Annotated in this window: 44 protein-coding genes and 1 pseudogene (1 of these 45 cut by a window edge); 12 read left to right on the plus strand and 33 right to left on the minus strand. The window is 72.4% G+C overall.

Translation table 11 applies throughout. The features are described 5' to 3' along the window. Window positions 1–183: the beginning of a glycoside hydrolase family 2 TIM barrel-domain containing protein gene (locus tag NI25_RS06155; RefSeq protein WP_061441481.1), read on the minus strand. It extends 3,723 nt beyond the left edge of the window; 183 of the gene's 3,906 nt are visible here — the first part of the coding sequence; the start codon lies at window positions 181–183; its stop codon lies beyond the left edge, outside the window. A gap of 281 nt (window positions 184–464) precedes the next feature. Here NI25_RS06155 and NI25_RS06160 point away from each other — a divergent pair, with 281 nt between their 5' ends. Continuing rightward, on the plus strand, window positions 465–1,856 hold the full coding sequence (locus NI25_RS06160; RefSeq protein WP_061441482.1) for an RICIN domain-containing protein: 1,392 nt from the start codon (window positions 465–467) through the stop codon (window positions 1,854–1,856). Between the two features lie 22 nt (window positions 1,857–1,878). On the opposite strand, the gene NI25_RS06165 is transcribed toward NI25_RS06160, so the two are convergent. From NI25_RS06165 to NI25_RS06185, 5 genes are all read right to left on the minus strand, one after another. Beyond that, window positions 1,879–2,547, minus strand: a complete 669-nt coding sequence (locus NI25_RS06165) for an ABC transporter ATP-binding protein (protein ID WP_061441483.1) — start codon at window positions 2,545–2,547, stop codon at window positions 1,879–1,881. Next, the gene (locus tag NI25_RS06170; RefSeq protein WP_061446774.1) at window positions 2,540–3,463 is read right to left on the minus strand and encodes an ABC transporter ATP-binding protein; all 924 of its coding nucleotides are present in this window, start codon (window positions 3,461–3,463) and stop codon (window positions 2,540–2,542) included. The genes NI25_RS06165 and NI25_RS06170 overlap by 8 nt, the downstream gene beginning before the upstream one ends. A 68-nt stretch (window positions 3,464–3,531) precedes the next feature. Next, window positions 3,532–4,422: an ABC transporter permease gene (locus tag NI25_RS06175; RefSeq protein WP_061446775.1), complete on the minus strand. Its 891-nt coding sequence runs from the start codon at window positions 4,420–4,422 to the stop codon at window positions 3,532–3,534. A 5-nt stretch (window positions 4,423–4,427) separates the two neighbouring features. Continuing rightward, window positions 4,428–5,396, minus strand: coding sequence for an ABC transporter permease (locus NI25_RS06180; RefSeq protein WP_061446773.1), 969 nt, complete (start codon window positions 5,394–5,396; stop codon window positions 4,428–4,430). A gap of 32 nt (window positions 5,397–5,428) precedes the next feature. Beyond that, window positions 5,429–7,057: an ABC transporter substrate-binding protein gene (locus tag NI25_RS06185; RefSeq protein ID WP_061441484.1), complete on the minus strand. Its 1,629-nt coding sequence runs from the start codon at window positions 7,055–7,057 to the stop codon at window positions 5,429–5,431. A gap of 216 nt (window positions 7,058–7,273) precedes the next feature. Here NI25_RS06185 and NI25_RS06190 point away from each other — a divergent pair, with 216 nt between their 5' ends. After that, the gene (locus NI25_RS06190; RefSeq protein ID WP_061441485.1) at window positions 7,274–7,762 is read left to right on the plus strand and encodes a hypothetical protein; all 489 of its coding nucleotides are present in this window, start codon (window positions 7,274–7,276) and stop codon (window positions 7,760–7,762) included. Window positions 7,763–7,801: 39 nt separating this feature from the next. Here the strand turns inward: NI25_RS06190 and NI25_RS06195 are convergent, their stop codons facing one another. From NI25_RS06195 to NI25_RS06235, 9 genes are all read right to left on the minus strand, one after another. Then, entirely contained in the window at window positions 7,802–8,311 is a 510-nt protein-coding gene (locus tag NI25_RS06195; protein WP_061441486.1) for an O-acetyl-ADP-ribose deacetylase, read from the minus strand. Beyond that, window positions 8,308–9,717 (minus strand): phytoene desaturase family protein, encoded by a 1,410-nt coding sequence (locus NI25_RS06200; protein ID WP_061441487.1) that lies wholly within the window; start codon window positions 9,715–9,717, stop codon window positions 8,308–8,310. Before NI25_RS06200 ends, NI25_RS06195 begins: the two co-directional genes overlap by 4 nt. Window positions 9,718–9,827: 110 nt before the next feature. After that, window positions 9,828–10,673 carry an inositol monophosphatase family protein gene (locus tag NI25_RS06205; protein ID WP_061441488.1) on the minus strand — a complete coding sequence of 282 codons (846 nt, stop codon included), beginning with the start codon at window positions 10,671–10,673 and terminating at the stop codon, window positions 9,828–9,830. A 130-nt stretch (window positions 10,674–10,803) separates the two neighbouring features. Further along, on the minus strand, window positions 10,804–12,642 hold the full coding sequence (locus NI25_RS06210) for a gamma-glutamyltransferase family protein (protein WP_061441489.1): 1,839 nt from the start codon (window positions 12,640–12,642) through the stop codon (window positions 10,804–10,806). 254 nt (window positions 12,643–12,896) lie between these two features. Further along, entirely contained in the window at window positions 12,897–13,430 is a 534-nt protein-coding gene (locus NI25_RS06215) for an EF-hand domain-containing protein (protein ID WP_061441490.1), read from the minus strand. 170 nt (window positions 13,431–13,600) lie between these two features. Next, window positions 13,601–14,512: a class I SAM-dependent methyltransferase gene (locus NI25_RS06220; protein ID WP_061441491.1), complete on the minus strand. Its 912-nt coding sequence runs from the start codon at window positions 14,510–14,512 to the stop codon at window positions 13,601–13,603. 80 nt (window positions 14,513–14,592) lie between these two features. Continuing rightward, on the minus strand, window positions 14,593–15,696 hold the full coding sequence (locus NI25_RS06225; protein WP_061441492.1) for an NAD(P)-dependent alcohol dehydrogenase: 1,104 nt from the start codon (window positions 15,694–15,696) through the stop codon (window positions 14,593–14,595). Between the two features lies 1 nt (window position 15,697). Further along, window positions 15,698–17,101, minus strand: a complete 1,404-nt coding sequence (locus NI25_RS06230; protein ID WP_061441493.1) for an aldehyde dehydrogenase family protein — start codon at window positions 17,099–17,101, stop codon at window positions 15,698–15,700. A gap of 8 nt (window positions 17,102–17,109) precedes the next feature. Next, complete coding sequence (locus tag NI25_RS06235; protein WP_061441494.1) at window positions 17,110–17,865, minus strand: (5-formylfuran-3-yl)methyl phosphate synthase; 756 nt, start codon at window positions 17,863–17,865, stop codon at window positions 17,110–17,112. 418 nt (window positions 17,866–18,283) lie between these two features. Here NI25_RS06235 and NI25_RS06240 point away from each other — a divergent pair, with 418 nt between their 5' ends. From NI25_RS06240 to NI25_RS06250, 3 genes are all read left to right on the plus strand, one after another. Then, window positions 18,284–25,204, plus strand: coding sequence for a GH92 family glycosyl hydrolase (locus tag NI25_RS06240; protein WP_061446776.1), 6,921 nt, complete (start codon window positions 18,284–18,286; stop codon window positions 25,202–25,204). Between the two features lie 160 nt (window positions 25,205–25,364). Further along, window positions 25,365–26,333, plus strand: a complete 969-nt coding sequence (locus tag NI25_RS06245; protein ID WP_061446777.1) for a HAMP domain-containing sensor histidine kinase — start codon at window positions 25,365–25,367, stop codon at window positions 26,331–26,333. A gap of 75 nt (window positions 26,334–26,408) precedes the next feature. After that, on the plus strand, window positions 26,409–27,473 hold the full coding sequence (locus NI25_RS06250) for a lipoate--protein ligase family protein (protein ID WP_061441495.1): 1,065 nt from the start codon (window positions 26,409–26,411) through the stop codon (window positions 27,471–27,473). Window positions 27,474–27,494: 21 nt separating this feature from the next. On the opposite strand, the gene NI25_RS06255 is transcribed toward NI25_RS06250, so the two are convergent. Further along, window positions 27,495–28,175: a response regulator gene (locus NI25_RS06255; protein ID WP_061441496.1), complete on the minus strand. Its 681-nt coding sequence runs from the start codon at window positions 28,173–28,175 to the stop codon at window positions 27,495–27,497. Next, on the minus strand, window positions 28,172–29,296 hold the full coding sequence (locus NI25_RS06260) for a sensor histidine kinase (RefSeq protein WP_061441497.1): 1,125 nt from the start codon (window positions 29,294–29,296) through the stop codon (window positions 28,172–28,174). Before NI25_RS06260 ends, NI25_RS06255 begins: the two co-directional genes overlap by 4 nt. Before the next feature lie 167 nt (window positions 29,297–29,463). On the opposite strand from NI25_RS06260, the gene NI25_RS06265 reads away from it, so the two are divergent. Beyond that, a complete protein-coding gene (locus NI25_RS06265; protein ID WP_061441498.1) occupies window positions 29,464–30,477 on the plus strand; it encodes a carboxymuconolactone decarboxylase family protein in 1,014 nt (337 codons plus the stop codon). A 152-nt stretch (window positions 30,478–30,629) separates the two neighbouring features. Continuing rightward, the gene (locus tag NI25_RS06270) at window positions 30,630–31,289 is read left to right on the plus strand and encodes a hypothetical protein (protein WP_061441499.1); all 660 of its coding nucleotides are present in this window, start codon (window positions 30,630–30,632) and stop codon (window positions 31,287–31,289) included. Here the strand turns inward: NI25_RS06270 and NI25_RS06275 are convergent. From NI25_RS06275 to NI25_RS06310, 8 genes are all read right to left on the minus strand, one after another. Then, on the minus strand, window positions 31,286–32,848 hold the full coding sequence (locus NI25_RS06275) for an NCS1 family nucleobase:cation symporter-1 (RefSeq protein ID WP_061441500.1): 1,563 nt from the start codon (window positions 32,846–32,848) through the stop codon (window positions 31,286–31,288). The two genes, NI25_RS06270 and NI25_RS06275, sit on opposite strands and share 4 nt — an antisense overlap. 111 nt (window positions 32,849–32,959) lie before the next feature. After that, window positions 32,960–33,982: a TIGR03842 family LLM class F420-dependent oxidoreductase gene (locus tag NI25_RS06280; protein WP_061441501.1), complete on the minus strand. Its 1,023-nt coding sequence runs from the start codon at window positions 33,980–33,982 to the stop codon at window positions 32,960–32,962. Between the two features lie 11 nt (window positions 33,983–33,993). After that, the gene (gene hydA / locus NI25_RS06285; protein WP_061441502.1) at window positions 33,994–35,397 is read right to left on the minus strand and encodes a dihydropyrimidinase; all 1,404 of its coding nucleotides are present in this window, start codon (window positions 35,395–35,397) and stop codon (window positions 33,994–33,996) included. 34 nt (window positions 35,398–35,431) lie between these two features. Beyond that, complete coding sequence (locus tag NI25_RS06290; RefSeq protein ID WP_061441503.1) at window positions 35,432–36,274, minus strand: nitrilase-related carbon-nitrogen hydrolase; 843 nt, start codon at window positions 36,272–36,274, stop codon at window positions 35,432–35,434. Window positions 36,275–36,376: 102 nt separating this feature from the next. Further along, window positions 36,377–38,002 (minus strand): PucR family transcriptional regulator, encoded by a 1,626-nt coding sequence (locus NI25_RS06295; RefSeq protein WP_061441504.1) that lies wholly within the window; start codon window positions 38,000–38,002, stop codon window positions 36,377–36,379. A gap of 33 nt (window positions 38,003–38,035) precedes the next feature. Continuing rightward, entirely contained in the window at window positions 38,036–39,319 is a 1,284-nt protein-coding gene (locus NI25_RS06300; RefSeq protein ID WP_061441505.1) for an aspartate aminotransferase family protein, read from the minus strand. Then, window positions 39,316–40,158: a nitrilase-related carbon-nitrogen hydrolase gene (locus NI25_RS06305; RefSeq protein ID WP_061441506.1), complete on the minus strand. Its 843-nt coding sequence runs from the start codon at window positions 40,156–40,158 to the stop codon at window positions 39,316–39,318. Before NI25_RS06305 ends, NI25_RS06300 begins: the two co-directional genes overlap by 4 nt. A gap of 156 nt (window positions 40,159–40,314) precedes the next feature. Further along, on the minus strand, window positions 40,315–40,566 hold the full coding sequence (locus NI25_RS06310; RefSeq protein ID WP_061441507.1) for a helix-turn-helix domain-containing protein: 252 nt from the start codon (window positions 40,564–40,566) through the stop codon (window positions 40,315–40,317). Window positions 40,567–40,629: 63 nt separating this feature from the next. Here NI25_RS06310 and map point away from each other — a divergent pair, with 63 nt between their 5' ends. After that, the gene (map, locus tag NI25_RS06315; protein ID WP_061441508.1) at window positions 40,630–41,406 is read left to right on the plus strand and encodes a type I methionyl aminopeptidase; all 777 of its coding nucleotides are present in this window, start codon (window positions 40,630–40,632) and stop codon (window positions 41,404–41,406) included. A 195-nt stretch (window positions 41,407–41,601) separates the two neighbouring features. Continuing rightward, window positions 41,602–44,130: an ATP-dependent Clp protease ATP-binding subunit gene (locus NI25_RS06320; RefSeq protein ID WP_061441509.1), complete on the plus strand. Its 2,529-nt coding sequence runs from the start codon at window positions 41,602–41,604 to the stop codon at window positions 44,128–44,130. On the opposite strand, the gene ggt is transcribed toward NI25_RS06320, so the two are convergent. Then, entirely contained in the window at window positions 44,131–45,939 is a 1,809-nt protein-coding gene (gene ggt, locus NI25_RS06325; RefSeq protein WP_061441510.1) for a gamma-glutamyltransferase, read from the minus strand. A gap of 142 nt (window positions 45,940–46,081) precedes the next feature. Between ggt and NI25_RS06330 the strand changes: the two genes are divergently transcribed. After that, window positions 46,082–46,840 carry a hypothetical protein gene (locus NI25_RS06330; RefSeq protein WP_061441511.1) on the plus strand — a complete coding sequence of 253 codons (759 nt, stop codon included), beginning with the start codon at window positions 46,082–46,084 and terminating at the stop codon, window positions 46,838–46,840. A gap of 589 nt (window positions 46,841–47,429) precedes the next feature. Here the strand turns inward: NI25_RS06330 and NI25_RS06335 are convergent. Beyond that, window positions 47,430–48,185, minus strand: coding sequence for an SDR family NAD(P)-dependent oxidoreductase (locus NI25_RS06335; protein ID WP_061441512.1), 756 nt, complete (start codon window positions 48,183–48,185; stop codon window positions 47,430–47,432). Between the two features lie 136 nt (window positions 48,186–48,321). Here NI25_RS06335 and NI25_RS06340 point away from each other — a divergent pair, with 136 nt between their 5' ends. Continuing rightward, window positions 48,322–48,795: a MarR family winged helix-turn-helix transcriptional regulator gene (locus NI25_RS06340; protein ID WP_061441513.1), complete on the plus strand. Its 474-nt coding sequence runs from the start codon at window positions 48,322–48,324 to the stop codon at window positions 48,793–48,795. A gap of 70 nt (window positions 48,796–48,865) precedes the next feature. On the opposite strand, the gene NI25_RS06345 is transcribed toward NI25_RS06340, so the two are convergent. After that, entirely contained in the window at window positions 48,866–49,618 is a 753-nt protein-coding gene (locus tag NI25_RS06345) for a lytic polysaccharide monooxygenase (protein WP_107071637.1), read from the minus strand. Window positions 49,619–49,834: 216 nt separating this feature from the next. Here NI25_RS06345 and NI25_RS06350 point away from each other — a divergent pair, with 216 nt between their 5' ends. Further along, the gene (locus tag NI25_RS06350) at window positions 49,835–51,442 is read left to right on the plus strand and encodes an amidase family protein (protein WP_061441515.1); all 1,608 of its coding nucleotides are present in this window, start codon (window positions 49,835–49,837) and stop codon (window positions 51,440–51,442) included. Window positions 51,443–51,737: 295 nt separating this feature from the next. On the opposite strand, the pseudogene NI25_RS06355 reads toward NI25_RS06350, so the two are convergent. The 5 genes and pseudogenes from NI25_RS06355 to NI25_RS06375 all read right to left on the minus strand — a co-directional run bounded on the left by NI25_RS06355 (window position 51,738) and on the right by NI25_RS06375 (window position 56,568). Next, a pseudogene (locus NI25_RS06355) lies at window positions 51,738–52,144 on the minus strand (DUF6278 family protein). A gap of 81 nt (window positions 52,145–52,225) precedes the next feature. Then, on the minus strand, window positions 52,226–53,005 hold the full coding sequence (locus NI25_RS06360; RefSeq protein WP_061441516.1) for an exodeoxyribonuclease III: 780 nt from the start codon (window positions 53,003–53,005) through the stop codon (window positions 52,226–52,228). A 53-nt stretch (window positions 53,006–53,058) separates the two neighbouring features. After that, on the minus strand, window positions 53,059–53,694 hold the full coding sequence (locus NI25_RS06365; protein ID WP_061441517.1) for an MBL fold metallo-hydrolase: 636 nt from the start codon (window positions 53,692–53,694) through the stop codon (window positions 53,059–53,061). Between the two features lie 43 nt (window positions 53,695–53,737). Beyond that, complete coding sequence (locus NI25_RS06370) at window positions 53,738–55,093, minus strand: alpha/beta fold hydrolase (protein ID WP_061441518.1); 1,356 nt, start codon at window positions 55,091–55,093, stop codon at window positions 53,738–53,740. 341 nt (window positions 55,094–55,434) lie between these two features. Then, complete coding sequence (locus NI25_RS06375; RefSeq protein WP_233520683.1) at window positions 55,435–56,568, minus strand: tyrosine-type recombinase/integrase; 1,134 nt, start codon at window positions 56,566–56,568, stop codon at window positions 55,435–55,437. Window positions 56,569–57,671: the final 1,103 nt, after the last annotated feature.

Here is a 57,671-nt window from a genome sequence, read left to right on the forward strand (position 1 = left end):
ACCGAAGTCGTTCCACTCCGGGGTCTCGTCGGCCGCCGCCCTCCGTCCGGCGGCGTGCGCGGCGACGGGCGACGCGGAGAGGGCGAGCGCGCCGAGGACGGCGGCCCCGCCCTCCAGGAGACGGCGGCGGCTGACGACCGGGCGGGCCGGGAACGGGGCGGGTGACGCGGGAGAGTGCGGCATGACCGTGGCCTTCCGTGGGCTTCGGGGGCGGCTCAACACACGGTGCTTCGAATGCAGTTGAGGGTGGGGCGGTGCTCAACTGCCGGTGACGCGGTGACTACCGGATCAGACTCACCCTAGAACTCGAACAGAACCGAATCAATTATCCCGTCGGAGTTTGTTTGTTCCTGATGGGCGGCGGTGCCTCCAGCCCGACCGGGCACGGGACGCGGACCCTCGGGGCACCCGGGTCTGCCCCCAGGGCTCCTGACCTGGAGACGATCACCACGTAACGTCCTTGCGTGAACTTGTGGACTTCCCTGGAGCCCGCGTCCGCCACCGTCGATCCCGGCAGCAGTACGCGCGTACGGCTGCGGGTGCGCAACACCGGTGACGTGGTGGACGAGTACCGGTTCGAACCCGTCGGGGACGTGGCCCCCTGGACGACGGTCGAGCCGCCGACCCTGCGCCTGTACCCGGGCACGACCGGCACCGTGGAGCTGACGTTCGCTCCGCCGCGTACGCCGGACGCGGCGGCGGGGCCGAACCCGTACGCGGTGCGCATCACGCCGACCGAGCACCCCGACGCGGTGACGGTACCGGAGGGAAACCTCACGATCACGGCGTTCACCGAGGTGCGGGCCGAACTGGTACCGCCGACGGTGAAGGGGCGGTTCCGGGGGCGGCCGCGGCTGGCGGTGGACAACCTCGGCAACACGAAGGTGACCGCCTCGGTCGCGGGCAGCGACACCGGCGACCACCTCTCGTACGAGATCCGGCCGTCGAACGTGCAGATCGAGCCGGGCCGTGCGGCGTTCGTGGAGACGACGCTGAAGCCGAAGCAGATCATCTGGTTCGGGGCCAAGGAGGAACGGCCGTACAAGCTGGCGGTACGCCGCTCCGGCGTCGATCCCACCGACGTCGAGGGCACCTACGTCCAGCGCGGCTTCCTGCCCCGCTGGCTGGCCACCTTCCTCGGCATCTTCACGGCCCTCGCGCTGGCGTTCGTGATGATCTGGATCGCGTACAAGCCACAGGTCCGCACCAGCGCCACCGAGCAGACCCAGCAGGCGGGCGCCGCACTGGCCCCCAGTCCCAGTGCCAGCCCCCAGACCCTGCCCAGCACCGCCGAGTCCGCGCCCGCCGAGCAGCCGAAGGTGCAGGAACCGGCCGCGGAGCAGCCGAAGGGCGACGGCGGCGGGGGCGGGGGCGCAGAAGAAGAGGCGCCGGCTCCCAAGAAGCCCGAGAAGGAGACCTCCGGCGGGGGCGGCGAGGAGAAGCCGGACACCGAGGCCCCGGAGCCCGTCGCCCCCGGCACGACCATCTACGGTCACGCCTCGAACCGCTGCATCGAGGTGGCGGGGCACAAGTGGCGGGACGGTGCGCCGCTGCAGATCGCGGACTGCACCGGCAAGGCCTGGCAGAAGTGGGACTTCCGGCCCGACGGCACGATCCGCTCGCTCGGCCTGTGCATGGACGCGACCTGGGGCGGTACGGCCAACGGCACGGTGGTCCAGGTGGCGGTGTGCAGCGGCAACCCGGCCCAGCAGTTCATCCTGGCCGGGCCCAAGGACCTGGTCAACGTGCAGGCCAACAAGTGCGTGGACGTGGTCGACGAGAAGACCGGCAACGGCGCCAGGCTCCAGCTGTGGGAGTGCAACGGTCAGGACAACCAGAAGTGGAGCACCCGCTGACCCCGGCCGGGGCAGCAGGGGGTCAGTTCCGGGTCGTGGGGACCACGGAGGCCCACTCGACGGTGCGGTCGCACCAGCGGTCCAGCAGGACACGGTCGTGGCCGACGGCCAGCAGTCCCGCTCCGGTGCCGGCCCGGTAGTCCTCCACCACCCGGACCAGGGCGGCCGTGGTCGAGGCGTCCAGCATGGCGGTCATCTCGTCGCACACCAGCCAGCGCGGGCGCAGCACCAGCGCCCGGGCCAGGCACGCGCGCTGCAGCTGGCCGTCGCTGACCTCGTGCGGGCGCCTGCTCAGCAGGTCGGTGGTCAGTCCCACGGTGGCGGCCAGTTCGGCGACCCGGTCGGCGGCCTGAGCCCGTCGGCCGGTGGCGCGCAACGGCTCGGCCACCAGGTCGGCGAGTGTCAGCCGGGGGTCCGCGGAGAGGCGGGCCTGCTGGAAGACGACGCCGAAGGCGGTGCGCAGGGCACGCGGGGCGCCGTGCCGCCAGCGCCGGACGGGGGTGCCGTCGAGGACCAGCGCGCCGGCGTCGGGGCGGTGCAGCAGGGCGGCGACGCGGGCGAGGGTGGACTTGCCGCAGCCGCTGGGGCCGAGCAGTCCGACGGCCTCCCCGGGCGCCACGGACAGCGAGACGTCCCGGAACACGGGCGCCCTCCGGTCGTATCCGGCGGTGACGGTGCGCAGTTCAAGCACGGTCGACGGCCTCCGTGAGTGCGGCGTGCGGGTGGTGGCAGGCGACCTCGCCGCGCAGTGGGGGCAGGGTGGCGCAGGCGTCGCTCGCACGGTCGCAGCGCGCGGCGAAGGCGCAGCCGTCGGGGAGGGCGCCGAGTTCGGGCGGCAGGCCGGGGATGGGGACGAAGGCGCGGTCGGGCAGCGCGTCGAGCAGGCCGCGGCTGTAGGGGTGGCGTGGGCCGGGGGGGCCGAAGAAGGCGGTGGCGTCGGCGAGTTCGACGACGCGTCCGGCGTACATGACGGCGACGCGGTCGGCGATGCGCTCGGCGGCGGCCAGGTCGTGGGTGATCATCAGCAGGGCGCGGCTGCCGCCCTTGTCGACATGTCGTCTCAGCTCGTCGACCGTGTGGTCCACCAGGTCCCGGTCGAGCCCGGTGGTCGGCTCGTCGGCGAGCAGCAGCGGGGCGTCGCCGACGAGGGCGAGGGCGGTGGCGGCGCGCTGGGCGAGACCGCCGGAGAGTTCGTGCGGATGGCGGTCGAGGTGGTCCACCGGGAACGCGGCGCGTTCGGCGGCGGCCTCGGCGGCCTCGCGCAGGGCCGTGCGGCCGCGAACCCCGGTGAGTTCCGCGACCGTCTCCTCCACCTGTGAGCGGATGGTGCGGACCGGGGTGAGGTGGGCCGCCGGGCTCTGCGGGACGAGGCCGATCAGCCGGCCCCGTACGGTGCGGGCGAAGGTCCGTTCGTCGGCGGCGAGCAGGTCGAGGTCGCCGAGGAGCGCGCGGCCCGCGGTCTGCGCGTTGCCGGGCAGCAGCCCGAGCAGGGCGGAGGCGAGGACGGACTTGCCGCAGCCGCTCTCGCCGATCAGGGCCAGGCACTCGCCGGCCGCCACGTCGAAGCGGGCGTCGGTGACGGCGGCGACGCGGCGCCCGCCCGGCATGCGGAAGCGCACCGACAGACCGTGCACCGACAGCACGGGCGGCACCGACGGCACGGGGGTTGGCCCGGTCACAGCATCAGCTCCGATCGGCTGCGGGGGTTGATCCGCTCCCGCCAGGCGCCCGCGAGTCCGGCGACGGCGAGGGTCGGCACGATGATGAACAGGCCGGGGAAGAGGGTGGGCCACCACTGCCCGGCCAGCAGCGAACCCCGCGCCTCCTGGATGAGGTTGCCGAGGCTCGCGGTGTGGGTGGGCAGGCCGAGGCCGAGGAAGGAGAGCGCCGACTCGTGCCACATGGCGTGCGGCACCATCAGCACGGCGGCGAGCGCGGCCTGTGGCAGTACGCCCGGCAGCAGGTGCCGTACCGTCACCCGCCACCGGGAGGCGCCGCCGGACACGGCCGCGTCGATGTGGGGACGGGCGCGCAGGGACAGCACCTCGGCGCGGACGATGCGCGCGGTGGACAGCCAGTGGGTGAGCGCGACGGAGGCCACGACGGGCCAGACGCCCGGCCGGAACATGGCGACGATGAAGATGCCCATCAGCAGGTGCGGCACGGAGGACAGGGCGTCGACGACGCGCATGACGCCCCGGTCGACCCAGCCGCCCAGCGCACCGGCGGTGGCGCCCACGGCGGTGCCGACGACCGTCGCGGTCAGCGCGGCCGCCACGCCGACGAGCAGGGAGACGCGCAGGCCGTAGACGCAGCGCAGCAGCAGGTCGCGGCCGACGTCGTCGGTGCCGAAGGGGTGCGCCCAGCCGGGTGCCCGGAGCTTGGCGGCCAGGTCGACGGCCTGCTGGTCGAGCTGCACCAGCGGCGGCACGAGCAGCACGGAGAGCACGGTGACGGTCAGCAGCGCGGCGCAGACGCGCAGGCGCAGGGTGCGGGTGGAGCGGCGGTCGCCGCTCCGGGAGCGCCACACGGTGCCGGTCTTCCCGGCGGCGGCGACGTCAGCCATGGACATCACATCTCACTGAGTTTCACCCTCGGGTCGAAGAGTCCGTAGAGCAGGTCGGCCAGCAGGTTGCCGACGAGGACGGCGGCGGTGGCGAGCGTGGTCAGGGCGGCCAGCAGCGGGAAGTCGACGGCGGTGGCCGCCTCGACGGTGGCGGCGGCGATGCCCGGCCAGCTGAAGACGCTCTCCACCAGCAGGGCGCCGGTGATGAGTTCGGGCACGCGGGAGCCGATCAGGGTGAGCACGGGCAGCAGTCCGGAGCGCAGGGCGTGCCCGAGGAGTACCGTGCTCTCCCGCAGACCGCGGGCCCGTGCGCCGCGCACCGGGTCCTCGGCGAGGGCGTCGGCGACACCCTGGCGCACGTAGAGGGTGAACCAGGGCAGTTGGGAGACGGCGAGGACGCCGGCGGGCAGCACGATGTGTCCCGCGACCTGCCCGGCGGTGACCTGTTCGCTGGCGGTGTCGGTGAGGCCGCCGGCGGGCAGCACGTCCCACTGGAGGGCGAACAGCCACACGGCGAGCAGCGCGATCCAGAAGACCGGCGCCGCCTCCAGGACGTACGCGAGGGAGGTGACCGCCCGGTCGAGCGTCGAGCCGGGCCGCCGGGCCGCCAGCACGCCGAGGAGCGTGCCGAGGGTGACGGCCACGGCGAAGGCGACGGCGCACAACAGGGCGGACCAGACGAGGCGTTCGCCGATGACCTGGGCAACGGGCTGTCGCAGCACGCTGGAGTGGCCGAGGTCGCCGGTGAGGGCGTCGGTCAGCCAGTGCCACCAGCGGGCGACGAAGGACTGGTCCACGCCGAGGTTCTCGCGCAGCCGGTCCAGGGTCTCCTGGTCGGCGCCGAGCGCGGCGGTGCCGGCGTACGCCTTGACGGGGTCGAAGGGTGAGGCGGCGGCGATCGCGAACACGCCGAAGGTGACGACGAGGACGACGGGCACGGCGAACAGCGCCCGCCGCCCCGCGAGGCGTGCCATCGCGCTCCAGGGCAGCCGCCGGGCGGTTCCGGTCACTTCTCGGGCTGCCAGTCCTCGATGTTCCACCAGGGTCCGCTGGCGAAGCCGTGCTCGTGCGGCTCCAGTTGGGTGGTCAGCCCGTCCCAGCGGTCGGCGAGGACGTAGAGGTGGTCGATGTGGGTGAGGAAGGTGTAGCCGGGGTCGTCGACGAGGGCCTGCTGGATCCTGTCGTAGGCGGCCGCGCGCTTCTCCGGGTCCTGGCTGCGGCGCCCGGTGTCGAGCGCCTCGTCGACGGCCGGATTGTCGTAGTGGGCCATGTTGTTGAAGCCGTCGCCGGCCAGGGAGGAGTGCAGCAGGGTGTAGAGGCCGAAGTCGGGGTCGCCGACGCTGCCGAGGCCCGCGAGGACCGCGTCGGTCTTCATCCGCGGTTCGATGACCTCCCAGGTGGCGCCCTCGACCTTCACCTCGATGCCGGCCTTCTTGGCGTCGGAGGCGTAGGCGAGCGCGTGGTCCTGGCGGACCTTGTCGCCGGAGGGGTAGTACAGGGTGAACGAGGCGCGCTGCCCGTCCTTGGCGCGGACGCCGCCGGAGCCGGGCTTCCAGCCCGCCTCGTCCAGGATGCGCTTCGCCTTCGCCGGGTCGTGCGGGCGCTCGATGCCGCGCTCGTACCAGGGGTCGTCGACGGGCAGCGGCCCGTACGCCGGCCGGCCCGCGCCGCTGAGGATCGTGTCGACCATGGCCTGCCGGTCCACGGCGGCGTCCAGGGCCCTGCGGATCGCGCGGTCGCCGGTGACCTTGCCCGAGGTGGGCAGGGTGACGGCACGGAAGTCGTAGGAGCTGGCCCGGTAGGTGCGCCGGCCGTCGTCCTTGTCGAAGGTGGCGGCGAGGTTGGGCGGCAGGACGGCGCCGTCGAGGTCGCCGGAGCGCAGCCGGGTGGCGCGCACGTTGTCGTCGGGGACGACGGCCATGGTGAACGACTTCACCGCGGGCTCGGCACCCCAGTAGTGCGGGTTGGCCTTGAAGGTGAGCTTCTCGCCCTTGCTCCAGCCGGTGAGCACGTACGGGCCGGTGCCGACCGGCTCGGTGTTGAAGTCGCCGGTGTTGGGGTCCTGTTCGCCCGCGATGTGCTCGGGGACTATGGGCAGGACGGTGCGGGCCGCGAAGGGCGCGTACGGGTACTTGAGCGTGAAGACGACGGTGTCGTCCCCGCTCGCGCGGACGGCCTTCACGGCGTCGAGTTCACTGCGGGCGGTGTTGTTGGTCTTCTGGTCGAGGACGGTGCGGTACGTGTACACCACGTCCTCGGCGGTCAGCGGTTCGCCGTCGCTGAACTTCACGCCGTCGCGCAGTGTGTACGTGTACGTCCGGCCGCCGTCGGTGATCTTGGGCAGCGCGGTGGCGAGCGCGGGCTTCAGTTCCAGGTCGGTGTCGCGGGCGAGCAGCCCGTCGAAGATCTTGGAGTTGCCGTCCTTGCCGTAGCCCAGCAGCGGGCTGAGGGTGTCCGGTTCCGAGGCCACTCCGATCACGACGGACTCGGCGGCCCCGGCGTCGTCGTCCTTCCCCCCGTCCGAGGGTGCGGAGCAGGCCGCCGCGCCGGCGGCGAACACCACCGCGGCGGCGGTGCTTCGTATCGGAAGGCTCCGATCGGTCCGACGGGTCCAACGGGTCCGACGGGCTGTCATGTCTCCCCCACGCTTGTTGTCGTTGCGTGGCTATTGCACATCAGTCGCAATAAAGCGTCAAGCCAGGTGGCGAGGGTGCCCGGCGGGGAGCGGCGAATGTTCAGCACGGCACAACGGCTCGCTGAACAACTCGGCAGCCGCTGGACTCGGCACGGGACGGCCGGCCGGGACGGCGCGACCGCGCCCGGCACCGCCTCGCGACGACGGGAAGGGACGATGGAAGAGGTACGGAACAGCCTCCGCAACGGGGTGTACTGGTGCGTGGTGTTCTCGGTCATCCTGCTGCCGGTGGGGTTCGCGACCGGGTGGTGGGGGTGGGTCGTCCTGGGGTACGCGGCGATCATCTGCGTGAGCGGGATCGTGGGCGTGGTACTGGCCGTCGACGGCCCGGTCCTGACGGTGGCGGCCTTCCTCCTGTGGCTGCTCGCCCTCTCGGCCGGCGTCGGGCTGATCGCCTTCGGCGTGCACGCCGTCGTGACGTTCGAGCCCTACTGCGTCCCGTCCGAGACGGTCGACTGCCGGTTGCTGCTCAACGGGCAGGACGTGGGCGGGGCGACCGTGGCCGATCAGCGCAGAAGCATGGTCGTCGACTCCCTGTACCCCGTCGGCGGCGGTGCCGCGATCACCGTGACCGCCCTGGTCGTCGGGGCCGTACGAGTGCGTGCCCGCTTCCCGCACGGCGGACTCCGCCTCCGCCGCCGGTAGGTCGCCGGGACCCGGGACCGGCCGGGACGCCTACGGTGCTCAGCCCGCCCACGCCGCGAACGCCTCGTACGCCCGGGCGTCGAAGAGGACGAAGCGGACCTCGGTGACCGAGGTCCGCGTGGCCCGTACCGTCTCCACGGCGATGCGGGCGGCGTCGTCCAGCGGCCAGCGGTAGACGCCGGTGGAGATGGCGGGAAAGGCGACCGTGCGGGCCCTCAGCTCGTCGGCGGTGCGCAGGGATGCGCGGTAGCAGGAGGCGAGGAGGTCGGAGCGGTCCTCGGTGGCCGACCAGACCGGGCCGACCGTGTGGATCACCCAGCGCGCGTCCAGGTCGCCCGCGGTGGTGGCGACGGCACGGCCCGTGGGCAGGCCCTTGCCCAGGCGGCCCGCGCGCAGCCTGCGGCACTCCGCCAGGATCGCCGGGCCGCCGCGCCGGTGGATGGCGCCGTCGACGCCTCCGCCGCCGAGAAGGGAGGAGTTGGCGGCGTTCACGATCGCGTCGGCGCTCTCGCGGGTGATGTCGCCCTGGACCAGGGTGATGTCGGTCATGTCTGCCTCAGCCTCCGCCAGACGGCCTTCGCCGCGTTGTGGCCCGACATGCCGTGGACGCCGGGGCCGGGCGGGGTGGCCGACGAGCAGATGAAAACGGCCGGGTGCGGGGTGGAGTACGGGAACAGGGACAGCTTGGGGCGCAGGAGCAGTTGCAGTCCGGAGACGGCGCCGGAGGCGATGTCACCGCCGACGTAGTTGGCGTTGCGGGCGGCGATTTCGGGCGGGCCGGCCGCGGCGCGGGCGAGGACCCGGTCGCGGAACCCCGGCGCGAAGCGCTCCAGTTGGCGTTCGATCGCGTCGGTGAGGTCGCCGGTCCAGCCGTTGGGGACGTGGCCGTACGCCCAGAAGACATGCCGGCCGGCCGGGGCCCGGGTGGGGTCGACGACGCTGGGCTGCACGGTGATGAGGAACGGCCGCTCGGGCGCGCGGTCGGTGCCGGAGGCCGCGTCCAGTGCGGCGCCGATCTCCGCGCTGTCGGCGCCGATCTGGACGGTGCCCGCGCCGCGGGGCTCCTCGGCCGTCCACGGGACGGGGCCGTCCAGCGCGTAGTCGATCTTGAACACGCCGGGCCCGTACCGGTAGTTCGCGTAGTGGTGGCCGAGACCCGCGATGCGGGCCAGGGCCGTGGGCGAGGTGTCGAAGACGTACGCCCGCGCGGGCGGCAGGTCGTCGAGGCGCTTGACCTCGTAGTCGGTGTGGACGGTGCCGCCGAGGTCGCGCAGGTACGCGGCGAGGGCGTCGGAGATCGACTGGGAGCCGCCACGGGCCACCGGCCAGCCGCGGGCGTGCGCGGCGAGCGCGAAGACCAGGCCTATGGCGCCGGTGGCGAGGCCGCCGAGCGGGGCCATGACGTGCGCGACGAGCCCGGCGAACAGGGTCTTGGCCTTCTCGTCGCGGAAGCGGCGCATCAGCCAGGTGGACGGGGGCAGGCCGGCCAGTCCGAACCGGGCGAGGGTGACCGGATCGCGGGGCAGCGCGGTCAGCGGCAGGGACATGAAGTCCCGGGCGAGCGTGTCCCACCTGGGCAGGAAGCGCTCGACCAGCCTGCGGTAGGTGCCCGCGTCGCGCGCTCCGAAGGAGGCGGCGGTCTCGCCGACCGACCGGGACAGGACGGCGGCCGAGCCGTCGGGGAAGGGGTGCGCCATGGGCAGCGCGGGGTGCAGCCACTCGAGGCCGTACCGCTCCAGGGGGAGGCCGCGGAAGGCCGGGGAATTGATGCCGAGCGGGTGCGCGGCCGAGCACGGGTCGTGCCGGAAGCCCGGCAGGGTCAGCTCCTCGGTGCGCGCTCCGCCGCCGACGGTGCCCCGGGCCTCGAAGACGGCGACCGAGAAGCCGCGCCGGGCCAGCTCCACGGCAGCCGTCAGTCCGTTCGGCCCCGCACCCACTACGACCGCATCGAGCATCGACGGCACCTTCGGACCCCTTCGTCAGCCGATGGCCACTGGCGATCAGGATATGCCCGGGGCCGGACGGCGCGCGGTCGCGGTGCCCCGCCCGCGGCGGCCGTCGGGCCTCACGCCTCCCCCGACAGCAGTGCCGCCACCCGGCGTGCCGTGGCCGCGTCCCGGGCGGCCGTGAACGGCAGGTCGTTGCCCCCGGTGATGCGGAAGGGCTCGCCCGTGCGGGTCAGGTGGGCGCCGCCCGCCTCCTCGACCAGGAGGAGACCGGCCGCGTGGTCCCACGCCGCCTCCCAGGAGAAGGCGGTGGCGTCGGCTTCGCCCCGGGCGACCGCCAGGTACTCCAGGCCGGCCGAACCGCAGGGGCGGGGGGCCACGCCCGGGGTGCGCAGGGCGAGCAGGGCGCGCTTCTGCTCGTCCGTCGTGTAGTCCGGGTGGGAGGTGGCGACCCGCAGCTCGCGGCCGGGCTCGGGCGGTCCCGCGTACAGCCGCTCACCGTCCAGGAAGGCGCCCCTGCCGCGTACGGCCGTCGCGAGCCGGTCGTCGACGGGGGCGTAGGTCCAGGAGGCGTGCACGACGCCGTGGTGGGCGAGCGCCACCAGCGTGCAAAAGCCTTCCTCGCCGCGCACGAACTGCCGGGTCCCGTCGACCGGGTCGATGATCCACACCGGTGCTTCGCCGCGTATCGCCTCGTAGGACGCGGGGTTGGCGTGCACGGCCTCCTCGCCGACCACCACCGAGCCCGGCAGCAGGCCGGCCAGGACCTCCGTCAGGCAGACCTCTGCCAGACGGTCGGCGTCCGTGACCAGGTCGTGCGGGCCGGTCTTCTGGTCGACCTCGTCTGCCGCGAGCCGGCGCCAGCGCGGCATGATCTCCTGGGCGGCCGCCTTGCGCACGGCCGCCTCGACCTCGTCGGTGTGCCGGGAGAGAAACTCGTCGATGGTTTCGTTCTTCTCGATCATGACTCCATGAGAGCACGCGCCACTGACAATCCCCACCCGGACGGTGTACTCCGGGTGGAATCGGCACGAACATCGGGTGCACGGGCGCGTGTGCCGGTGCGGGCGCCGGGGGGCCGGGGCGGCGTGCCGGTCAGCGGCCCACCGCGTAGCCCTGCATGCCGCGCGGGTTCGCCGCCGCCGACAGCACTCCCGTCTCCGGGTCCCGCGCGACGGCGCACAGCCGGCCCTCCGACCACGCCTCCCCCACCGTCACGTCGTGCCCGCGCCGCCGCAGCTCCTCGACGACCTCCGCCGGCATCCGGGACTCCACCGTGACGGAACCCGCCCGCATGCCGCGCGGGAAGAAGGAGCCGGGGAAGCCGTCGTTGTGCCAGTTCGGGGCGTCGATCGCACCCTGGAGGTCGAGTCCGCCGCGCACCCGCGCGCGCAGCGCGACGGCGAGGAAGAAGTGCGTCTGCCACTGGTCCTGCTGGTCACCGCCGGGGGTGCCGAAGGCCATGACCGGCACCCCGTCGCGCAGGGCGACGGACGGCGTGAGCGTGGTACGGGGGCGGCGGCCCGGCGTGAGCGAGTTGGGCAGGCCCTCCTCCAGCCAGGCCATCTGGAGCCGGGTGCCGAGCGGGAATCCCAGCTCGGGCACGACGGGGTTGGACTGCAGCCAGCCGCCGCTGGGCGTGGCCGAGACCATGTTGCCCCAGCGGTCCACGATGTCGAGGTGGCAGGTGTCGCCGCGGGTGCCCCCGTCGGCCGCCACGTCCGGCTCACCCGGCACCGGGGACGTCGGGCTCTTGGCGACCGTCGGTTCGCCCACCCCCAGGGCGTCGAGGCCCTCCCCCTCCACGGCCGCGACGAGGGCGTGCGCGCTGAGCCGCGGGGTGCGTCCGCCGGGTGCGCCGGGCCGCAGTTCGAAGGATGCCTTGTCGCCCACGAGTCGGCGCCGCTCCGCGTTGTACTCCGGCGACAGCAGCTCGTCCAGCGGCACCCGGTCCGCGCCGTCCGCGTCGCCGTACCAGGCCTCGCGGTCGGCCATGGCGAGCTTGCAGCCCTCGACCAGCAGGTGGACGTAGTCGGCGGAGCCGTGGGCGGGGAGTTCGGGCGGGAGCAGCGCCAACTGCTGGAGCAGGACGGGTCCCTGGCTCCACGGGCCGGCCTTGCACAGGGTCCAGCCGTTCCAGTCGTACGTCGCCGGGGCTTCGTAGTGGGCCGACCAGCCGGCGAGGTCGGCCGCGGTCAGGGTGCCGGTGTGGCGTTCACCGCTGGTGTCCAGGGTGGGCCGCCCCGCCTGCCGTACGAGCGCCTCGGCTATGAATCCGCAGCGCCAGACCTCGCGGGCCGCGTCGATCTCCGCCTCCCGGTCCCCCGCTCCCGCCGTCTCGGCGAGCAGCCGTCGCCAGGTGGCGGCGAGGACGGGGTTGCGCAGCAACTCGCCGGGGCGGGGCGGGCGGCCGTCCGGCAGGTAGACCTCGGCGGAGGAGGTCCACTCCGTCTCGAACAGCTCCCGGACGGTCTCCACGGTCTGCGCGACGCGCTCCACGGGTGCGTGCCCGTGCTCGGCGTAGCCGATGGCGTACTTCAGCACGTCGGCCAACGACTTGGTGCCGTGGTCGCGCAGCAGGAGCAGCCAGGCGTCGAAGGCACCGGGCACGGCGGCGGCGAGCGGTCCGGTGCCGGGGACAAGGTCGAGTCCGAGCCCCTTGTAGTGCGCGACCGTCGCTCCGGCGGGCGCCACGCCCTGCCCGCACAGCACCCGAACCTCGCCGTCCGCCGGGGCGAGCAGGATCGGCACCTCTCCGGCGGGCCCGTTGAGGTGCGGCTCGACGACGTGCAGCACGAAGGCTCCGGCCACGGCGGCGTCGTAGGCGTTGCCTCCGTCCTCCAGCACCGCCATGGCCGACTGCGAGGCCAGCCAGTGCGTGGAGGACACCATGCCGAAGGTGCCCTGGAGGGTGGGGCGAGTCGTGAACTGCATGCCTGACCTCGGTGTTCGGGTGCGTTGACGGGCCTGTGCGGCAGCGCGACGCGCCCGCGGGGAGGGCCCGGGGAGAACGGGCGCGGAACACCTTCCCCCTCCACCCGGCCCCGTCTCCGCCGCCGCCCCGGGCCGGGCTGCCGGCCTCGGCCGCTGCCGCAGGCAGCGTAGATCCGCGCCACCGGCCGACGCCACCCTCCCCATCAGGTCGAACGCCTCTCAGACGGACGGCGGAACCCGCCCCACCCGGCTCGTCAGGGCCGTGGGACCAGGTGGTCGCCGGCGATGCCGGACTTCTCGGGGCGGTAGTAGTCCCTGATGGCATCGGCCCAGGTGGACACCCGCACGCGGTCCTGCCCGTCCGGGCCGAAGGCCTCGAAGAGGGCCTCGATGTTGGGCCGTGCGAAGCCGATCGCGATCATCAGCGCGACGAACTCGGGGCGGGCGACGAAGCCGTCGCCGTCCGGATCGCCCATCGCCGCGAGGGCTTCGGCGAACTCGTCCACGGCTCCGTCGAACCGCTGCGGGTTGAGGACGACGGAGGTGAACTCCTCGGGGCTCACCCGGCCGTCGCCGTTGGCGTCCAGCTCGGTCAGGAGCGTCTCACCGTAGCGGCGGAAGGCACCGGCGAGCCTGTCCTTGACGGCCTCCTGGGCGGCGGGCACCGCGGCCACCACGCGGTTGCTCATGAGATCGAAGTCGGCGCGTTCCAAGTAGCCGTTGCCATCGGCGTCGAAGAGGGAGAAGACCAGCTCGATGCGGTCGGTCGCCTCGGTGGTGGGCACCATGGTGCACCCTGCCTTTCTCGGTGGGTCCTTGCCGTCCGAATGCGCCGGGGAGCTGCCCCGGCGGCCGACCCCACTATCCAGTCGTCCCGACCGCTCCCACAGGAAACAGCGGCTCTTGACACACGAACGGGGGGAAACGGTGAATCCATGCATGAAACGGTCCGGCCCCCTCACGCCGACCGCGCTCTGTCCGCGAACACCCAGCGGTTGCCGCCCAGGGCGTCGTTCTCCTCGGGCAGCGGGCCGCGTCCGTGCAGGCGGGTGAAGTCGAAGGGGGTGTGGACCGACGCGGTCCAGCCCCTGCCCGTCAGACGGGCCGCGGAGTCGGGCCGCGGCTCCCGGCTGAACAGGTCGAGCAGGTCGATGCCGAGTTGCCGGCGCGTGGACGTGTAAAGCGGACTGTCGCGGTACGCCATCAGGTCCTTCTCGAGCTTGACCTCGTACGCCAGGGTGCTGCCGGGCGCGCTCAGCCGGTCCACCGTGTCGATGAGCGCGGTCTCGACGGCGTGAGGCAGGTAGAACAGCAGCCCTTCGACCAGCCACACGGTGGGGATCCTGGGGTCGAAGCCGGCGGCCGTCAGCGCGCCGGCCCAGTCGGCGCGCAAGTCGATGCCGATCGGCACGCGCGCCGCCCGGGGTTCGGCCGCCAAGGCGTCGAGGATCTTGTGCTTGAACGCGAGGACTCCGTCCCTGTCGATCTCGTAGATCACGCAGTCGGAGGGCCAGTCGAGCCGGAAGGCCCGCGAATCCAACCCCGCCCCCAGCAGCACCGCCTGACGGATGCCGGCGGACCGGACCGACCGGAGCAGGAAGTCGTCGAGAACCCGGGTGCGCAGGCCGAAGTAGCGGGCGAAGCGCCCCCAGAGGGGGCTCGTGTCCCCGTCCGGGGCCTGCTCCAGCCGGACCGGCCAGTGCGCGGATGCCTCGGCGCCCAGCACGAAGTGCTCCGCGTAGCCGTCCTGGGCGAGGCTGTCGGGACGGTGGGTCTCGATCGCCCGGGCCGCGGCGACCAGGAGGGCGGTCAGCCCCACTCCTCCCTCCACGCCGTCCGTACTGGTGCTGAGCGATGCCGTGTCGGCCATGCCTTCTCCCTGGTGGGGTCGTGTGGGGCCGGGCGTCCGTCGGAGGCGCCGGCCTGGGTGGGCGGCGGTGCGCGGCGTGTTCAGTGCCGTCGGCCGTCCGGGATGAGGACGGGTTTGACGACGCGGCCCGTCTCGCAGTCGTGTTCGGCCTCGTTGATGTCGGCGAGCGGATAGGTACGGATCAGCTCGTCGAAGGGGAAGCGCCCGGCCTGCCAGAGCGCGGTGAGGCGGGGGATCAGCACTCCGGGCACGGCGTCGCCCTCGCAGATGTGGGAGATCGTGCGCCCCCGGTCCAGCGTCCCCACCTCGAGCGGCAGGGTGTCGTGGAGCCGGGCCACGAGGCCGAGCCGGCCGGTCGGGCGCAGCGACCGGAGCGCCTCGTTGATCAGCCCGGCGGCCCCCGTGGTGTCCAGCGCGTACGCCGCTCCCCCGCCGGTCAGCCGCAGAACTCGGTCGGACAGGCCGGTCGCAGTGGCCGGGACGGCAACGGCGTGGAACCGCTCGGCGAGGGCCAGCCGCCCGGGATGCCGGTCGACCGCCACGGTCACCGCGCCGGCGGCGTGAGCCGCCATCAGCGCGGCCAGGCCCACCGCGCCCGCGCCGAAGACGACGAGGGTGTCACCTGGGCCGGCCCCGAAGGAGTTGAGGACCGCGCCGGCGCCGGTGAGGAAGCCGCAACCGAGCGGTCCGAGCAGTTCCAGGGGCAGCGAGGGATCGACCCGGACGGCGTTGCGGGCCGGGACCAGCGCGTACTCGGCGAACGAGGACTGGCCGAACCAGCGAGGGGCCAGGGGCGTCCCGGTCGGGTCGGTGAAGCGTGCGGCACGCTCCTCGCGCCCGCCGAACAGGTTCAGCGAGGCGAAGGAATCGCAGTAGGCGGGGGCCGCGCCCAAGCAGTTGCGGCAGTGCCCGCAGGAGTCGAAGCTCAGCACCACGTGGTCGCCGGGGCTCGGGCCGGTGCCCGTGCCTCCCGTCTCCACCACGACCCCGGCCCCCTCGTGGCCGAGGACCGCCGGCAAGGGGGAGCGGCCGGCCGAGCGCCGCACCGCCAGGTCGGTCCGGCACATCCCGCAGCCGGCGATCCGGACCAGGACCTCCCCTTCGGCCGGCCCGTCCGCCAGCACCACCTCCTCGACGGTGAACGGATCCTCGTACGAGCGCAGTACGGCCGCGCCGAACCTCACTTCACGCCTCCTTCGGGCGGTGCACGACGAACGGTCTGAGGTTTCCGTAGAGCCCCCACGGTCCGCCCGCTACGCCGACACCGCTGTCCTTGGCACCCGCGAAGGGCTGGGCCAGGGAGAGTTCGGCGTGGTGGTTGATCCAGGCCGTTCCGCACTCCAGGCGGTCGGCGACGGCCGCGGCCCGGTCGAGGTCGGTGCCCCACACCGAGCCGCCCAGTCCGAAGCCGGTGCCGTTGGCCGCCCGGACGGCTTCGTCGAGGCTGTCGTACGGCAGGACCGGCAGGACCGGGCCGAACTGTTCCTCGGTCACCACCGGGCTGTCGGCCGGCACGTCGGCCAGGATCGTCGGGGCGAAGAAGTACCCCGGCCGGTCCAGGCGGTGGCCACCGGCCACGGCCCGGCCGCCGTCGGCCAAGGCGCGGGCCGTGTGGTGCTCCACGCGGGCGAGTTGCGGGGCGTTGTTGACCGGCCCGATGCGGGAGGCCGGGTCGAGTCCGGGTCCGACGGCGGCCGTGTCGGCCCGATGGGCGAGGGCGTCGACCACCCGGCTGTAGAGCCGGGCGGGGGCGTAGACGCGTTTGACCGCCATGCAGACCTGGCCGCAGTTGCGGAACGCCGCCCAGAACAGCCGGTCCGCGATCTCCTCCACGTCGACGTCGTCGAGCAGGACGGCGGCGTCATTGCCTCCCAGTTCCAGGGTGACGCGGGCGAGTGTGGCCGCCGCGCCCGCGGCGACGGCCCGTCCCGTGGCCGCCGACCCGGTGAAGCTCACGTGGCGGATCCCCGGGTGCGACGCGAGACGGGCGCCGAGCGGTTCCGTTCCGGTGAGGATCGTCAGTACGCCCTCGGGCAGGGCACCGGCGAGGACGGACCCCAGCATCCGTGTGGCGAGGGGAGTGAACGGTGAGGGTTTGAGCACGATCGTGTTGCCCGCGGCGAGCGCCGGTGCGAACTTCGCCGACGCCAGCTGCAGGGGGAAGTTCCACGGGACGATCGCGGCGACGGGCCCGATCGGCCGCCACCGCAGCCGGCTGTGCACCGGGCGACCGTCCGCGATCGGCTGCGTCCCGGGGTCCAGTTGGGCGAAGTAGCGCAGCCGGGCGGCCGTGCGGGCCACCTCCGCGTGCGACTCGGTCAGCGGTTTGCCCTGTTCGCGGGTGAGGAGCGGGGCGAGAGCGGCGGCGGCCGCGTCGACGGCGTCCGCCGCCGCGAGCAACGCCGCTTTACGCGCGACCGGGTCTGCCCGCCAGTCGTGCCAGGCCGCGTGGGCCCGGTCGACGGCCGCGTCCAGTTCCTCCGGTCGCCGGTCGGGAGCCTCGTCGAACGCTTCGCCGGTCGACGGGTCGACGACGGTGAAGTGCCCGCCCCGGTCTCCCGGCGTGCGGGGTGAACGTCCGGTTGCCAAGGTCGTGATCAGCTCTGTACCGCGGTCGCGGCCGCGTGCTCGCGGACGTGCCGGTCCATCTCCGCCCGGAAGGCTGCCACCAGGTGCGGTCGGATCCGGCCCTTATCGCGGTCCCCACCCTCGCAGACCGCGCCGCGCACTCCGACGATGTCCGTCCCGATGCGGGCCAGTTCGCCCAGGTCGCCGCTCCCGACGCTGCCCGCCAGCGCGGCGAGGAGGCCGGCGTCGTGGGCACGCCGTACGAACTCGGCGCACACGTCGGGCGGAACGTGGTCGAACAGCCGCGTCCCGTCCTTGATCGCGGTGTCGAGCATGGCGGCGTCGGAACCCGAACGGCGCGCGATGTCGGGCAGCGCGAGCGGGTTGACACAGCCGATGCGGTGGGCGTCGGCGTATCCCGAGGCGACGACGAAGGCGTCCGGCCGGTGCTCCTTCACCGCACGGACGACCCCGCGCATGACCTCGACGGCCTGCTCGGGTGTGGCGCATCCGTAGAGGCCGACCTTGATGTACGTGGCCCCGGACACGGCGGCGCCGAGTGCCGCCTGGGCCACCGTGCCGGGCTTGTACGGCACGTCCCCCACGGTGGCGGAGACCGGCTTGTCCGCCGGGACCGCCGCGCGGATCTCCCGGATGACCCACGGGTAGTTGGCGCCGAGCGAGCCCTCGTCGGGCTTCTTGACGTCGACGATGTCCAGGTGCTCGGCCGCCTTCGCGCAATCGAGGGCCTCGTCTACACCGTCCGGAGAGATGAGCAGCAACAAGGTTGAGTCCTTCCCCCGCACACCCGCCCGTCTGCCCTGGAGCGGGTACGCGGATTCGCCTGGCTCACACGCGGTCCGCACATCATTTCCCGGGGCGTCACGTCCCGGCAGGGCGCGCGGAGTGACACACGGATCACAGCCGCGGGGAGCCCGCGCCCCGTACAACGCGCCGTCTGCGCTGGACCGCCCGCGCGTGCGGCCACGCCGCCGCTCCGGGCTCCCGCGGCGGACCGCGCCTGCGCTGCGTCGTCGCACCCGGACGGCCGGCCGACTTCCCGCGGACGCGCGGGCACTGTACGAACTCCGTTTCCCCGTTGTATGACTTCTCCCTATGTGATGGCGGAGGCGTTCACCTCGGAGCGCTTGCTTCGAATGCAGCTTGACAACGTTGTCCATCAGGGAGGGGTCCGTGCTCGTCATGCCCGACAGATCCAAGAGACCGGCGAGACGGCCGGTCCGGCCACGGCGCCTGCGGTCCACGGTCGCCGCGGTGCTCGCCGGGACGCTCGGCCTCGCCGCGCTGGCGGGCGGCGGCACCGCCGTGGCCGTGCCCGGCCCCACCGCGTCCACCGTCGGGAAGGCGCCGTCCGCCGGGACCGACTACACGAAGCTCGTCGACCCGTTCGTCTCCACCGCCGGCGACGACGGCAACGACCTCCCCGGCGCCCAGGCCCCGCACGGTCTGGCCAAGGTCAACCCGATGACGACCCCCGGCCGCAGTCACTCGGGGTACGACTACGACGAGGACCACATCGCCGGGTTCACCGCCACGAACCTGGACGGTGTGGGCGGTTCGGGCGGCGGCGGCGACCTGCTGGTCGTCCCGACCTCGCGGCAGTACGACAGCCGCCCGGCCACGAGCACCTACGCGCACCCCTACAGCCACGACGACGAGTCCGCGACGCCCGGCTCCTACCGGGTGGGACTCGGCTCCCCCGCCGGGACCATCGACGCCGAGATGGCCGCGACGACCCGTACGGCGCTCGAACGGTACGGCTTCCCCGACGGAGCACGGCCCCAGCTCGTCCTCGACCTCGCCAACAACTTCACCAGCCGCACCCGTTCGACCCTGGAAGCGACGAAGCTGAAGGACGGGACGACCGCGATCAGCGGGCTCGTCGCCGGGTCGTTCAACGGCGCCTCGTACCGCCTGTACTACTACGCGACCACGAACGTCCCCGTGACCTCGCTGCGCACCTGGGGCGACGACGGCGCGCTGGACGACGCGACCGCGCGGGACGGCACCGACACCGGCGCCGTCCTCGGGTTCGACCCGGCCGACGGCGACGACGTCGAACTGCGCATCACCTTGTCGCCGATCAGCGCCGAACAGGCCGCCATCGACCAGCACGACGAGGTCGCGGGCCGCGGCTTCGAAGAGCTGCGCGCGCGGACGAAGGCGGACTGGAACCGCACGCTCGGCGCCGTCGCGGTGAAGGCCTCGAAGAAGGCCGACCCGGACTCGACGCTGACCAGGCAGTTCTACACGCACCTCTACCGCATGTACGCGCTGCCGGTGAACGCCACCAGCACCAGCGGCACGTACCGCGGCGTCGACGGGGCGGTGCACCGGGCGAACGGCTTCACGTACTACGACGGCTGGTCCACCTGGGACGACTTCCGCAAGTACTCCGTCGAGGCGTACATCGACCCGGCGGCCTACCGGGACATGGTGCAGTCCGCGGTCGTCCTGTTCGCCGACGCGCACGCCTCGGGCAAGAGCCTCGGCAGCCTCACCCACTCGGTGCCGACCGTGCGCTGGGAGCGTTCGGCGGTGGTGATCGCCGACGCGCTGTCGAAGGGGTTCAAGGACTTCGACCGCCTCGACGAGGCGTACCCGGCGCTGAAGTCGTACACCGGGTACTACACCGGGACGCAACTGCGGCAGGGCTACGTCGCCGGCGACCCCGGTACGACGGTGCAGCGCGGCTACGACCAGTGGGCGCTGTCCGTCGTCGCCGACGCGCTCGGCGAGGACGCGGACGCGAAGAAGCTGCGCGAGCAGGCGACCATGGCGATCGACAACCTGGTCAAGCCCGGCGCCTGGACCGCCTCCGACGGCACCGAGGTCGGTCTGCTCACGCCGCGTGACGGCGAGGGTGACTGGCAGAAGGCCGACTACGAGAAGTTCGAGGAGGCGAAGCTCTACCAGGGCACCCTCTGGCAGTACCACTGGTACGACGCCTACGACATGGCCGGCCTCGTCGAGGCCATGGGCGGCGAGAAGGCCGGGCGGGCGGCGATCCGGCACATGTTCGGCGAGGACTCCGACGCCGACGACGGCTCGACCATGCTGCACTCCAACGCGAACGAGATCGACCTCCAGGCCCCCTACCTCTTCAACTACGTCGGTGAGCCCAGCCTGACGCAGAAGTGGGTGCGCGCCATTTACACCGGCGAGACCTGGAACCGGTACATCGCGACCGGCTCCACGGGCGAAGCCCCCAGCTCCGGCGGCGAGTTCCGGCCGCCGGTGAGGACCAAGGTCTACGAACTGGCCCCGGACGGCTTCCTGCCGACCATGGACAACGACGCCGGCACCATGTCGACCATGTTCGTCGCCGCGGCCCTCGGGCTCTTCCCGGTGACCGCGGGCTCCAGCCAGTTCCAGATCGGCAGTCCGTTCTTCGACTCGACGACGATCCGCTACGCCAACGGGGCCAGCTTCACGGTGCGGGCAGAGGGGGTCTCACCGAGCGACTACTACGTGCAGCGCGCGACGCTCAACGGCAAGCGGTTCTCCAACACGTGGCTCGACTACGCACAGATCGTCGCCGGCGGCACCCTGACGTTCGGCATGGGCTCCGAGCCGTCGTCCTGGGGCTCCCGCACCGAGCCCGCGTACTCGCTGAGCGGGGACACGGGCGACGGCGGTGACGGCTCCGGGCCCGGAAGGGGCACGACCGTCGTCTCCGCCCGCCCCGAGACCGTCGGCACCGCCGCCGACGGCACCGTCAAGGACGTCATCGAGCTTCGGCTGTCCGGCCGGGCGTCGTTCGCCGCGCGCAAGGGGACCAGCCTCACGCGGACCGGCGCGGCGAGCGTCACCGGCCTTCCGGAGGGGGTCGAGGCGGACCTGCGGGTCACCGGCCGGCGCACGGCGTCGCTGAAGCTCACCGGCACCACGAAGACCGACGCGCGGCTCGGCATCGTCTTCGCCGACCGGGCCTTCCCGCGCGGCACACCGGCCGCGACGGTGACCGGCACCGGCGTGTCCGTGACCGACCCGCTGGTCGTCTCGGCGGCGGCGGTGCACCGGGCAACCCTGGACGCCCTCGTCGACGAGGCGTCCCTGGTGCGCGAGGGCAACTACTCCGACGGCTCCTACGGCGTCTTCCGGGCGGCCCTGGAACGCGCGCGGACCGTCCTCGCGGACCCCGCCCCGCCAACCGGCACGCTCATGGCGGCCCACGACGCGCTGCGGTCCGCGATCGACGCGCTCACCCTGGACGAGGGCGGCTACGCCGTCCTCCAGGCCGAGGACCCGGACCGGATGGAGGGCCCCAGCCTGGTGAAGGAGGCCTACCACTCGGACGGCGACCTGGGCGGGGTCACCGAGGGCGCCTGGGAGCAGTACACCGGCCTCGACTTCGGCGGGGTCGCCCCGCGGAGCGTCTCCGTGCGCTACGCCAACGCGCAGGCACCGACCGCCGATCCGAGCAGCGTGGACATCCACGCCGGGGACGCCGACGGCCCGGTCGTCGCCACCGTCTCCCTGCCGGGGACCGGCGGCTGGCAGTACTACACGACCGTCCAGGCGGCCGTCACCGACCCGGACGCCCTGCTGGCCGCGTCGAGCGCGACGTTCGTGTTCCACGCCCCGTCGGGACAGCAGTGGGTGTCGAACTTCGACTGGTACCGGTTCTCGCCCGAGGAGGCCGCGTCGTCCTCCCCGATCACGACGCTCGCCACGCTCACGGCGGCCGACGCCACCGCGACCGGCGACGGTTCGCTCCCGCTGAAGCTCTCGAACGGCGTCTTCGAGAACGTGACGAACGGTGCCTGGGCCGAGTGGCGGGACACCGGCCTCGGTGACGGCGCCGACACCGTCACCGTCGGCTACGACAAGCCCCGTTCCCGCGCGGCGTCGGACTCGCACATCGAACTGCGCCTGGGCGCGAAGGACGGTCCGGCGGCGGTCGAGATCCCCCTCGAGTACACCGGCTCGGGCTGGGGCACCGTGGCCACCACGAGCGTACGGCTCGACCCGGACGTGTTCGACGGCACCCGGGACGTGTTCGCCGTCTTCGTCTCCGGCACCCAGACCGACGCCCAGCCGTACGTGGCCAACGTCCACGCGCTCACCTTCACCCGGCAGGCGGACGCCCCGGTGGTCTTCGACGCCACGGCGTTCACGGGCAGCAGCGGGGGCGGGCTCAAGAGCGAGCCGGCCACCTGGAGCGACGCGGGTTCGGCCACCAGCCTCGGCGGCACCTACGACGGCGCCTGGCTCGACTACGGCGACGTCGACTTCGGCGACTCCGCCAAGAACACGCTCACCCTCACCTACGTCAACAACTCCGCCCGCTGCGGCACCGGTTCCGCCGTCCAGCTCTACCTGGACTCCTTCGACGCGGACGACCCCGGCACGCCGTACGCGACCGTGCCCCTGCCGGTCACCGGCAGTTCGTGGTCGTCGGGAGGGACGACCAGCCTGACCCTGCCGAAGCCGGTCACCGGCACGCACGCCGTGCATCTGCGGCTGACCACGAACGCGGACTCCTCGCACCCGTACGTCGCCAACCTCGGCCGGGTCGCCTTCACCCACGTCGAGGAGCCCGCGGAGACGGACCTGTCCGCCCTGCGGAAGGCGGTCGAGCGGTACGAGGGGCTGTCCGAGGACGCGGACCGGTACGGCACGATCGACTTCGGGGTGTTCCGCCGCGAACTCGCCGCCGCCCGCGCCCTCCTCGGCGCCGGGGACGCGACGCAGCTGGAGGTGGACCTGCGGACCCGGAGCCTCACCCTGGCCGCGAACCAGCTGGTGCCCCTCCCCCGGCTGAAGCTGGAAAACCTGGTCGGCACCGCGTCCGCCCTCGCCGACGAGCGGTACACGGAGGCCTCGTGGCGTGCGTTCACCACGGCGCTCACGACGGCGAAGACGGCCCTGGCGGACGACTCGGCCACGGACCGCGCCCTCGGCGAACGGTACGCGGCCCTCGACCGCGCCATGACCGCGCTCACCACGAAGCGCAGGACGGTCCCGGCCGCACCCGGCGCGGTGTCCGCGACCTCGTCCGGCACCAGTGTGAAGGTCACCTGGTCCGTGCCCGAGGACGACGGCGGTGCGCCGGTCACCGGGTACGAGGTCACGCTCGGCGACGGCCACCAGGTCGAGATCGCCGACCCCGGCAGCCGGAGCACGGTGTTCACCCGGCTGAAGGACGGCACGTCGTACACGGCGCGGGTCCGCGCGGTGAACGCCCTCGGCGCCTCCCCCTGGAGCGCGCCGACCCAGCCCGCCGTCACGGGTGACAACGCACCCCAGACGCCGACCGTCACGGGCGTGGTCACCGACGGCGAGCGGGTCCGGGTGAGCTGGCGGCCCGCCGGGGACGGCGGCTTCCCGGTCGTCGGCTACACGGTGGCCCTCGACGACGGGACGACCGCGCACGTGTCCGGCACCGCGGACACCGCGCTGCTCACCACGACGGGACGGTCGAAGGCTCACACCGCCACCGTGACCGCGGTCACCCTGGCCGGCAGTTCCGACGACCCCGGCACGGCGACCGCGCACACGGCCGTCACCGCCTCCGACCCGGCGGGCTACGAGCCTTCCCCCTTCCCGGACGACGTGCTCGACGCCGCCTACGCGTCGGACTCGTGGCCCGCGACCGACGACGGGAGCGACTACTTCAACCGGCTCCTCGGCGGCTTCGACGACCTGGACTCCGGCACCCTCGGCGCCAACGAGAAGTGGGCCGGAGGCACGTCACTCACGGCCGAGAACGACACGATCGCCGTCGCCGTCAACAACGCGGCGACGCGGGAGCAGGTCGACCGGGCCGAGGTGGACGCGTCCCACAGCGCCACCGTCACGATGGCCGACGGCCTCGGCTCCCGGCTCGGCCCGCTGTACAGCGAGGCCCTGGAGGAAGGGCGACTGCCCAAGACCAGCGCACTGTTCTCCCGCGTCACCGAGAACCTCGACACCCACGACGCGGCGAAGAACCACTACCAGTACCTGCGCCCCTACGTGCGGCTCGGCTTCGCCGGGGACGGCGGCGCGATCTACGAGTCGCAGGACAGCTTGTACAGCGGACTCGCCGGCCAGGGCTCGTATCCGAGCGGCCACACCTACGGCGGCTACGAGGCCGGGACGATCCTCGCCACGCTGCTGCCCGACCTGGCGCCGTCGATCCTCGCCCGCACCTCGGAGTACGGGGACAACCGCGTCGTCCTCGGGTTCCACTACCCGCTCGACGTCATGGGCGGCCGCATCACCGCGCAGGCCACGGTGGCGCACCGCTGGGCGGACCCCGCTTTCGCGGAGCTGCTGCGGCAGGCCCACACCGAGATCGAGAACGTGCTGCTCGCGCGGTGCGAGGAGGAGGGCTACGGCGACACGCTCACGGACTGCGCGGGCGACCCGTACGCCGGGCTGAGCACCGCCCAGCACGTGGACCTGTACACGCGGCGCCTGACGTACGGGTTCTCCCGGACCGGCGAGGCCGGGCAGGCCCTCGACGCGCCGGCCGACGCGGCGGCGCTGCTGATCACGGCCTTCCCCGACCTCACCGCCGAGCAGCGCACCCAGGTCCTGGAGCAGACCGCCACGGACTCCGGTTACCCGCTCGACCTCACCGCGTCCGGCGGGCCGGGCTGGCAGCGGATCAACCTCGCGGCGGCGATGGCGGCGGACGTGGTGGTGAACGCCGACGGGTCGGTCACGGTCACCGACTTCCCGGACGCCACGAAGGCCAGTGTGGCCGACGCCTCGGCGATCACCGTGGGGGGCGTCGCGCTCGACGGGTTCGATCCGGACGTGAGCACGTACGTCGTGGACTGGCCCGGGCACGGGAGAATCCCGGCCGTCGGGGCGGTGGCTGCCGAGCCGGGCGCGAAGGTGAAGGTCACCGACGGCAGTGACACGGTCTCGTCGTCCCGCTCCCGTCTGACCACCCGCACGATCACGGTGACCTCGGCCAACGGTGAGTACACCCGGACGTACACGGTCGGCGTCCGGCGGACGACGGACCACCGCCCCCACTGGTGGACCGCGTCCGGCGGTCGGGGCGCCGTAGGCGGTGACGTCGGCGCGGGCGTCGGCGGCCTGTGGTCGCCGGCCCGGGAGTGGGAGGCGGCCCGGGGTGCGCCTCGGGCGCAGGGGGCGAGGTGACGGTGCCGGGCTCCCGCTGACCGCTCCCTGTGTACTGGCGCCGCCGCGCGGGCCCGGCCGCACGGCGGCGCCGGAGGGGAGAGGGGTGGTGTCCGAAAGGGAGAGGAAATGGGTGCCGGAACCGATGGACTGTGCGCCGTGCGTCGCCGACGCTGCTGCGGTGCCCTTGTTCTGGAGAATCTCGCTGTTCAACTCGGTGGTGCTGATCGTCGCGACCGCGTTGCTGCTGGGACCGGTCACCGTGTCGACGCCCGTCCTGCTCACCGAGGCCGCCATCCTCACGGCGGGGTTGGTGGTGATCCTGGTCGCCAACGTCGTACTGCTGCGCATCGGTCTCGGGCCGCTGCGGCAGCTGGCCCGCGCCATGACCACCACCGATCTGCTGCGGCCGCGGGTGCGTCCGAAGGTCGACGGCGACGGCGAGATCGCCGAGCTGATCACGACCTTCAACACGATGCTCGACCGGCTGGAGGCCGAGCGGGCGCTGAGCGCCGCCCGCACCCTGAGCGCGCAGGAGTCGGAACGTCACCGCGTGGCCCAGGAGCTGTACGACGAGGTGGGGCAGACCCTCGCCGCCGTGCTGCTGGACCTCAAGCGGGTCGCGGACCAGGCGCCCGACGAGGTGCGCGAGCAGTTGTCGCAGGTGCAGGAGACCACCCGGTCCAGCCTCGACGAGATCCGCCGCATCGCCCGCCGGCTGCTCCCGGGGGTCCTGGAGGAGCTGGGTCTGTGCAGCGCCCTGAGGTCGCTCTCGGACGAGTTCACCGGCCCCTCGCTGACCGTGCGCCACGACATCGCCTCCGGCCTGCCCGCCCTCGGCGACAATGCCGACCTGGTCCTGTACCGGGTCGCCCAGGAGGGCCTCACCAACGCGGCCCGGCACTCCGGTGCCCGCCTGGTGACGCTCACCCTGGAACGGGCCGGTGAAGCCGTTCGGCTCCGGGTCCGCGACGACGGCCGGGGCTTCGACGGCTCCGGGGACGCCGCCGAGGGGGCCGGGATCCGCGGCATGCGGGAACGCGCCCTGCTGATCGGCGCGGACCTCTCCGTCGGCCCGGCGCGCGGGGGCGGTACGGAGGTGCGGCTGACGGTGCCCGTGGGCGGCCGGGTGGCCGACCGCGTCGGCTGAGCGCCGGAGGACACGGGGCGGGAACACACCGGCCGGGCGCACCGTTGTCCTCTACTGCGAAACGGAGGCGGAACGGTGCACGGTGAATACAAGATCCCCGGCGGCAAGCTGGTCGTCGTGGACGTGGAGTCCGAGAACGGCGTGCTGCGGCACGTGCGCGTGGCGGGCGACTTCTTCCTGGAACCGGACGAGGCGCTGGACGCCGTGAACCGCGCGCTGGAGGGCGCCCCGGCGGACACCGACGCGGCGGGACTCGCCGCGCGGATCGACGCCGCCGTGCCCGAGGGCACCGTGATGTACGGGCTGACCTCGGAGGGCGTCGGCATCGCGGTGCGCCGCGCCCTGGCCCACGCCACGGACTGGACGGACTACGACTGGCAGCTGATCCACGAGGGGCCGCAGTCCCCCGCGCTGCACATGGCCCTGGACGAGGTGCTGACCGCCGAGGTCGCCGCGGGCCGGCGTCCGCCGACGCTCAGGGTGTGGGAGTGGGGCGCCCCGGCCGTGATCATCGGCAGTTTCCAGTCGCTGCGCAACGAGGTGGACCCCGAGGGCGCCGCCCGGCACGGCATCGAGGTGGTCCGGCGCATCTCCGGCGGCGGCGCCATGTTCGTGGAGCCCGGCAACACGATCACCTACTCCCTGTCGGTGCCGGAGGCGCTGGTGCAGGGCCTCTCCTTCCAGGACAGCTACGCCTACCTCGACGACTGGGTGCTCGGCGCGCTCGGCGAGATGGGCATCCGTGCCTGGTACCAGCCGCTGAACGACATCGCCACCGACCAGGGCAAGATCGCGGGCGCCGCGCAGAAGCGCGTGGTGGGCCCCGGCGGCGGTCCCGGCGCCGTACTGCACCACGTGACCATGTCGTACGACATCGACGCGGAGAAGATGCTCGAGGTCCTGCGCATCGGCAAGGAGAAGATGTCCGACAAGGGCACCAAGAGCGCCAGGAAGCGCGTGGATCCGCTGCGCCGGCAGACCGGCCTGGCGCGCGAGACGGTGATCGAGCGGATGGTCTCCTCCTTCGGAGACCGGTACGGGCTGACCCGGGGCAAGGTGACGGACGAGGAACTGGCCCGCGCACAGGAGTCGGCACGCACGAAGTTCTCCTCCCCCGAGTGGACCGCCCGGGTGCCCTGACGGCCGGGTCCACCGGCAGGCTCACGCGCCGCGCACCGCGACCAGGCCCGACTCGTAGGCGAACACCACGAGCTGTGCCCGGTCGCGGGCGCCCAGCTTGGTCATCGCACGGCTGACGTGCGTCTTGGCGGTCAGCGGACTGACCACCATGTGGGCGGCGATCTCCTCGTTGCTCAGGCCGCGCGCGACGAGCGCGGTGACCTCGCGTTCCCGGCGGGTCAGGGTGTCCAGGCCGGGTGCGGTGGCCCGGTCCGGGGGCCGGGCCACGAACTCGCCGATGAGAGTGCGGGTGACCGACGGGGAGAGCAGGGCCTCGCCGCGCGCGACCACGTCGATGGCCTGGAGCAGGTCGGCGGGCTCGGTGTCCTTGAGGAGGAAGCCGCTGGCTCCCGCCCGCAGCGCGTCGAAGACGTACTCGTCGAGGCCGTAGTTGGTGAGGATGACGACGCGTACGGCGGCGAGGTCGGGGTCGGTGGCGATGCGGCGGGTCGCCTCGATGCCCGACATCACCGGCATCTGTACGTCGACCAGCGCCACGTCGGGCACCTGTGCCCGCACCAGCGCCACCCCCTGTTCCCCGTCCGCGGCCTCGCCGACCACCTCGATGCCGTCCTCGGCGTCGAGCAGTGCCCGGAAGCCGGCCCGCATCAGGGCCTGGTCGTCGACGAGCGCGACCCGGAGGACACCGTTCCCGGCGTTCATATCGTCTCCCCCAGCGGGAGCCGTGCCCGCACCGCGAAGCCGCCCTCGGCGCGAGGGGCGGCGCTCAGGGTGCCGCCGAGCGCGCCCACCCGTTCGCGCATGCCGGTCAGGCCGGTGCCGGGCACCGGCGGGCGGGCCGGATCGGCGGCCCCGTCGTCGTCCACGTCTATCGCCAACTCCCTCACGGGTGCCCCGGTGTTCCCTGTGCCGTAGTCGATGCGGACCCGTACTTTCGCTGGTCCGGCGTGTCGCGCCGCGTTGGTGAGGGCCTCCTGCACGATGCGGTAGGCGGCCAGGTCGACGGCCCGGGGCAGCGGTCGCTCGTCTCCGGTGACGGTCAGGTCGACGGCGAGCCCCGCCGCGCGGGCCCGCTCGACGAGCAGCGCCGGGGTGCCGGCGGGTTCGTCGGCCCGCAGCACCTGGAGGGCGGAGCGCAGTTCACGCATAGCCTCGCCACTGGCCTCCTGGATGGCCAGCAGTGCGGGAGGCACCTCGTCACCGCGCTTGCGCGCGAGGTGGACGGCGACACCGGCCTGGAGCTTGACGATGGAGATGCTGTGGGTCAGCGAGTCGTGCAACTCGCGGGCGATGCGCAGCCGTTCCTCCCCGGCGCGGCGCAGGGCCGCCTCCTCCCTGGTGCGCTCCGCCTCCAGGGCCCGCTGTTCGGTCTGGCGCAGGTACGCCTGCCAGTTCCGGTCGGCGAGCCCGGTCACCACGGCGCACAGGAACCAGCCGGCGAGCAGCCCGGCCCGCTCGGCCACGTGCTGCGTGCCGGGCCCGGCGGCCACGTACCCGGCCAGGAACACGGCACCGCCGGCCGCCGCGACGCCCCGGTGGCCGACCCGGGCCGCGGTGTGCACGGCGCCTAGGACGGGCAGTGCGGACAGCGGGCCGGGGTGCGCGTGCACGACGTACGCCGTGCCGAGGGCGGTGACGACGGCCAGCACGGCGCGCGGGGCGGCGCGGTGGAAGGCGAGTGCCGCCGAGGCGAGGGCGACGAGCGCGTGGTCGAGGGCCGTGGTGCCGTCGTCGAAGGCGGCGACCGCCGTGCCGAGGGCGCCGACCACGGCCGCGAGGACCACGTCGGCGAGCCGCCCGCGATCGACCTGACGTCCACTCATGACCGCACCATAGACGGCCCGTCCGACGGCCGCGTCGGCCCTGTGGACGGCTTCGCGACTACTACCGGCGAAGTAGTCCGCCGCCCCACCGGCTCCCGGCGGCGCAGCGCCGACCGCATCCGTCCGTACGACGACCCCGGGCACCCGGACGGCGCAGGCTGCTGTCCATGCCCACACCCTTCCGTTACACCGAACCCCTGCCGCCGAAGGCGGCCACCGGCCGCGTCGCCGAGGTCTACGCGCAGGCCGCGCGGGACTTCGGCATCCCCGAACCCGCCCCGTTCGTGGCCCTGTCCTCGGCGCCCGCACTCGTCGCCCCGGCCTGGGCGCTGATGCGCGAGTCCCTGCTCGCCGGGCCCGGCGACCGCACCGGCAAGGAGGTCGCCGCCTTCGGGGTGTCCGAGGCCAACAGGTGCCGGTTCTGCGTGGACGCGCACACCATGCTGCTGCACGCCACCGGCGAGCACGCCCTGGCCGAGCGGCTGGCCCGGGGGCAAGAGCCCGCCGACGAGCGGCACGCGCGCGTGCTCGACTGGGCGCGGCGCACCCGGGTCCCGGGCGCCGCGCGGGAGCCGTACCCGTTCCCGCCCGAGGAGGCTCCCGGCTACCTCGGCACCGTGCTGGCCTTCCACTTCATCAACCGCGTCGTGTCGGCCCTGGTGACCGAGAGACTGCTCCCGGCCGACGCGCAACGGCTGCGCCCGGTACGGAGCCTGGCGGGCCGGACGCTGTCCCGCACCGTGCGGCGAGCCGTCGCGCCCGGCGCCGCCCTGCCCCTGCTGGACGACCCCGGCCGGGGCCCGGCCTGGGCGGCGGGCACACCGGTCGGCCCGGCGTACGCGGCGCTGAGCGCCACCGCCGCCATGGGCGCCGGGCTCCTCGACGCCGACGACCAGGACCTCGTACGCACCACCCTGCGTGACTGGGACGGCTCGCACCCGTCTCTCACCGCGGGCCCGTTCCCGGACCGGAGCGAGCGTCCCGGTGCCCGGCTCGCGCTGCTGGTCGCGCTCGCGCCGTACCGGATCACGGAGGCGGACGTCGCGGCGTGGCGCCGGCCCGAGCACACCGACCACTGCCTGGTGCACCTCGTCGCGTACGGCGCGTTCGCCGCCGTGGACCGCATCGAGACCTCCCTGACCGCCCCCAGCACCCGCGCCGCCGCCCGGGAGACCCCATGACCGACTGCGCACGGACGCGCGTGGCCGTGCGTCTGCGTCACCGCGCGGCCACGCACCGAGTTCGCCCTTCCGCCCCACGGGGACTCGTGTGACACTGGCGTCCCGTCCGCCGTGCGGGCACCCTCCGCACCGTCCCCCACGAGAAGTGCGCCGTGCGTTCTCTTCCTCTGCCGCTCGCCCTGACCGCCCGTCTGGCGCCGGTCGCCGTGCTCGCCACCGCGGGCTGGGCACTGTCGTCGGGGCCGGACACGTCACCGGCCGCGAAGGAGAGAACGCCGTCGCCCGACACCACCGGCCGATCGGCGTCCGCACCGGCGAGTCCGTCGGCGGCGAAGAAGTACGCCACCGCACCGGCACCGTGCGAGAGCCTGGCGGGCAAGACGGTCACCTCGCTGGTGCCGGGAGCCAAGGCGGCCGGCAAGGAGATCCCGTCCACGGACACCAAGGTGCGCCGCACCTGTTCCTGGAACGCGCTCAAGGGGTACGACTACCGCTGGCTCGACGTCTCCTTCGAGGTGATGGAGACGGAGGAGGCCGCGCGGAAGTCGTACAAGGAGCGGGTCGCCGACCGCAGCGGCGGCGGTGACGTGCCGGGGCTCGGCGACAGCGCCTACTCCGTCGTGAACCTCACCACGGAGGACAAGCAGCAGACCCGTGAGGGCACCGTGCTGGTCCGTGCCTCGAACGCGCTGGTGGTGATCACGTACAACGGCAGCGACTTCGAGTCGAAGAAGGCGCCCGGCACCACCGAGATCAACAAGGGTGCCATCAAGGCGGCCAAGGAGGCCGTGGCCGCCTTGATGGGCGGCTAGGAGGGGCTCCGGGAGGGTGCCGGCTGCGCCGCGGCGGCCGCACCGGGCCGGGTCGCGGGCAGCAGCATCAGCGCCAGGTAGAGCACCAGGGACGTGCCCAGCCCCACCGCCCAGCCGTAGTCGGCCAGCGGTTCGAGGAAGGGCACGGGGCGGCCGTCGACCAGGGGGTGGAAGTCGGCGCCGCCGATGGCCAGGACGCCGCCGACGGCGAAGGCGAGCACCGCACGCCAGTTCCAGCCTCCGCCGTACCAGTAGCGGCCGCCCCTGCGGTACAGGTCCACGAGGTGGAGGCGGGCGCGGCGCAGGATCCAGTAGTCGGCGATGAGGATGCCGGCCACGGTGCCGAGCAGCCCGCCGACCAGGCCGAGCCAGGTGAAGATGTAGCCCTGCGGGTCGGAGTACAGCTTCCAGGGGAAGATCAGCACCGCGAGCACGGACGTGATGAGCGCGCCCGACCGGAAACTGACCTTGCGCGGTGCGACGTTGGAGAAGTCGAAGGCCGGGGAGACCAGGTTGGCCGCGATGTTCACGGACAGGGTCGCCACCAGGACGGTCACCAGGGCGAAGAGCAGGCCCACCACGTTGTCGGTCTTCGCGGCGAGTTGTACGGGGTCCCAGATCGGCTCGCCGTACACCGCCTGCGAGCCGGACGTGACCATCACGGACAAGAACGCGAACAGGGTCATCGTCGTCGGCAGGCCGAGGGCCTGGCCGCGGGTCTGGGCCTTCTGGCTCTTTCCGTAGCGGGTGAAGTCGGGGATGTTGAGGGACAGCGTGGACCAGAAGCCGATCATGCCCATCAGGGAGGGCCAGAACAGCTTCCAGAAGTCGCCGCCCCAGCCCAGCCTGGAGGGCTGGTCGAACAGCGGGCCGAGGCCGCCCGCCTTGTCGGCCATCCACCACAGCATCACGAAGGCGCCGACGAGGACGAAGGGCGCGGCCCAGTTCTCGAAGCGGCGGATGGTCTCCATGCCCCGGTAGATGATGGCGACCTGGAGCGCCCAGAAGATCGCGAACGACAGCCACATGGTCCAGGCGTAGCCGCCGACCGTGGCGGCGCCGGTCCACCCGTCGCCGATCAGCTTGCCGGCCAGGAAGTAGATCGCCTCGCCGCCGATCCAGGTCTGGATGCCGAACCAGCCGCACGCCACCAACGCCCGTACGACGGCGGGCAGGTTGGCGCCCCGGATGCCGAAGGAGGCGCGGGCGAACACCGGGAAGGGGATGCCGTACTTGGGTCCGGCGTGCCCGGTGAGCAGCATGGGCGCGAGCACGATCAGGTTGGCCAGGGCGATGGTGAACACCGCCTGCTTCCAGTCCATGCCGACCGCGATCAGACCGGACGCGAGGGTCCAGGAGGCCGTGTTGTGGGCCATGCCGACCCACAGGGCGGAGAAGTTGTACGTGGTCCAGGTGCGCCCCTCGACGGGGACGGGCAGCAGGTCCTCGTTGGCGTAGGGACCGCTCGGCGGCGGGGAGCCCGGGGCGAGCTCCACGCGCCCGTCGGGGAGGGTGACTTGGGCGGACGGCGGTATGGCCGTGGGCGCGGTGTCGGTCATGAGCAGGCCAATCATGCGGTGGGACGGGAGAGGCCGTGCGGGCGGTGCCGAGGGGGGGTGCGCGGGTGCGCCCTGGTGCCCGCCCCGTCGTGCGGGGCGGGCGGGGGTGGGTCACGCGTTGACGGCCGGGATGACCTTCGTGCCGTAGGCGTCGATCACGGTTTCCTGCGCGTCGTGCATGTCGTACAGCGCGAACTGGTCGACGCCGAGGGCGCGCAGGGCGGTCAGCTTCTCGATGTGCTTCTCGACCGGTCCGATCAGGCAGAACCGGTCGACGATCTCGTCCGGCACGAACTGGGTGTCGGGATTGCCGCTGCGCCCGTGGTGGGCGTAGTCGTAGCCCTCGCGGGCCTTGATGTAGTCGGTGAGTTCGTCGGGAACGGCACCGGTGTGGGCGCCGTACTTGGCCACCAGGTCGGCGACGTGGTTGCCGACCATGCCGCCGAACCAGCGGCACTGCTCGCGTGCGTGGGCGAGGGCCTCGGGCGAGTCGTCGGCGGTGACGTAGGCGGGGGCGGCGACGCAGATCGTCACCTCGGACGGGTCGCGTCCGGCGGCCTCGGCGGCGTCCCGGACTGCCTTGACCATGTACTCCGTGAGGTAGAGGTCGGCGAGCTGGAGGATGAAGCCGTCGGCCTCCTCGCCGGTCATCTTCAATGCTTTGGGCCCGTACGCGGCCATCCACACGGGGACCTCGGCGCCGGGCTTGATCCAGGGGAACCGGACGACGGTGCCGCCGCCGAGGTCGGCCTCCTCTCCCCTGCCGAGCGCGCGGATGACCTTGATGGCCTCGCTGATGCGGGCGAGGGTGTTGGGCTTGCGTCCCGCGACGCGCATCGCGGAGTCGCCGCGGCCGATGCCGCAGACGGTGCGGTTGCCGAACATGTCGTTGAGGGTGGCGAAGGTGGAGGCGGTCACCTCCCAGGTGCGGGTGCCCGGGTTGGTGACCATCGGGCCGATCTTCAGCGTGCTGGTGTGGGACAGGACCTGGCTGTAGATCACGAACGGTTCCTGCCAGAGCACGGCGGAGTCGAAGGTCCAGCCGTGGCTGAAGCCGTTGCGCTCGGCCCGTTGCATCAGCTCCACGACGCGGGAGGCCGGCGGGTCGGTCTGCAGGACGAGTCCGAAGTCCATGGGCACCACTCCTAGTTCAGGTACTGACAGGTGGCGCGCGGGGTGTAGACGCCGTGGCCCTTGCGCCCGGTGTACTCCCGCTCGGTGACGACCGGTTCGCCGCGCGAGAGCACGGTCTCCACCCGGCCGGTGATCCGCCTGCCCTCGTAGGCCGAGTAGTCGACGTTCATGTGATGGGTCTCGGCGGAGATCACCTGCTCGGCGTCCGGGTCGTAGACGACGATGTCGGCGTCCGCGCCGGGCGCGACGGTGCCCTTCTTCGGGTACAGGCCGAACATCCGGGCCGGGGTGGCGCAGGCGATCTCGATCCAGCGTCGGCGGCTGATGTGCCCGTCGACGACGGCCTGGTGGAGCAGGTCCATGCGGTTCTCGACGCCCGGCATCCCGTTGGGGATCTTGGAGAAGTCGCCGCGGCCCAGCTCCTTCTGCCCGCTGAAGCAGAAGGGGCAGTGATCGGTGGAGACCACCTGGAGGTCGTTGGTGCGCAGGCCCCGCCACAGCGCCGCCTGGTGTTCCTTGGGCCTGAGCGGCGTGCTGCACACGTACTTGGCGCCCTCGAAGTCCGGCTCGGCGAGGTTGTCGGTGGACAGGAACAGGTACTGGGGGCAGGTCTCGCCGAAGACGGGCAGGCCCTCGTCGCGGGCGCGGGCCAGCTCCGCCACCGCCTCCGTCGCCGAGACGTGCACGACGTACAGCGGCGCCCCGGCGACCTGCGCGAGCCGGATCGCGCGGTGCGTCGCCTCCGCCTCCAGCAGCGCCTTGCGCACCTCGCCGTGGAAGCGGGGGTCGGTCTCCCCGCGGGCGAGGGCCTGCTCGACCAGGACGTCGATGGCGATTCCGTTCTCGGCGTGCATCATGATCAGGCCGCCGTTGCCGGCGGCGCGCTGCATGGCGCGCAGGATCTGGCCGTCGTCGGAGTAGAAGACGCCGGGGTAGGCCATGAACTGCTTGAAGGAGGTCACGCCCTCCTCCACCAGCAGGTCCATCTCCTTGAGGGTGTTCTCGTTGACGTCGGAGACGATCATGTGGAAGGCGTAGTCGATCGCGCAGTTGCCCTCGGCCTTGGCGTGCCAGGCGTCCAGGCCCTCGCGCAGGGAGTGCCCTACGCTCTGGATGGCGAAGTCCACGATGGTGGTGGTGCCGCCCCAGGCGGCGGCACGGGTGCCGGTCTCGAAGGTGTCGGCCGCGTAGGTGCCGCCGAAGGGCATCTCCATGTGGGTGTGCCCGTCGACGCCGCCCGGGATGACGTACTTGCCGCTCGCGTCGATGGTCCGCTCGGCCGTGAACGCCTCGGCCGCCGGGGTGCCGGTCGCGGCGAGGGCGGCGACGCGGCCGTCCTCGATCAGAACGTCGGCGTGCATCTCGTCGGACGCGGTGACGACGAGGCCGCCGCGGATGACGGTACGGCTGCTCATGCTGCTGTTCCCTCCTGTCGGGGGCGCCGGCGGATCAGGGCGCGGTCAGCGGGGAGTAGGCGCCCGGCGCGCGGTCGCGGTAGAACTGCCAGCGGTCGCGGACCTCGCGCAGCTTGGCCATGTCGAGGTCGCGGACGACGAGTTCGGTCTCCTTGTCGCTCGCCACCTCGCCGACGAACCGGGCCTCGGGGTCGACGAAGTACGAGGTGCCGTAGAAGTCGTTGTCGCCGTACTCCTCGACGCCGACGCGGTTGATGGCGCCGACGAAGTACTCGTTGGCGACGGCGGCGGCCGGCTGCTCCAGCTGCCACAGGTAGCCGGACAGGCCGCGCGAGGTGGCCGACGGGTTGAAGACGATCTCGGCGCCTTCGAGGCCCAGCGCCCGCCAGCCCTCGGGGAAGTGCCGGTCGTAGCAGATGTAGACGCCGACCTTGCCGACGGCGGTGTCGAAGACCGGCCAGCCGGAGTTCCCGGGGCGGAAGTAGAACTTCTCCCAGAAGCCGCGGACTTGGGGGATGTGGGTCTTGCGGTACTTGCCGAGGTAGGAGCCGTCGGCGTCGATGACGGCGGCGGTGTTGTACAGGACGCCGGGCTGCTCCTCCTCGTACATGGGGAGCACCAGGACGATGCCGTGCTCGCGGGCGAGCCGCCGGAAGCGCTCGACGATCGGCCCGTCCGGGATGCTCTCGGCGTAGGCGTAGAACTCCGGGTCCTGGACCTGGCAGAAGTACGGTCCGTAGAACAGCTCCTGGAAGCACATGACCTGTGCGCCCTGGGCGGCGGCGTCGCGCACCGCCTGCTCGTGGACCTGGATCATCGATTCCTTGTCGCCCGTCCAGGCGGTCTGGAAGAGCGCGGCACGGATCACTCGGCTCATCTTCGGCCTCCACTCGCTCGGTGTACGGCGAGACTAGGGACGGCGGCCGGCCGGTTTGAGTGGCACGGTGTCACGTCTGCGGGGGTCGGGCATTGCACGGTGTCACCCCTGTTGGGCGTCGTGGGCGAGGAGTGCGATGTGGACGGAGGCGGCCTGCTCGAAGTCGTCGAGGTCGACGCCGAGGAGGCCCTGTATGGCTTCGAGGCGGCGGTAGAGCGCGGGCCGGGAGACGTGGTGGAGCTGGGCGGTGCGGGACTTGTTGCGGCCGGTGGCGAGGTAGGTGCGCAGGACGGGCAGCAGGTCCTGGTCGGGGCCGCGCAGCAGTCCGTCCAGCTCGCGTTCGGCGAAGGACTGCACGTGCGGGTCGTCGCGCAGCAGCCGCACCAGGCCGCGCAGATGGATGTCGCGCAGCCGCACGACGGGCGGCAGGTCCAGGGCGGTCGCGGAGTCGGCGACGGCGTCGGCGACGTGCTGGGCCTCGCGCAGGCCCGCCGGGACGTCCGTCCAGTCGGCGCGGGCGTCGGCCGCCGCGACCACGGTGCGGGACGCGTCCGGTTCCGCACGGAGCCTGGTCGCGAAGTGGGCGGTGAGCGCCCGGGCGTCCTGGTCGGGGGCGAGGCTGAGCAGGACGGCGACGTGGTCGTCGGCCAGCCGGGCGGCGATGCCGGGCAGGCCGAGGCGCCGCAGCACCCGGGCGGGCCGGGCCGGCTCCCGCTCGCGGACGACGAGGGGGACGAAGACGCGCCGGTTGACGGGCAGGCCGGCCGCGCGCGCCCGGGGCAGCAGTTGCCGCGCCGGTACGGCTCCGGTGACCAGGTCGGTGAGCAGGCTGCGCGCGGACTGCTCCTCCCACGAGTCCCACGCGTCCCGGGTGCCCGCGGCGACGCCGCCGTGGGTGCCGTCGCCGGCGAGCATGCGGTGCAGGACGAGGGCCTCGGCCGCGCGGTCGGCGAGCAGGCGTCCGGCGGCGCGCTCGCCCCGGTAGCCGCACAGCACCAGGCGTCCCCAGCGCTCCCCGCGGCAGGTCAGTTCGGCGCGGACCCAGCCGTCGGCCGACGCGGCACCGGCCTGGCGGGCGATGCGCTCCCAGTCCCGCAGGACGTCGTCGACGGCCGCCCGCTCCCCCGCCGTGGCGAGCACGCGGTGGGCGAGGTTGGTGACGACGACCGGGCAGCCGGCGTGCCGGGCCACCTCGTCGAGCAGGCGCTGCACCGGGGCGCCGGCGGTGATCAGGCCGGTCAGTTCGGTGCGTACGGCCTCGGAGAGGCTGACGGCGGCGAACTTGCGCCGCAGCAGCCGGGACTGCACCTCCTCGGTCAGTTCGGCGAAGGGGAAGGGCCGGTGCAGGACGACCAGGGGCAGTCCGCACCGTTCGGCCGCCCTGCGCATCACGTCGGGCGGCGCGGGGAAGGCCCGGCCGAGGCCGAGCACGACGGCCGCGGCCTCCGCGCGGTCCAGTGAGCGGATGTACTCGCCCTGCCTGTCCTCGTCGCCGGCGAGCAGCACGCCGGTGGTCAGGACCATCTCGCCGCCGCTGAGCATCACGCCGACGTCGGCGGCCTCGGCGACGTGCACCCAGCGCACCGGCCGGTCGAGCCGGTGGGCGCCGGCCACCACCTCGGGTTGTCCTGCCTGCACCCGTTCCAGGTCGAGGACCTGGCGGACCGACAGAGCCGGCTCCCAGGGCTCCCGGGGCTGCTGGGCCGGGACCCGCGAGGTGGTGGTCATGGCGGCGCCTCCTGGGGCTCGGCCACGCGGCGGTCAGATGCTCCGCAGGGCGCGTTCGAGGATCGCGGCGCCCTCCTCGGCCTCCGCGACGGTGAGGGACATCGGCGGGGCGATGCGCAGGACGCTGGTGCTGTGGCCGCCACCCTTGCCGACGAGCAGCCCGCCGGCGCGGGCCTCCTCCAGCACGGTGGTCGCGGCCTCGGGTGCGGCCTCGTCGGTGCCGGGCCGGGTCAGTTCGACGCCGATCATCAGACCGCGGCCGCGCACCTCCCGTACGTGCGGCACCTGGGCGGCGACGGCGCGCAGCCGTTCGATGAGCAGGCCGCCGACGCGCCGGGCGTTGCCCTGGAGGTCGTGTTCCAGCAGGTACGCGAGGTTGGCGAGGCCCGCGGCCATGGTGACCTGGGTGCCGCCGAAGGTGGAGATGCTGTTGGCGTCCAGGCAGTTCATGATCTCGGCGCGGGCGACGACACCGCCGATCGACATGCCGTTGCCGATGCCCTTGGCGAAAGTCACGATGTCGGGCGGCCCGCTCCTGCCGTGTGCCTGCCAGCCCCAGAAGTGCTCGCCGGTGCGGCCCCAGCCGGTCTGCACCTCGTCGGAGATCCACAGGATGCCCCGCTCGTGCAGCACCTCGCGGAAGGCGGCGTACAGGCCGTCGGGCGGGGAGGTGAAGCCGCCGACGCCCTGGACGGGTTCGGCGATCAGTGCGGCGGGGGCGCGGGTGTGGCCGAGCAGGTCCTCGAGGTCGGCGACGCAGGCGTCGATGAAGTCCCGGTCGTCCAGGTGGGCGTAGGGTCCGCGGGTGCGGACGCCGCCGTGGACGTAGAGGGTCTGGAGCGGGGAGAGGGAGGTCGGGGACCAGCCGCGGTTGCCGGTGATGCCGACGGCGCTGAAGGAGCGGCCGTGGTAGCTGTTGCGCATCGCCAGGATCGCGTTGCTGCGCCGGTGGGCGGTGGCCAGCAGCAGGGCGGTGTCGTTGGCCTCGGTGCCCGAGGTGGTGAAGAAGACGCGGGCGTCGGGGATGCCGGAGAGCTGGGCGACGCGTTCGGCGAGCTCCACCATCGGGCGGTTGAGGTAGAGGGTCGAGGAGTGGACGATCCGTCCGGCCTGTTCGGCGACGGCCTTGGTGACCTCGGGCAGGGCGTGCGCGGTCATCGTGGTGAGGATGCCGCCGAAGAAGTCGAGGTACTTGTTGCCGGCCGCGTCCCACACGTGGCGGCCCTCGCCGTGGGTGATCTCCAGCGGGTCCTCGTAGTAGAGGGCGAGCCAGTCGGGCAGGACGGCGCGGTGGCGGGCGTAGAGGTCGCGGGTCACGGCCGTACCAGCCCCTCGTAGGCGTCGGGACGCCGGTCGCGGTAGAAGGCCCACTGCTGCCGGACCTCCTCGATGAGGCCGAAGTCCAGGTCGCGGACGACGAGTTCCTCCTTGGTGTCGCTGGCCGTGTCGCCGACGAACTGTCCGCGCGGGTCCACGAAGTACGACGTCCCGTAGAAGTCGTTGTCCCCGTACTCCTCGACGCCCACCCGGTTGATGGCGGCGACGAAGTACTCGTTGGCGACGGCCGCGGCGGGCTGTTCGAGCTGCCACAGGTGGGCGGAGAGGCCGCGGTGGGTGGCCGAGGGGTTGTACACGAGCTGGGCGCCGCCGAGGCCGAGTTGGCGCCAGCCCTCGGGGAAGTGGCGGTCGTAGCAGATGTAGACGCCGACCTTGCCGACGGCGGTGTCGAAGACCGGCCAGCCCAGGTTGCCGGGGCGGAAGTAGAACTTCTCCCAGAAGCCCTTGACCTGCGGGATGTGGTGCTTGCGGTAGGTGCCGAGGACGGTGCCGTCGGCGTCGATCACGGCCGCGGTGTTGTAGTAGAAGCCGGACTGCTCGACCTCGAAGACGGGGGCGACGACCACCATGCCGGTTTCGCGGGCGAGGGCCTGCATGCGGCGGACGGTGGGGCCGTCGGGCACGGGCTCGGCCCAGCGGTAGTGCTCGGGGTCCTGGACCTGGCAGAAGTAGGGGGCGTTGAAGACCTCCTGGAACCCGATGACCTGCGCGCCCTGCTGGGCGGCCTCGCGGGCGTGCTCCTCGTGTTTCGCCACCATGGACTCGGTGTCGCCGGTCCAGGTGGCCTGGACGAGAGCGGCACGTACGACGTTGGCCATGAGCTGCTCCTTCGACACGACGTCAGAGCCTCTACGCCCGTAGAGCAGGCCGTAGAGGGACGAACGTAAGCCTGGCCGGACGGGCTTGCCAAGACCATCGTCGTCAAGGCGCGGTGTCGATCACGTTTCGCACTCCTGTGGGTGAGTGCGGGCGCCTCAGGCCGGCAGGGGAACGCACCTGCCCACCAGCTCGTCCATGGACAGCCCCAGCGCGCCGGCCAGTGCGGCCACCGTGAAGAACGCCGGGGTGGGGGCCCGGCCGGTCTCGATCTTGCGCAGGGTCTCGGCGGAGATGCCGGCCTCGGCGGCGACCGCCGTCATGCTCCGCTCGCCGCGGGCCGCGCGGAGCAGGCGGCCGAGCTGCTCGCCGCGCTCGCGCTCTTCGGGGGTCAGGGGGGTGCGCACCATGGCGTCATTCTAATACCGCCCCCGCCGTCGTGGACCAATTCAAATACCGGTATAGTAATTGGCATGGTGGAACTGAAGACGGACTCATCGATCGACGCCATGCACGCGGCCGGGCAGGTCGTCGCGCGGGCCCTGACCGCGGTACGGCAGGCGGCGGACGTGGGCGTGTCGCTGCTGGAGCTGGACGCGGTGGCGCACGAGGTGCTGCGGGAGGCGGGCGCGGGCTCGCCGTTCCTCGGGTACCGGCCCTCCTTCGCGCCGACGCCCTTCCCCGGCGTCATCTGCGCGTCGGTGAACGACGCGATCGTGCACGGCATCCCGGACGGCTACCGGCTCCGCGACGGGGACCTCGTCTCCATCGACTGCGGCGCCCTCCTGGACGGCTGGGCGGGGGACTCGGCGCTCAGCTTCGTGGTGGGCACCCCCCGCGCGGCGGACGTGAAGCTGATCGAGACCGCGGAGCGGGCCCTGGAGGCGGGCATCGGGGCGGCCGTCGTCGGCAACCGCATCGGCGACATCGCGCACGCCATCGGCACCGTGTGCCGGGCGGGCGGCTACGGGATCATGGACGACTTCGGCGGCCACGGCATCGGCCGGCACATGCACGAGGACCCGGGGGTGCCCAACGAGGGCCGACCGGGGCGCGGGCTCCCGCTGCGGCACGGCATGGTCATCGCCATCGAGCCCATGCTGATCGCGGGCGGCCGGGACGACTACCACGCGGCCCCCGACGGCTGGACCCTGCGCACCAACGACGGCTCCCGGGCGGCGCACGTGGAGCACACCGTGGCGATCACCGAGAGCGGTCCGCGCGTCCTGACCTCGCGGGACGGGCTGTGAGACGTCCGGGACGGGCCATGACGTCGCGGGACGGGTCATGAGCCGCTGAGCGAGCCCCTGCGTGCCGTCCTCCGCGATCCCGGCTTCCCGGCATGCCCGCCGGAACAGAACGTGTCATGTTGGGCATGACCGCGCCCCGTCCGGGTTACCCGGCCCCGGCACGTCGATCAGCGATGCAGCGGAGGTCCGTACACGATGACCAGCGGCTACATGGGCCCGGAGGGCGACCCGTTCGCGGAGTTCCTGGCACGCTTCTTCGGCGGGCCCAGGCCGAGGCAGATCGACATCGGCCGACTGCTCAGCCAGCCCGCCCGGGAGCTGGTGCGCGGCGCCGCCCAGTACGCCGCCGAGCACGGCAGCCGGGATCTGGACACCGAGCACCTGCTGCGGGCCGCGCTCTCCACCGAGCCGACCCGGGGACTGCTCAGCCGGGCCGGTGCCGACCCCGACTCGCTGGCCTCGCAGATCGACGAGCGGACCGGCCCGGTGCAGCACCCGCCCGGCGAGGTCCCGCCGCCCACGTCTCTCTCGCTCACCCCGGCCGTCAAGCGGGCCCTGCTCGACGCGCACGAGCTGGCCCGCTCCACCGGCACCGGCTACATCGGCCCGGAGCACGTGCTCAGCGCCCTGGCCGCCAACCCGGACTCGGCCGCCGGGCACATCCTGAACGCGGCCCGGTTCGCGCCGTCCAACGTGCCCACGGACTCCCCGGAGGCCGCGAAGGCCCGCACCGAGAGCACCCGGGCCACGAACACCCCGACCCTCGACAAGTACGGCCGCGACCTCACCGATCTGGCCCAGCAGGGCCGCATCGACCCGGTGATCGGCCGCGAGGAGGAGATCGAGCAGACCGTCGAGGTGCTCTCCCGGCGCGGCAAGAACAACCCCGTCCTGATCGGTGACGCCGGGGTCGGCAAGACCGCCGTCGTGGAGGGGCTGGCGCAGCGCATCACCGACGGCGACGTGCCCGACGTGCTGGCGGGACGGCGGGTGGTCGCCCTCGACCTGACCGGGGTGGTCGCCGGAACCCGCTACCGGGGCGACTTCGAGGAGCGGATGAACAACATCGTGGGCGAGATCCGCGCCCACTCCGACCAGCTGATCATCTTCATCGACGAGCTGCACACCGTCGTCGGCGCCGGCGGGGGCGGCGAGGGCGGGTCGATGGACGCCGGGAACATCCTCAAGCCGGCCCTGGCCCGTGGCGAACTGCACATCGTGGGCGCCACCACGCTGGAGGAGTACCGCAGGATCGAGAAGGACGCGGCCCTCGCCCGCCGCTTCCAGCCCATCCTGGTGCCCGAGCCCACCACCGCCGACGCCATCGAGATCCTGCGCGGTCTGCGCGACCGCTACGAGGCCCACCACCAGGTCCGCTACACCGACGAGGCGCTGGTCGCGGCCGTGGAGATGTCCGACCGCTACCTCACCGACCGGCGGCTGCCCGACAAGGCCATCGACCTGATCGACCAGGCGGGTGCCCGGGTCCGGCTCCGGTCGCGCACCAAGGGCACCGACGTGCGGGCCCTGGAGCGCGAGGTCGACCAGCTGGTCCGGGACAAGGACCAGGCGGTCGCGGACGAGCAGTACGAACAGGCGACGCAGCTGCGGGACCGGATCGTCGAACTGAAGCAGCGCATCTCCGAGGCCACCGGCGACGGGCAGGCCGACGAGGGGCTCGACCTGGTCGTGGACACCGAGTCCATCGCCGAGGTGGTCTCCCGGCAGACCGGCATCCCGGTCAGCAGCCTCACCCAGGAGGAGAAGGACCGCCTGCTGGGCCTGGAGTCCCACCTGCACGAGCGGGTGGTCGGCCAGGACGAGGCCGTACGGGTCGTCTCCGACGCCGTGCTGCGCTCGCGCGCCGGGCTCTCCAGTCCCGACCGGCCCATCGGCAGCTTCCTCTTCCTCGGCCCGACCGGCGTCGGCAAGACCGAACTGGCCCGGGCGCTGGCCGAGGCGCTGTTCGGGAGCGAGGACCGGATGGTGCGCCTGGACATGAGCGAGTACCAGGAGCGCCACACGGTCAGCCGCCTGGTCGGCGCCCCGCCCGGCTACGTCGGGCACGAGGAGGCCGGTCAGCTGACCGAGGTGGTGCGCCGCCACCCGTACTCGCTGCTGCTGCTCGACGAGGTGGAGAAGGCGCACCCGGACGTCTTCAACATCCTGCTCCAGGTCCTGGACGACGGGCGGCTGACCGACTCGCAGGGCAGGACGGTGGACTTCTCCAACACGGTCGTCGTGATGACCAGCAACCTGGGCTCCGACGTGATCACCCGGCGCGGCGCCGGGATCGGCTTCGGCTCGGGCGGCGCGGAGGCGGACGAGGAGGCCCGGCGCGAGCAGGTGCTGCGCCCGCTGCGCGAGCACTTCCGGCCCGAGTTCCTGAACCGCGTCGACGAGATCGTGGTCTTCCGCCAGCTCAGCGGCGAGCAACTGCGGCAGATCACCAGCCTGCTCCTCGACCAGACCCGCCGGATGGTACGCGCGCAGGGCATCACCGTGGACTTCACCGACGCGGCCGTGGACTGGCTCGCCGAGCGCGGCTACCAGCCGGAGTACGGCGCGCGTCCGCTGCGCCGCACCATCCAGCGCGAGGTCGACAACGAGCTGTCCCGGCTGCTGCTCGACGGCCGGGTCGCCGAGGGCGGCCGGGTGACGGTCGACGTCGAGGACGGGCGGCTGGCGTTCCGGACGCCGGAACGGCCCGTCCCCGAACTGTGACTACCTCCGCCGCACCGGTTCGACCACCATCGCCGAACCGCCGCCGCGCCGTACCTTCTCCGCGGCGGCCAGCCACTTGCCGTGCGGCAGCCGCTGCACGGCGGTCGCGGCGCCGATCTCGGGGTTGGGTTTGAAGGAGTGCCCGAGGGCCTCCAGCTCGGCCCGTACGCCGCTGTCGTAGAGGCCGGGTTCGAGTTCGGTCTGCGCGGCGTTGCGCTGGCTGGCGCGCGGGGCGGCGATCGCGTCGACGAGCGGGAGTCCGCGGTCGAGGAAGCCGGTGAGGGTCTGCAGCACGGTGGTGATGATGGTGGCGCCGCCGGGTGAGCCGAGGGCCACGACCGGCTGGTGGTGGCGGTCGAGGACGATCGTCGGCGCGATCGAGGAGCGCGGGCGCTTGCCGGGTCCGGGCAGGTTCGGGTCGTGGACGGCCGGGTTGGCCGGGGCGAAGGAGAAGTCCGTCAGCTCGTTGTTGAGCAGGAAGCCCCGGCCGGGCACGGTGATGCCGCTGCCGCCGGTCTGCTCGATGGTGAGCGTGTAGGCGACGACGTTGCCCCACTTGTCGGCCGTCGTGAGGTGCGTGGTGTTCTCGCCCTCGTACGTCGTCGGCGCCGCCGTGCCGCCGCCCGCGCAGTCGGCCGGGTGCCTCGGGTCGCCGGGGGCGAGCGGACTGGTGAGCACCGCGTCGTCCTTGATCAGGCACGCGCGCGAGTCGGCGTACCGCTGCGACAGCAGCTCCTTCGCCGGTACGTCCTCGAAGGCGGGGTCGCCGACCCAGCGCCCTCGGTCGGCGAACGCGATACGGCTGGCCTCGATGTAGCGGTGCAGGTAGCCGGCCTTGTCCGCGCTGGAGAGGTCGGTGCGCTCCAGGATGTTGAGGGCCTCGCCGACCGTGGTGCCGCCGGAGGACGAGGGGGCGATGGAGTAGACGTCCAGGCCTCGGTACGAGGTCTTCGTGGGCGCCTGGAGCTTGGCCTCGTAGGCGGCGAGGTCCTTCGCGGACAGGTCGCCGGGGCGGGCGTTCCAGCCGGAGTCCGGGTCGACGGGCGGCTTGTTGACGGTGTCGACGATGTCCTCGCCGAGTTCGCCGTGGTAGAGGGCGCCGACGCCCTCGCGGGCCAGTTCCTTGTAGGTGCGGGCCAGGTCGGGGTTCTTGAACGTCGAGCCCACGACCGGGAGTTCGCCGCCCGGCAGGAACAGCTCGGCGGTGTCGGGGAAGTAGCGGAACCGCTGCTCGTTGGAGGCGGTCTGGGAGCGGAAGGTCTCGTCGACGGTGAAGCCGTGCCGGGCCAGCCGCTCGGCGGGCTTCAGCACGGCCGAGAGCTTCCGGCTGCCCCACCTGTCGAGGGCCGTCTGCCAGGTGGCCGGGGTGCCCGGCGTGCCCACGGACAGGCCGCTGGTGACGGCGTCGGCGAAGGCGAGCGGCTTGCCGTCCTCCGTGAAGAGCTTCTCGTCGGCGGTGAGCGGCGCGGTCTCGCGGCCGTCGATGGTGCGCACCGTACGGGACTTGGCGTCGTAGTAGACGAAGTAGCCGCCGCCCCCGACCCCGGCGGAGTAGGGCTCGGTGACGCCCAGTGCCGCGGCGGTGGCGACGGCCGCGTCGACGGCGTTGCCGCCCTTGCGGAGCACCTCGATCCCGGCGGCGGAGGCGTCCCGGTCGACGCTGGCGACCGCGCCGCCGTATCCGACGGCGACCGGGGTCTTCGGAGCGGGCCGGTGCTGTGACGTGGGCGGCGCGGCCGCTCCCACCGACACCACCACGGCGGCCGAGACCGCCAGGACCGTCAGATTCCGTGCGACAGGGCGACGCATCCGCACCTCCAGGGAAAGGCCGTTCGGGCAGCTTAGTTGATCGTCATGGCCGCGTCAGGAGCACACGACGCGGCCTGGTGCGCCCGGAGCCCCCGCGCCCCGTCGAACACGGGTACGCCGACGCCCGCTAGCATGCGCGCCCATGACTGACGACGTACGCAACATCGTCCTGGGTGTGGTCGCGGCGGGCATCAGCGCCACGCTGGGCTGGCTCGCCCGCACCTACCTGTGGAAGCGCAAGCTCCGGCGGAAGCAGGCGTTCTTCGGGCTGCCGGACAGTTCCGAGTCGCTGCTCGTCGTCAACAGGGACCCGGCCGCCTCGGAGCCGGCGGTCCACCGCTTCGACGTGTTCGCGCTGCTGGAACTCGCCGCGCTGGTCAAGGACTGCGGCGCGCACGTCCAGGTCGTCACCCAGGACATGGTCGGCCAGGGTTTCGGCGAACGCACGGAGTTCTGTGTGGGCGGGCCCGGTTCGAACCGGCGCATGGCCGCCCACATGGCGGCGATGCTGCCCGGGGTGCGAGTGAACGTCGATCCGGAACCCGGCCCGGACCGGGGCGCCTTCCAGATCGGCGGCGAGCGCTACCGCCTGGACGCGGGTGTCACCGAGTACGTACTCCTGGCCCGCCTCACCGCCGGCGACCGGCGCGAGGCCCGGCCCGCGTTCCTCTTCTGCGGCCAGCGCGCGATCACCAACCAGGCCGCCACCCGCTATCTCGCCCGGCACCACGAGAAGCTGGCCCGCAAGCACGGCAACAACTCCTTCGTACTCCTCCTCAAGGTCGTCAACTCCCAGGCGTACGGCCCGGACGTGGTCGAACTGGTCGGCGACGTCACCCGCGCGGCCACCAGCCCCCTGCCGACCCCCGCGCCGGCCTCCCGCAACTCTCACCGGGCCTGAGCGGGGCGGCACGATTCAGTACGGTCCTGTCGTAGGCCGCGGAGGCTCCCGGACAGTACGGAACGGTTGATTCCTCCACACCCTTCCGGGCACCCGGAGGTGCCGGACGACGCCATGCGCGAGGCGGCTTCCGCCCGGCGGGCGTGCCCGATGCCGGCGTGCACCGGCTGCCCTCATCGCCCTTGCCCGGGGGACCGGTCGCGGTCCGGTACGTACCGCTCCACCGGCTCGGGCTGGCGATGTCAGTCCCGGCCGACGGGTCTTCCGCGCAGGCTGGCGCCCCTGACCATCGCACCCACCGGGCGATCGTGGCCGCGCCGCCCTCACCACGCGCGGGGACACCGATCAGGGCGCGGCTGAGCGAAGGCCTGAGCGCGCTCGCCTCGGACCACCGGGCCAGGAGCAGCGCGACCCCACGGCCCCGATCGCCTGGTCAGGTGATCGGTGCCACGTACGGCCACTCGGCCACCTGACCAGACGCACGGCCGGGGCGTCGTCGAGCCGGCCGGTGACTCACCGCGCGGCGACCGGCCCCGCCGCCCCGGCAGCGGCCTCCCGCTCCTCCCGGCCGGCCGGAACGGAGCGCGGCTCAGCGGAGCTTCACGGCGCCGCCGTCGGCCATCACGGTCTGCCCGGTCATGTACTGCGCGTCGTCGCTCGCCAGGAAGGCGACGATCGGGGCGACGTCGCGGTCGGGGTCGCCGAAGCGGCCCAGCGGCACCGAGGCGGCGGACTGCGCGTACTGCTCGGGGCGGGCCTCGGCCCACTGGGCCACGCCTGCGGTCAGGGCCATCGGGCAGACCACGTTGACCCGGATGTTGTACGGGGCCCACTCATTGGCTGCCACCCGGCTCAGGCCGCGGATCGCTTCCTTCGCGGCGGCGTAGGACGCCTGGTTCGGCTGGCCGTTGAGTCCGGCGCCGGAGCCGAAGTTGACGACGGAGGCGTTGCCGGTCTTCTTCAATGCGGGCAGGGCGGCGAGCATGAAGTTGCGGGTCGCGTACAGACCCGTGTTCATCGCGAGGTCCCAGTCGTCGTCCGTCTGCTCCTCGAACGGCTTCTGCCGCGACACGCTCGCGTTGTTCACCAGCACGTCGAGGGATCCGAAGCGGTCGACGGCGCCGGCCACGGCCGCGTCGGCGACCTTCCGGTCGGAGACGTCGCCCTGGAGGAAGACCACGGCGTCACCGAGTTCCTCGGCGATGCGCCGCCCGGCCTCCTCCTGCAGGTCGACGACGACGACCCGGGCGCCGCGCTCGACGAAGAGCCTGGTGACGGCGGAGCCGATGCCGGAGGCTCCCCCGGTGACGATGGCGGTCTTGCCCTGCAGCGTGCGTGAACCCATGATGCCGTGCGCTCCTCTACGATGTGCATGATACATACACATGGTAGAGGACGGCGCACCACGGGGCGAGTCGGCGGGGCCCGGCCCGGCCGTGGACACTGGTGGAGCGAACGCGGAGGAAGGGAACAGAGGACAGATGACCGAGCCGAGCGGGCAGGATCGCCGACTGAACGACCTGGAACGCGAGCTGACCCTGCTGTCGAGGCACTTCATCGCCTCCCGCGGTCCCCGCATCGGCCAGAGCCTCGACCGCTCGGCCTACGTTCTGCTCACCCGGCTGGAAACGGGCGATCCGCTCACCCTCAAGGAGCTGGCCCACACCTTCCAGGCCGATGTGTCCACCATCAACCGGCAGATGAGCACGATGCTCCGGCACGGCCTGGTCGAGCGCATCGACGCCGCCACGAAGGGCGGCGCCCGCACCTTCCGGCCCACACCTCTGGGCCTGGAGCGACTGGAGGCCGACCGGGCCATCAGCCGCGCGGGGGCCGCGCGGCTGATCCGTGCGGCGGGGTGGGACGAGGAACGGACCCAGCAATTCCTCACGCTGATGGTGGAGTTCAACCGCGGCATCGAGGAACTGGAGGGACTCGCCTGGGGCCGGTCCTGACTCCGCGAGGTCCGGCGTACGCTCCTCGCGGGGCGCACGCCGGCCGCTCACGCCCGGGTTGTGCGACGGTTCAGCAGGCGCCGAGGTCCTCCCAGACGCCCCATTCTCCGGTGGTGCCGGGTTCCTCGCCGGTCACCCACCACTTGGCACGCCAGGTGTGTCCGGCGTGGGAGACGGTCTCTCCCCCGGTGTAGACGTCCCCGGCGCTCCAGGCGCCCGCGGCGCAGTCGCCGGGCTGATCACCGCCGCCGTCGCCACCGCCGCCGTCGCCACCGCCGCCGTCGCCACCGCCGCCGTCGTCGCCTCCACCGCCGATGTTGACGTCGATGCAGGCGTAGAAGGCGTTGGCGGTGTCGGCGATGTTCCAGACCGCGAGCACCTTCTGCCGCCCGGCGAACCCGCTGAAGTCCAGCCGGTGGCTGACCGAGGCGGGAGGCAGGGCGCCGCGGCCGTCGAACTGGGCGATCTTCCGGTCGCCGATGAAGTACTGCCAGTTACTGGTGGCGTGCCGCGCCTCGATGGTCCAGGTGAAGGTGTGGGTGGTGCCGATCGGAGTGACCCGCCAGCCCTTGGAGTCGTCGTCCAGGTCGGCCCACCGGGCGTCCCCGCCACTGCAGTTGCGCAGCCCCTTCGGACCCTCGACGCTCGCCGGTTCCCACTTGATCTGCCCGCACTGCACCACGCGGTTGGCGCACTGGTCCTGCCGGCTGCCCGGCGAGACCACCCAGCCGTGGGCGCTCGCCGTGGGAGCGGGCAGACTCAGGGCCACCACAGGAGCGACCAGCGCTCCCACGGCGGCCGCCACTCGTCTTTTCATGCGCATGACATCACGTTTCCCTTCGGTCCACGTCGAACCAGCCTGCCCCGGCGTATGTACGACGTTGCCGACGAGGCAACACCGCGTCGCAGGTCTAGACCTACCCACGCAGGTCTAGACCTTAGCGGAGGAGTGGGGGTCGTCAAGAGGGCGGGAGAAGCCCAACTGCGGCGTGAAAAAAGCCTCTTGTGCCCCGCGGTCCGGTGTAGTGGGCTGTCCGGCATGAAGAAGAGAAGCATGGCGGCCCTGACCGCGATCCTGGTCGTGGTCCCGCTCGTGGCGGCGGCGCCCGGTCAACGGGCTCGAGCCGCCGAGCCCGGACCCGGCGACCCGGCGCGATCCGCCGAGTCGACGCTCGTCCACGGAGTGAACCTCGACACGGTGACCATCCCGGAACTGCAGGAACGCATGGATCGCGGGACCTTGTCCTCGTTCCGGCTGACCCTCGCCTATCTGCGGCGGATCAAGGCCGTCGACCCGAGGATCAACGCGGTGCTGCGTACCAGCCCGACGGCCCTGGGCCAGGCGGTCGCCAGCGACCTCAGGCACCGTCTCGGCAAGTCCCGCGGCCCGCTGGACGGCATCCCCGTCCTGCTCAAGGACAACGTGAACACCCGCGACATGCCCACGACCGCCGGGTCCCTGGCCCTGGCCGGAAGCCCGCCGGCCACCGACGCCGACCTGGTGAAGAAGCTGCGGGCGGCCGGTGCGGTGATCCTCGGCAAGGCCAACCTGTCCGAGTGGGCCAACTTCCGCGCTGCCAAGCCGACGTCGGGGTGGTCGGCGGTGGGCGGTCAGACGAACAACCCGTACGTCCTGGACCGCAACCCCTGCGGGTCGTCCTCCGGTTCTGCCGCCGCTCTGGCCGCGTCGCTGGCGCAGGTGGCGATCGGGACCGAGACGGACGGCTCCATCGTCTGCCCCGCCGGGATGAACGGCGTGGTCGGCCTCAAGCCCAGCCTCGGAGTGGTCAGCCAGTCGGGCGTCGTACCGATCTCCGCCGAGCAGGACACGGCCGGCCCCATGGCACGCAACGTGATCGACACCGCGCTCACCCTCTCGGTGCTCAGCGGTCGTGACACCGTGCGGGACGGCGACGCGCCGGGCCTCGCGGACACAGCCGGCCGCCCCGGAACGCTGCGCGGCAAGCGGATCGGCCTGTGGCGCCTGCCGTCCCTGGGCGCCGAGGTGGACGCCCTCATGACCCGTACGGCCGAGCGGCTGAGCGCCGCGGGGGCCGAGGTCGTCGAGGTGACCCTGCCGTACCAGGAGCGGCTGGCCGAGCTCGAGTTCCCGGCGCTGCTGAGCGAGTTCCACCGGGACATCGACGCCTACCTCGCCACCCGGGGCGGGCCGCGGAACCTGGCCGAGCTGATCGAGTTCAACCGCACGCACCCGCGGGAGCAGACCTGCTTCGCCGGCCAGGAACTGTTCGAGCAGGCACTGGCCGCCCCGCCCACCACCGATCCGGAGTACCGGGCGATGCGCGCGGAGTTGACGGATCTGTCCCGGCGGTCCATCGACGAGGTCATGGCCGAGCACGACCTGGACGCCATCGCCTCCCCGGCGAACCCGCCCGCGTGGACCACCGACTGCGCACGGGGCGACAACGACGTGATCCCGTCCTCCACCCCCGCCGCCGTCGCCGGGTATCCCTCGCTCTCCGTACCCGCCGGGTTCGTCGGCGAACTGCCGGTCGGCCTGCTCCTCATGGCCGGTGACCGGCAGGACGCCGAACTGCTGTCCCTGGGGGCGGCGGTGGAGCACCGGCTGGACGCCTGGCGGGCGCCCAGGTACCTGCCCACGACACCGTCCGTCACCTCCCACTGAGCCGACCGCGGGCGGCACGTCGTCGAACGGCACCCCGACGAGGCCGCCCGCCGGTCCGCAGCTGACCTTCTCCTCGCCCGCGAGCAGTGATCTCCGGCTGCACCCTGCGTACGTCCCCCGTGCGTTCGTGTCCGCTCCGACCACCGCAACGTACCCAGACAAACGCCTCGAACGACGCCGACACGCACCTTCCGGGCATTACCCCTATTTAAGGCGGACGGCTCGGACGGACGTGCGACGGGCCGCCCACGCGGCGGGCGCGCGGCGGACGGGGCCCGGCGGGCGGGGATACGACTCACACCTCGGCGACTTCGCCGTAGAGCTGCGAGAGTTCGGGGACGCCGTCCTCCGCCCACGCGTGCCCGTTCGCCACCACGTCGAACTCACGGCCGGAGGCGAGCCGGACGACCGGCTGTCCGTCGGGCGGATGCTCCAGACGGCGCCGGGCACGGTGCGCACGATCACGGTGCCGAGGTAGAGACCGGCGTCGTTGCCGAGCCAGGTCAGGATCTCCTCGTCGGCACGCCAGCGCGGCAGCATCTGGTCCAGCCGCTCCAGGGAGAGCGCGGAGTCGTCGAGCCGTACCCCCTCCCGCAGCGCCTGCGAGCGCAGCAGATCACAGTCGGCCAGCAGCTCGCCGATGCCCTCCGCGTCGTGCACGCGGGGATGCTCGCGCCGCTTGCCCAGGAAGGGGAAGTTCATACCTCCAGACTGTCATTCGTACCGCCATGTGCACCACAGGGCACGCGGAAGGCGTGCGGGCGGCGGGGGCGGTGCGGGCGGTTACAGCTCCAGGTCCACCACGACCGGCGCGTGGTCCGAGGCTCCCTTGCCCTTGCGCTCCTCACGGTCGACGTAGGAGTCGGTGACCGCCTTGGCGAAGGGCTCGTTCCCGTACACCAGGTCGATGCGCATGCCGCGGTTCTTGGGGAAGCAGAGCTGGCGGTAGTCCCAGTACGTGTAGGGGTGGTCGTACTTCAGCGGGCGCGGGACCACGTCGGACAGGCCGGCGCCGCGCAGGGAGGCGAGGGCGGCGCGCTCGGCGGGGGTGACGTGGGTGGCGCCCTCGAAGGCGGCGCGGTCGTAGACGTCGTCGTCGGTCGGCGCGATGTTGTAGTCACCCATCACGGCGAAGGGGCGGTCGCCGGAGGCGTCGCTCTGGAGGGCGGCGCGCAGGGCCTCGAGCCACTGGAGCTTGTAGGCGTAGTGCGGGTGCTCCACCTCGCGGCCGTTGGGCACGTACACCGACCAGACGCGGACCGGACCGCAGGTGGCCGAGACGGCGCGCGGCTCCTGGACGCCCTCGTAGCCCGGATCGCCGGGCAGGCCCTTGACCACATCCTCGAGGCCCACGCGGGAGAGCACCGCCACCCCGTTCCACCGGCCGGTGGCGTGGACCGCCGCCTTGTAGCCCGCCTCGCGCAGCTCGTCGAAGGGGAACTGCGCCTCGGCGACCTTGGCCTCCTGGAGACAGAGCACGTCGGTGCCGCTGCTCTCCAGCCAGGCCAGCAGCCTCGGCAGGCGGGCGGTGATCGAGTTCACGTTCCAGGTCGCGATGCGCATGTCCCCCAACCTACCGGGCGGGACTGACAACGCGGTCCCGCCCCGGGGGGGCCTCAGAGCCGGGCCGAGCCGCCCGGGGCCAGCCGCAGGTGCTCGGCGCCGCCCAGCTCGCCGATCTGGCGGTCGTAGATCGGCCGGGCCAGGTCGGCGAGGATCGCGTCGTGGATGTCGTAGGCCCGCTGCGGCCCGACCTCGCGGACGTAGTCGATGACCTCGGAGATCTTGTTCCAGGGGGCGGCGACCGGCAGCATCAGCGTCTCGACCGGGTGGTCGGGGACGGTGAGGGCGTCGCCGGGGTGGAAGACCTTGCCGCCGTCCACGAGGAAGCCGACGTTGGTGACGCGCGGGATGTCCGGGTGGATCACCGCGTGCAACTCCCCGTGGACCTGCACGTCGAAACCGGCGGCGGTGAAGGTGTCGCCGTGGCCGACGGTGTGGACACGGCCGGGGAACGCCGCCGAGATCTTCTCCGCGACCGACTTCAGCGTCCAGATCCCGGCCGCCGGATTGTCCTCCATCGCGGCGCGCAGCCGCAGCTCGTCGAAGTGGTCCGGGTGCTCGTGGGTGACGAGGATCGCGTCCGCGCCGAGGGCCGCGTCCTCCTCGCTGAACCCGCCCGGGTCCAGGACGAGCGTCTGCCCGTCCTTCTCCAGGCGGACACAGGCGTGGGACTTCTTGGTGAGCTTCATGTCCCCATCCTGCCTCCGCACGCCCGCCCCGGGTCCGCAGGGCTCACTCCGGTGGCGTCGTCTCCTCACGGATGACCTGCTGGGCCACCCGGAACGCCCCGTTCGCGGCCGGTACGCCGCAGTAGACGGCCGCCTGGAGCAGTACTTCCTTGATCTCGCCCGGGGTGAGCCCGTTGCGCAGGGCGGCCCTGAGGTGGGGCGCCAGCTCGTCCACATGGCCGCCGGCGACCAGGGCGGTGAGGGTGACACAGCTGCGCGAGCGCCGGTCCAGGCCCGGCCGGTCCCAGATCTCTCCCCAGGCGTACCGGGTGAGGAGCTCCTGGAAGTCTCCCGAGAACTCGTCCGCCTGCGCGAGTTCCTGGTCGACATGTCCGTCGCCGAGGACTTCGCGGCGCACCTTGAGGCCGGCGTCGTACGGGTCGGGCCTCCCCTGGGCCTGCGGGGGTACGGCGGGGGCCGGGGCGATCTCGGCGATGGGCGCGGCCTGCGGCGGCGGAGGCACCGGCTGGAGGGGCGCGGCGGCCGGTCCCGCGACCGGTGCGGACGGGACCGGGTGTGCGCTGGGGTGGACCGGTGCCGGTACGGGGACCTGCCCGGTGGAGCCGGCCTCGGGGACGGCCTGCCAGGCGGTGCTGAAGTGCCGCACCAGCAGGTCGGTGACGGCCGCGGGCTGCTCGACCGGGACGAGGTGGGAGGCGCCCGGTACGACGGCGAGGCGGGCGTCGGGGATGCCGGCGACCAGGGTGCGGGCCTCGGCGGGACCGGTGACCTGGTCGTCGGAGCCGGCGAGGACCAGGGTGGGGACGCCGACCCGGCCGAGTTCCCCGCGCACGTCGAACGCGGCGAGGGCCTCGCAGGCGGAGATGTAGCAGCCCGGGTCGGTGGTTCGCACCATCTGCACCGCCCACTCGGTGATCGCGGGCTGTGCGGCCGCGTACCCGCCGGTGAACCACCGCTCGGGAGAGCTGCGGGCGATGGGGTCGAGCCCGTTGGTGCGCACGATCACGCCGCGCTGGCGGAACTCGTCGGCGGTGCCGAACCGGGGCGAGGCGGCGATCAGCGCGAGGGACGCGAGCCGCTCGGGGTGGCGCAGCGCCAGTTCGATCCCGACGGCACCGCCGAACGCACAGCCCGCGTAGCCGAAGCGCTGCACGCCGAGCCCGTCGAGGGTGGCCAGCAGACGCATGGTGAGCTCGGCGACGGACCCCGCCGGGTGGGCCGGGGCACCTCCGTGTCCGGGCAGGTCGAACCGGAAGACCCGCCACTGCTGGCACAGTTCGGGCACCTGCCGGTCCCACATGTGCCATGTGGTACCCAGTGAGGGACCCAGGATCAGGACCGGGGCGTCTTCTGGCCCGTCAAAGCGGTATTGCAGGGTGTTCGGCACTGTCTCACTCACGCCCCAGACCCTCTCACGTCTCACGAAATCTCACACAGCCCGGGGAAGCCGGCGGCTCGATGCACCCGCGGCTCGACTCGTCGGGCACTGCCGACGGCCTCGTCGATCGAGGCTGAGCCTCTCAGCGTGTACGCGCGCCTGACGCAGCGTGGCCCGCTGGCCGCGCTCTCGCTCGGTCCTCACGTCGTCGCGCTGCTTCCTCCATCAGCACAGCTGCCAGCTGTCCCGAGTTTGCAGCAAAGCATGTGATGCCGTCCCGAAGGACGGGACAACGTAGCGGGAAACCTTTCGGGCCGCTCCGATCACCACCTGAAAACCACCCTTGGGAAACGCCGCCGAACTTACCCGCGGCCCTCCGCCTCACCGTGCAGGCCGTCCCATGTAGTGGCGGCTTCGCGGAGGTCTTCCACATCTGGCTTCACGTACCACTTCTTCGTGGTCTTCACGTTCGTGTGCCCGGCCCACCGGGCGAGGATGTGATCCGGCACGCCGTTGTTGGCAAGGAAAGTGAGGCAGGAGGCACGAGCGTCGTAGAGACGTACTCTGCGCAGGCCAAGGACCTCCATGAGCCGGTACGCGCGCCTGCGGAGTTGCTTGATCGTGAAAGCCTCCCCGGTCTCGTGCACCACGACGTATCCGGAGTCCGAGTAAGCCTCACCGAGGACGAGCCTCTCCTTGGCCTGGAGAGCCTTGAACGTTTTGAGGGCCCTCAGTACTGGACCGGGCAAAGGAAGATCACGTTCTCCGGCCATGGACTTGGTGTCCTTTTCCACGACGTATCGATTCCCCATCATCGTCCGGGTGTTGGCTATGGTGATCGTGGCATTGTCCAAGTCGACGTCCTCCCATCGAAGTCCGCAGACTTCAGCAGGACGCAGACCCATGAGGGACAGCAGAAGGGGAGCATAGAGCCGTTCCGTCCTGACGCCGTGAATGAACATCTGGACTTCCTGGACGTTCCATGGCTTCACTTCCTGCTTCTTCTTCCGATCCTCCTTACGCGCCCTACGTGGAATTGTGACGTGCTGGGCCACATTCATGGTCAGCAGCCGCCGCGTCACTGCCCGATTCAAGGCATCCTTCAATCGCGCAAGGCTCATTTCCACACTGGTCACCCCGAGCGGAGTGCCAGGTTTTCCGCCGCGTGCGCGCCCATACCTCAACGCCCAATGCATCCACTCTTCTACGTCTTCCTCCGTGAGCTCTTGGAGCCGGATGTGACCCAACTTCCCGCGAACCCGATCCAAGGTAATCCGGTAGTTGTAGATCGTGGTTTCTTCCAGATCATCCGCTTTCATGGCCAGCCACCGATCTAGCCACTCATTGACAGTGATCTGCTTAGGAGGAACGAGCGTCCCTTCCTGGCGACGGTTGGTGATGCGCGCGTACTCAACCTTCGCTTCCTTGAGCGTGGCGAACGTACGAGTCAGCTGTCTGCGCTTTCCGGTAGCAGGGTCGACTCCCACGTCGACCACGAACCGGTATCGCACCTGCCCCTTCGAGTTGGGTGGGAGCTTCTTGATCGGATCGGACAGGAGGTACTCACTCTCCTTCTGTGCGTGGCCTACGCCGACTAGGCACTTGGCTCATACGATTGGCAGCAGACCAGCGCCGTTCCGCGCCATGGCACAGAGCGGCATCTGCAGGTGCGCGCAGCTCCACCGCCAGCACAGCCGCGCACGTGAACATGCTTCGAGGATCGTCACGATCGCCGGTTTTGCTAACCGGCGATCGTCGTCTATGTTGCGCTAGCCGTCCGCACGCGATCCATGCTCTGAGTGCGTCGCGTACGTTGGTGGGGCCAAGAGAAGGCGGACGCATCGGCAACGTTCGCGGACAGGGTGAGCTCCTCGCTACGTCGGGGACGGGTCGACCGGCCACACGGTTCAGGGTGTTGTACGTTGACATACCCCTACGGCGACTTCCACCCTTTCCAGCGCCTTTCTCTTCTGCCGTGGGCGAATAAGGAAAGGCAGCCGCCGCCGACGAGGTACCGCGGCGTGTAGCGCCAGAACCTACCCATGAATCACCGGCGACGAGTCGTTACGAGTTCCTGTCCTGCGATCCGGAGCCGCGATGAGCACCCGGCCAAGAAGAAGGCGGCGCAGATCACCACCAGTACTGCAGCTGTTTCTCTTGGTGCGACCCAGTCCCTCGACTCGCATGCTTCTCAGAGGGGTCAGCGCTCTGGAATGACCTACGGCTTAGTTGTTCGAGAAGGCAAGCGGTCGGCGGAGCACCTAGAGGGGGAAGCGCACGCGATGTCACCGCGCAGTGTCCGTTGTACGCCTGGCGGGCCGTGTTTCTCGGCTCCGTTCCTGGGCCGCTGTCCTGCCGGTCCTGCCACCACACCTGGCTGAGCACCGAAATCACGGCTGCCGACTGCAGACCAGGCACCCATGTCGCCCAGTGCCCCGACTGCTACGAGACCGAGGTCCTGATCCACCTCGCCACCGTGTTCTCCGCCCCGCGCCAGCGGTCGATGTGCTTCGCTGGCGTCACCGGATGCAACGCCCTGGAGGAGCGCGAAGCTGCGAGCAGTGCTACTCCCCGAGGCAGGAAGAGGATGGACTCCGGG

It is taken from the genome of Streptomyces sp. CCM_MD2014, from assembly GCF_000772045.1.
Taxonomy (GTDB): domain Bacteria; phylum Actinomycetota; class Actinomycetes; order Streptomycetales; family Streptomycetaceae; genus Streptomyces; species Streptomyces salinarius.

What these genes read in the sequence shown, in the direction of transcription:
- map (WP_061441508.1), top strand. Translation starts at nt 40,630, where the DNA reads ATGGTGGAACTGAAGACGGACTCATCGATCGACGCCATGCACGCGGCC.
- NI25_RS06190 (WP_061441485.1), top strand. Translation starts at nt 7,274, where the DNA reads ATGGAAGAGGTACGGAACAGCCTCCGCAACGGGGTGTACTGGTGCGTG.
- NI25_RS06365 (WP_061441517.1), bottom strand. Translation starts at nt 53,694, where the DNA reads ATGAAGCTCACCAAGAAGTCCCACGCCTGTGTCCGCCTGGAGAAGGAC.
- NI25_RS06180 (WP_061446773.1), bottom strand. Translation starts at nt 5,396, where the DNA reads ATGGCACGCCTCGCGGGGCGGCGGGCGCTGTTCGCCGTGCCCGTCGTC.
- NI25_RS06205 (WP_061441488.1), bottom strand. Translation starts at nt 10,673, where the DNA reads ATGATCGAGAAGAACGAAACCATCGACGAGTTTCTCTCCCGGCACACC.
- NI25_RS06350 (WP_061441515.1), top strand. Translation starts at nt 49,835, where the DNA reads ATGAAGAAGAGAAGCATGGCGGCCCTGACCGCGATCCTGGTCGTGGTC.
- NI25_RS06335 (WP_061441512.1), bottom strand. Translation starts at nt 48,185, where the DNA reads ATGGGTTCACGCACGCTGCAGGGCAAGACCGCCATCGTCACCGGGGGA.
- hydA (WP_061441502.1), bottom strand. Translation starts at nt 35,397, where the DNA reads ATGAGCAGCCGTACCGTCATCCGCGGCGGCCTCGTCGTCACCGCGTCC.
- NI25_RS06195 (WP_061441486.1), bottom strand. Translation starts at nt 8,311, where the DNA reads ATGACCGACATCACCCTGGTCCAGGGCGACATCACCCGCGAGAGCGCC.
- NI25_RS06305 (WP_061441506.1), bottom strand. Translation starts at nt 40,158, where the DNA reads ATGGCCAACGTCGTACGTGCCGCTCTCGTCCAGGCCACCTGGACCGGC.
- NI25_RS06170 (WP_061446774.1), bottom strand. Translation starts at nt 3,463, where the DNA reads ATGCCGGGCGGGCGCCGCGTCGCCGCCGTCACCGACGCCCGCTTCGAC.
- NI25_RS06280 (WP_061441501.1), bottom strand. Translation starts at nt 33,982, where the DNA reads ATGGACTTCGGACTCGTCCTGCAGACCGACCCGCCGGCCTCCCGCGTC.
- NI25_RS06330 (WP_061441511.1), top strand. Translation starts at nt 46,082, where the DNA reads ATGACTGACGACGTACGCAACATCGTCCTGGGTGTGGTCGCGGCGGGC.
- NI25_RS06340 (WP_061441513.1), top strand. Translation starts at nt 48,322, where the DNA reads ATGACCGAGCCGAGCGGGCAGGATCGCCGACTGAACGACCTGGAACGC.
- NI25_RS06320 (WP_061441509.1), top strand. Translation starts at nt 41,602, where the DNA reads ATGACCAGCGGCTACATGGGCCCGGAGGGCGACCCGTTCGCGGAGTTC.
- NI25_RS06240 (WP_061446776.1), top strand. Translation starts at nt 18,284, where the DNA reads ATGCCCGACAGATCCAAGAGACCGGCGAGACGGCCGGTCCGGCCACGG.
- NI25_RS06255 (WP_061441496.1), bottom strand. Translation starts at nt 28,175, where the DNA reads ATGAACGCCGGGAACGGTGTCCTCCGGGTCGCGCTCGTCGACGACCAG.
- NI25_RS06215 (WP_061441490.1), bottom strand. Translation starts at nt 13,430, where the DNA reads ATGGTGCCCACCACCGAGGCGACCGACCGCATCGAGCTGGTCTTCTCC.
- NI25_RS06360 (WP_061441516.1), bottom strand. Translation starts at nt 53,005, where the DNA reads ATGCGCATCGCGACCTGGAACGTGAACTCGATCACCGCCCGCCTGCCG.
- NI25_RS06200 (WP_061441487.1), bottom strand. Translation starts at nt 9,717, where the DNA reads ATGCTCGATGCGGTCGTAGTGGGTGCGGGGCCGAACGGACTGACGGCT.
- NI25_RS06185 (WP_061441484.1), bottom strand. Translation starts at nt 7,057, where the DNA reads ATGACAGCCCGTCGGACCCGTTGGACCCGTCGGACCGATCGGAGCCTT.
- ggt (WP_061441510.1), bottom strand. Translation starts at nt 45,939, where the DNA reads ATGCGTCGCCCTGTCGCACGGAATCTGACGGTCCTGGCGGTCTCGGCC.
- NI25_RS06175 (WP_061446775.1), bottom strand. Translation starts at nt 4,422, where the DNA reads ATGGCTGACGTCGCCGCCGCCGGGAAGACCGGCACCGTGTGGCGCTCC.
- NI25_RS06345 (WP_107071637.1), bottom strand. Translation starts at nt 49,618, where the DNA reads ATGCGCATGAAAAGACGAGTGGCGGCCGCCGTGGGAGCGCTGGTCGCT.
- NI25_RS06290 (WP_061441503.1), bottom strand. Translation starts at nt 36,274, where the DNA reads ATGAGCCGAGTGATCCGTGCCGCGCTCTTCCAGACCGCCTGGACGGGC.
- NI25_RS06210 (WP_061441489.1), bottom strand. Translation starts at nt 12,642, where the DNA reads ATGCAGTTCACGACTCGCCCCACCCTCCAGGGCACCTTCGGCATGGTG.
- NI25_RS06260 (WP_061441497.1), bottom strand. Translation starts at nt 29,296, where the DNA reads ATGAGTGGACGTCAGGTCGATCGCGGGCGGCTCGCCGACGTGGTCCTC.
- NI25_RS06310 (WP_061441507.1), bottom strand. Translation starts at nt 40,566, where the DNA reads ATGGTGCGCACCCCCCTGACCCCCGAAGAGCGCGAGCGCGGCGAGCAG.
- NI25_RS06295 (WP_061441504.1), bottom strand. Translation starts at nt 38,002, where the DNA reads ATGACCACCACCTCGCGGGTCCCGGCCCAGCAGCCCCGGGAGCCCTGG.
- NI25_RS06275 (WP_061441500.1), bottom strand. Translation starts at nt 32,848, where the DNA reads ATGACCGACACCGCGCCCACGGCCATACCGCCGTCCGCCCAAGTCACC.
- NI25_RS06265 (WP_061441498.1), top strand. Translation starts at nt 29,464, where the DNA reads ATGCCCACACCCTTCCGTTACACCGAACCCCTGCCGCCGAAGGCGGCC.
- NI25_RS06220 (WP_061441491.1), bottom strand. Translation starts at nt 14,512, where the DNA reads ATGGCCGACACGGCATCGCTCAGCACCAGTACGGACGGCGTGGAGGGA.